54 protein-coding genes and 2 pseudogenes (1 of these 56 cut by a window edge) are annotated in these 54,463 nt (G+C 70.4%); 29 read left to right on the top strand and 27 right to left on the bottom strand.

Annotated elements, in window-relative coordinates:
- Positions 1–805 carry the 5' portion of a DUF4158 domain-containing protein gene (locus ACZ6SA_RS44405; RefSeq protein WP_465835196.1) on the bottom strand. It extends 200 nt beyond the left edge of the window, so 805 of the gene's 1,005 nt are visible here — the first part of the coding sequence; the start codon lies at positions 803–805; its stop codon lies off the left edge, out of view.
- A gap of 222 nt (positions 806–1,027) precedes the next feature.
- On the opposite strand from ACZ6SA_RS44405, the gene ACZ6SA_RS44400 reads away from it, so the two are divergent.
- Positions 1,028–2,257 (top strand): hypothetical protein, encoded by a 1,230-nt coding sequence (locus ACZ6SA_RS44400; RefSeq protein WP_465835138.1) that lies wholly within the window; start codon positions 1,028–1,030, stop codon positions 2,255–2,257.
- 352 nt (positions 2,258–2,609) lie between these two features.
- On the opposite strand, the pseudogene ACZ6SA_RS44395 reads toward ACZ6SA_RS44400, so the two are convergent.
- From ACZ6SA_RS44395 to ACZ6SA_RS44370, 6 genes and pseudogenes are all read right to left on the bottom strand, one after another.
- Positions 2,610–2,753, bottom strand: a pseudogene (locus ACZ6SA_RS44395) (IS982 family transposase); the annotation flags it as partial.
- A 274-nt stretch (positions 2,754–3,027) separates the two neighbouring features.
- Entirely contained in the window at positions 3,028–3,786 is a 759-nt protein-coding gene (locus ACZ6SA_RS44390) for an AraC family transcriptional regulator (protein WP_465835136.1), read from the bottom strand.
- A 31-nt stretch (positions 3,787–3,817) separates the two neighbouring features.
- Positions 3,818–4,645: an alpha/beta fold hydrolase gene (locus ACZ6SA_RS44385; protein ID WP_465835134.1), complete on the bottom strand. Its 828-nt coding sequence runs from the start codon at positions 4,643–4,645 to the stop codon at positions 3,818–3,820.
- A gap of 73 nt (positions 4,646–4,718) precedes the next feature.
- Entirely contained in the window at positions 4,719–5,159 is a 441-nt protein-coding gene (locus tag ACZ6SA_RS44380; protein ID WP_465835194.1) for an MFS transporter, read from the bottom strand.
- 153 nt (positions 5,160–5,312) lie between these two features.
- On the bottom strand, positions 5,313–5,729 hold the full coding sequence (locus ACZ6SA_RS44375; RefSeq protein ID WP_465835132.1) for an SRPBCC family protein: 417 nt from the start codon (positions 5,727–5,729) through the stop codon (positions 5,313–5,315).
- A 112-nt stretch (positions 5,730–5,841) separates the two neighbouring features.
- The gene (locus tag ACZ6SA_RS44370; protein WP_465835130.1) at positions 5,842–6,789 is read right to left on the bottom strand and encodes an RNA polymerase sigma factor; all 948 of its coding nucleotides are present in this window, start codon (positions 6,787–6,789) and stop codon (positions 5,842–5,844) included.
- 98 nt (positions 6,790–6,887) lie between these two features.
- Here ACZ6SA_RS44370 and ACZ6SA_RS44365 point away from each other — a divergent pair, with 98 nt between their 5' ends.
- Positions 6,888–9,941, top strand: a complete 3,054-nt coding sequence (locus ACZ6SA_RS44365) for a Tn3 family transposase (RefSeq protein WP_465835128.1) — start codon at positions 6,888–6,890, stop codon at positions 9,939–9,941.
- Positions 9,942–10,137: 196 nt separating this feature from the next.
- Here ACZ6SA_RS44365 and ACZ6SA_RS44360 read toward each other — a convergent pair whose 3' ends face one another.
- The gene (locus ACZ6SA_RS44360; RefSeq protein ID WP_465835126.1) at positions 10,138–11,442 is read right to left on the bottom strand and encodes an MFS transporter; all 1,305 of its coding nucleotides are present in this window, start codon (positions 11,440–11,442) and stop codon (positions 10,138–10,140) included.
- A gap of 324 nt (positions 11,443–11,766) precedes the next feature.
- On the opposite strand from ACZ6SA_RS44360, the gene ACZ6SA_RS44355 reads away from it, so the two are divergent.
- Positions 11,767–12,750, top strand: coding sequence for a tyrosine-type recombinase/integrase (locus ACZ6SA_RS44355; RefSeq protein WP_465835124.1), 984 nt, complete (start codon positions 11,767–11,769; stop codon positions 12,748–12,750).
- A gap of 124 nt (positions 12,751–12,874) precedes the next feature.
- Here the strand turns inward: ACZ6SA_RS44355 and ACZ6SA_RS44350 are convergent, their stop codons facing one another.
- Entirely contained in the window at positions 12,875–13,144 is a 270-nt protein-coding gene (locus tag ACZ6SA_RS44350; protein ID WP_465835122.1) for a sigma factor, read from the bottom strand.
- Entirely contained in the window at positions 13,141–13,476 is a 336-nt protein-coding gene (locus ACZ6SA_RS44345) for a YciI family protein (protein WP_465835120.1), read from the bottom strand. The genes ACZ6SA_RS44350 and ACZ6SA_RS44345 overlap by 4 nt, the downstream gene beginning before the upstream one ends.
- A 62-nt stretch (positions 13,477–13,538) precedes the next feature.
- On the opposite strand from ACZ6SA_RS44345, the gene ACZ6SA_RS44340 reads away from it, so the two are divergent.
- The 3 genes from ACZ6SA_RS44340 to ACZ6SA_RS44330 all read left to right on the top strand — a co-directional run bounded on the left by ACZ6SA_RS44340 (position 13,539) and on the right by ACZ6SA_RS44330 (position 15,170).
- Positions 13,539–13,763 (top strand): hypothetical protein, encoded by a 225-nt coding sequence (locus ACZ6SA_RS44340; protein WP_465835118.1) that lies wholly within the window; start codon positions 13,539–13,541, stop codon positions 13,761–13,763.
- Between the two features lie 277 nt (positions 13,764–14,040).
- Positions 14,041–14,316, top strand: coding sequence for a hypothetical protein (locus tag ACZ6SA_RS44335; RefSeq protein WP_465835116.1), 276 nt, complete (start codon positions 14,041–14,043; stop codon positions 14,314–14,316).
- Entirely contained in the window at positions 14,313–15,170 is an 858-nt protein-coding gene (locus ACZ6SA_RS44330) for a phosphotransferase (RefSeq protein WP_465835114.1), read from the top strand. Before ACZ6SA_RS44335 ends, ACZ6SA_RS44330 begins: the two co-directional genes overlap by 4 nt.
- Positions 15,171–15,252: 82 nt before the next feature.
- Here the strand turns inward: ACZ6SA_RS44330 and ACZ6SA_RS44325 are convergent, their stop codons facing one another.
- The gene (locus ACZ6SA_RS44325) at positions 15,253–15,459 is read right to left on the bottom strand and encodes a YdeI/OmpD-associated family protein (RefSeq protein WP_465835112.1); all 207 of its coding nucleotides are present in this window, start codon (positions 15,457–15,459) and stop codon (positions 15,253–15,255) included.
- Positions 15,460–15,913: 454 nt separating this feature from the next.
- On the opposite strand from ACZ6SA_RS44325, the gene ACZ6SA_RS44320 reads away from it, so the two are divergent.
- The 3 genes from ACZ6SA_RS44320 (at position 15,914) to ACZ6SA_RS44310 (ending at position 18,316) form a co-directional block, all read left to right on the top strand.
- A complete protein-coding gene (locus ACZ6SA_RS44320; RefSeq protein WP_465835110.1) occupies positions 15,914–16,336 on the top strand; it encodes a hypothetical protein in 423 nt (140 codons plus the stop codon).
- A 169-nt stretch (positions 16,337–16,505) separates the two neighbouring features.
- Complete coding sequence (locus ACZ6SA_RS44315; protein WP_465835108.1) at positions 16,506–17,654, top strand: sensor histidine kinase; 1,149 nt, start codon at positions 16,506–16,508, stop codon at positions 17,652–17,654.
- Positions 17,651–18,316: a response regulator transcription factor gene (locus ACZ6SA_RS44310; protein ID WP_347648236.1), complete on the top strand. Its 666-nt coding sequence runs from the start codon at positions 17,651–17,653 to the stop codon at positions 18,314–18,316. Before ACZ6SA_RS44315 ends, ACZ6SA_RS44310 begins: the two co-directional genes overlap by 4 nt.
- Positions 18,317–18,378: 62 nt before the next feature.
- Here the strand turns inward: ACZ6SA_RS44310 and ACZ6SA_RS44305 are convergent, their stop codons facing one another.
- Together ACZ6SA_RS44305 and ACZ6SA_RS44300 are read right to left on the bottom strand one after the other, a co-directional pair.
- A complete protein-coding gene (locus ACZ6SA_RS44305; RefSeq protein ID WP_347648235.1) occupies positions 18,379–19,689 on the bottom strand; it encodes an FAD-binding oxidoreductase in 1,311 nt (436 codons plus the stop codon).
- 85 nt (positions 19,690–19,774) lie between these two features.
- The gene (locus ACZ6SA_RS44300) at positions 19,775–20,200 is read right to left on the bottom strand and encodes a DUF4267 domain-containing protein (protein ID WP_465835106.1); all 426 of its coding nucleotides are present in this window, start codon (positions 20,198–20,200) and stop codon (positions 19,775–19,777) included.
- A 152-nt stretch (positions 20,201–20,352) separates the two neighbouring features.
- Here ACZ6SA_RS44300 and ACZ6SA_RS44295 point away from each other — a divergent pair, with 152 nt between their 5' ends.
- Positions 20,353–23,583, top strand: coding sequence for a BTAD domain-containing putative transcriptional regulator (locus ACZ6SA_RS44295; protein WP_465835104.1), 3,231 nt, complete (start codon positions 20,353–20,355; stop codon positions 23,581–23,583).
- 114 nt (positions 23,584–23,697) lie between these two features.
- Here ACZ6SA_RS44295 and ACZ6SA_RS44290 read toward each other — a convergent pair whose 3' ends face one another.
- A complete protein-coding gene (locus tag ACZ6SA_RS44290; RefSeq protein ID WP_347648232.1) occupies positions 23,698–24,390 on the bottom strand; it encodes a TetR/AcrR family transcriptional regulator in 693 nt (230 codons plus the stop codon).
- Positions 24,391–24,443: 53 nt separating this feature from the next.
- Here ACZ6SA_RS44290 and ACZ6SA_RS44285 point away from each other — a divergent pair, with 53 nt between their 5' ends.
- A complete protein-coding gene (locus tag ACZ6SA_RS44285) occupies positions 24,444–25,598 on the top strand; it encodes an FAD-dependent oxidoreductase (RefSeq protein WP_465835101.1) in 1,155 nt (384 codons plus the stop codon).
- 156 nt (positions 25,599–25,754) lie between these two features.
- Here ACZ6SA_RS44285 and ACZ6SA_RS44280 read toward each other — a convergent pair whose 3' ends face one another.
- Entirely contained in the window at positions 25,755–26,312 is a 558-nt protein-coding gene (locus ACZ6SA_RS44280; protein ID WP_465835100.1) for a YceI family protein, read from the bottom strand.
- An 84-nt stretch (positions 26,313–26,396) separates the two neighbouring features.
- Between ACZ6SA_RS44280 and ACZ6SA_RS44275 the strand changes: the two genes are divergently transcribed.
- The gene (locus ACZ6SA_RS44275) at positions 26,397–26,852 is read left to right on the top strand and encodes a MarR family winged helix-turn-helix transcriptional regulator (RefSeq protein WP_347648229.1); all 456 of its coding nucleotides are present in this window, start codon (positions 26,397–26,399) and stop codon (positions 26,850–26,852) included.
- Here ACZ6SA_RS44275 and ACZ6SA_RS44270 read toward each other — a convergent pair.
- The 4 genes from ACZ6SA_RS44270 to ACZ6SA_RS44255 all read right to left on the bottom strand — a co-directional run bounded on the left by ACZ6SA_RS44270 (position 26,812) and on the right by ACZ6SA_RS44255 (position 28,886).
- Positions 26,812–26,997 (bottom strand): phosphotransferase, encoded by a 186-nt coding sequence (locus tag ACZ6SA_RS44270; RefSeq protein WP_465835192.1) that lies wholly within the window; start codon positions 26,995–26,997, stop codon positions 26,812–26,814. The two genes, ACZ6SA_RS44275 and ACZ6SA_RS44270, sit on opposite strands and share 41 nt — an antisense overlap.
- Before the next feature lie 607 nt (positions 26,998–27,604).
- Positions 27,605–27,874: a hypothetical protein gene (locus ACZ6SA_RS44265; protein ID WP_347648228.1), complete on the bottom strand. Its 270-nt coding sequence runs from the start codon at positions 27,872–27,874 to the stop codon at positions 27,605–27,607.
- Positions 27,838–28,365 (bottom strand): putative GNAT family N-acetyltransferase, encoded by a 528-nt coding sequence (locus ACZ6SA_RS44260; protein ID WP_347648227.1) that lies wholly within the window; start codon positions 28,363–28,365, stop codon positions 27,838–27,840. The genes ACZ6SA_RS44265 and ACZ6SA_RS44260 overlap by 37 nt, the downstream gene beginning before the upstream one ends.
- Positions 28,366–28,490: 125 nt before the next feature.
- Entirely contained in the window at positions 28,491–28,886 is a 396-nt protein-coding gene (locus ACZ6SA_RS44255; protein WP_347648226.1) for a RidA family protein, read from the bottom strand.
- Between the two features lie 123 nt (positions 28,887–29,009).
- Between ACZ6SA_RS44255 and ACZ6SA_RS44250 the strand changes: the two genes are divergently transcribed.
- Positions 29,010–29,978, top strand: a complete 969-nt coding sequence (locus tag ACZ6SA_RS44250; protein ID WP_347648225.1) for a helix-turn-helix transcriptional regulator — start codon at positions 29,010–29,012, stop codon at positions 29,976–29,978.
- 396 nt (positions 29,979–30,374) lie between these two features.
- Here the strand turns inward: ACZ6SA_RS44250 and ACZ6SA_RS44245 are convergent, their stop codons facing one another.
- The 3 genes from ACZ6SA_RS44245 to ACZ6SA_RS44235 all read right to left on the bottom strand — a co-directional run bounded on the left by ACZ6SA_RS44245 (position 30,375) and on the right by ACZ6SA_RS44235 (position 32,821).
- Complete coding sequence (locus tag ACZ6SA_RS44245) at positions 30,375–31,217, bottom strand: SDR family NAD(P)-dependent oxidoreductase (protein ID WP_347648224.1); 843 nt, start codon at positions 31,215–31,217, stop codon at positions 30,375–30,377.
- A 141-nt stretch (positions 31,218–31,358) separates the two neighbouring features.
- Entirely contained in the window at positions 31,359–32,249 is an 891-nt protein-coding gene (locus tag ACZ6SA_RS44240) for a hypothetical protein (protein WP_347648223.1), read from the bottom strand.
- Entirely contained in the window at positions 32,246–32,821 is a 576-nt protein-coding gene (locus ACZ6SA_RS44235; protein WP_347648222.1) for an RNA polymerase sigma factor, read from the bottom strand. The genes ACZ6SA_RS44240 and ACZ6SA_RS44235 overlap by 4 nt, the downstream gene beginning before the upstream one ends.
- Before the next feature lie 211 nt (positions 32,822–33,032).
- Here ACZ6SA_RS44235 and ACZ6SA_RS44230 point away from each other — a divergent pair, with 211 nt between their 5' ends.
- Positions 33,033–33,326: a putative quinol monooxygenase gene (locus ACZ6SA_RS44230; protein ID WP_347648221.1), complete on the top strand. Its 294-nt coding sequence runs from the start codon at positions 33,033–33,035 to the stop codon at positions 33,324–33,326.
- 60 nt (positions 33,327–33,386) lie between these two features.
- On the opposite strand, the gene ACZ6SA_RS44225 is transcribed toward ACZ6SA_RS44230, so the two are convergent.
- Positions 33,387–35,024: a serine hydrolase gene (locus ACZ6SA_RS44225; protein ID WP_347648220.1), complete on the bottom strand. Its 1,638-nt coding sequence runs from the start codon at positions 35,022–35,024 to the stop codon at positions 33,387–33,389.
- Between the two features lie 210 nt (positions 35,025–35,234).
- Between ACZ6SA_RS44225 and ACZ6SA_RS44220 the strand changes: the two genes are divergently transcribed.
- From ACZ6SA_RS44220 to ACZ6SA_RS44205, 4 genes are all read left to right on the top strand, one after another.
- Complete coding sequence (locus ACZ6SA_RS44220) at positions 35,235–36,164, top strand: helix-turn-helix domain-containing protein (RefSeq protein WP_347648219.1); 930 nt, start codon at positions 35,235–35,237, stop codon at positions 36,162–36,164.
- Between the two features lie 173 nt (positions 36,165–36,337).
- Positions 36,338–37,498, top strand: coding sequence for a serine hydrolase domain-containing protein (locus ACZ6SA_RS44215; RefSeq protein ID WP_347648218.1), 1,161 nt, complete (start codon positions 36,338–36,340; stop codon positions 37,496–37,498).
- Positions 37,495–38,940 (top strand): MFS transporter, encoded by a 1,446-nt coding sequence (locus ACZ6SA_RS44210; RefSeq protein ID WP_347648217.1) that lies wholly within the window; start codon positions 37,495–37,497, stop codon positions 38,938–38,940. Before ACZ6SA_RS44215 ends, ACZ6SA_RS44210 begins: the two co-directional genes overlap by 4 nt.
- An 87-nt stretch (positions 38,941–39,027) precedes the next feature.
- Entirely contained in the window at positions 39,028–39,510 is a 483-nt protein-coding gene (locus ACZ6SA_RS44205; RefSeq protein WP_347648216.1) for a carboxymuconolactone decarboxylase family protein, read from the top strand.
- Positions 39,511–39,799: 289 nt separating this feature from the next.
- Here the strand turns inward: ACZ6SA_RS44205 and ACZ6SA_RS44200 are convergent, their stop codons facing one another.
- Positions 39,800–40,954 carry a DEAD/DEAH box helicase family protein gene (locus ACZ6SA_RS44200; RefSeq protein WP_347648215.1) on the bottom strand — a complete coding sequence of 385 codons (1,155 nt, stop codon included), beginning with the start codon at positions 40,952–40,954 and terminating at the stop codon, positions 39,800–39,802.
- Between the two features lie 134 nt (positions 40,955–41,088).
- Between ACZ6SA_RS44200 and ACZ6SA_RS44195 the strand changes: the two genes are divergently transcribed.
- From ACZ6SA_RS44195 to ACZ6SA_RS44185, 3 genes are all read left to right on the top strand, one after another.
- Positions 41,089–41,949, top strand: coding sequence for a class I SAM-dependent methyltransferase (locus tag ACZ6SA_RS44195; RefSeq protein WP_347648214.1), 861 nt, complete (start codon positions 41,089–41,091; stop codon positions 41,947–41,949).
- 88 nt (positions 41,950–42,037) lie between these two features.
- The gene (locus ACZ6SA_RS44190) at positions 42,038–43,558 is read left to right on the top strand and encodes an N-acyl homoserine lactonase family protein (RefSeq protein WP_465835092.1); all 1,521 of its coding nucleotides are present in this window, start codon (positions 42,038–42,040) and stop codon (positions 43,556–43,558) included.
- Complete coding sequence (locus tag ACZ6SA_RS44185) at positions 43,555–44,223, top strand: TetR/AcrR family transcriptional regulator (protein WP_347648212.1); 669 nt, start codon at positions 43,555–43,557, stop codon at positions 44,221–44,223. The genes ACZ6SA_RS44190 and ACZ6SA_RS44185 overlap by 4 nt, the downstream gene beginning before the upstream one ends.
- Before the next feature lie 12 nt (positions 44,224–44,235).
- On the opposite strand, the gene ACZ6SA_RS44180 is transcribed toward ACZ6SA_RS44185, so the two are convergent.
- Positions 44,236–46,629, bottom strand: a complete 2,394-nt coding sequence (locus ACZ6SA_RS44180; protein WP_465835090.1) for an ATP-binding cassette domain-containing protein — start codon at positions 46,627–46,629, stop codon at positions 44,236–44,238.
- 334 nt (positions 46,630–46,963) lie between these two features.
- On the opposite strand from ACZ6SA_RS44180, the gene ACZ6SA_RS44175 reads away from it, so the two are divergent.
- Together ACZ6SA_RS44175 and ACZ6SA_RS44170 are read left to right on the top strand one after the other, a co-directional pair.
- Positions 46,964–47,335 (top strand): DoxX family protein, encoded by a 372-nt coding sequence (locus tag ACZ6SA_RS44175; RefSeq protein ID WP_347648210.1) that lies wholly within the window; start codon positions 46,964–46,966, stop codon positions 47,333–47,335.
- 68 nt (positions 47,336–47,403) lie between these two features.
- Positions 47,404–47,838 (top strand): ester cyclase, encoded by a 435-nt coding sequence (locus ACZ6SA_RS44170; protein ID WP_347648209.1) that lies wholly within the window; start codon positions 47,404–47,406, stop codon positions 47,836–47,838.
- On the opposite strand, the gene ACZ6SA_RS44165 is transcribed toward ACZ6SA_RS44170, so the two are convergent.
- The gene (locus ACZ6SA_RS44165) at positions 47,835–49,052 is read right to left on the bottom strand and encodes a GDSL-type esterase/lipase family protein (RefSeq protein ID WP_465835087.1); all 1,218 of its coding nucleotides are present in this window, start codon (positions 49,050–49,052) and stop codon (positions 47,835–47,837) included. The genes ACZ6SA_RS44170 and ACZ6SA_RS44165 overlap by 4 nt on opposite strands.
- A 275-nt stretch (positions 49,053–49,327) precedes the next feature.
- Here ACZ6SA_RS44165 and ACZ6SA_RS44160 point away from each other — a divergent pair.
- The 6 genes and pseudogenes from ACZ6SA_RS44160 to ACZ6SA_RS44135 form a co-directional block, all read left to right on the top strand.
- Positions 49,328–49,480: pseudogene (locus ACZ6SA_RS44160) on the top strand (transcriptional regulator); the annotation flags it as partial.
- A gap of 118 nt (positions 49,481–49,598) precedes the next feature.
- A complete protein-coding gene (locus ACZ6SA_RS44155; protein ID WP_347648206.1) occupies positions 49,599–50,627 on the top strand; it encodes a hypothetical protein in 1,029 nt (342 codons plus the stop codon).
- A gap of 99 nt (positions 50,628–50,726) precedes the next feature.
- The gene (locus tag ACZ6SA_RS44150; RefSeq protein WP_465835085.1) at positions 50,727–51,305 is read left to right on the top strand and encodes a TetR family transcriptional regulator; all 579 of its coding nucleotides are present in this window, start codon (positions 50,727–50,729) and stop codon (positions 51,303–51,305) included.
- Positions 51,306–51,377: 72 nt separating this feature from the next.
- Positions 51,378–52,451: a TetR/AcrR family transcriptional regulator gene (locus ACZ6SA_RS44145; protein WP_465835083.1), complete on the top strand. Its 1,074-nt coding sequence runs from the start codon at positions 51,378–51,380 to the stop codon at positions 52,449–52,451.
- Positions 52,452–52,564: 113 nt separating this feature from the next.
- A complete protein-coding gene (locus tag ACZ6SA_RS44140; protein ID WP_347648203.1) occupies positions 52,565–52,903 on the top strand; it encodes a YciI family protein in 339 nt (112 codons plus the stop codon).
- Positions 52,904–52,905: 2 nt separating this feature from the next.
- Positions 52,906–54,063: an RNA polymerase sigma factor gene (locus tag ACZ6SA_RS44135; RefSeq protein ID WP_347648202.1), complete on the top strand. Its 1,158-nt coding sequence runs from the start codon at positions 52,906–52,908 to the stop codon at positions 54,061–54,063.
- Between the two features lie 100 nt (positions 54,064–54,163).
- Here the strand turns inward: ACZ6SA_RS44135 and ACZ6SA_RS44130 are convergent, their stop codons facing one another.
- The gene (locus tag ACZ6SA_RS44130; protein WP_465835078.1) at positions 54,164–54,361 is read right to left on the bottom strand and encodes a hypothetical protein; all 198 of its coding nucleotides are present in this window, start codon (positions 54,359–54,361) and stop codon (positions 54,164–54,166) included.
- Between the last annotated feature and the right edge of the window lie 102 nt (positions 54,362–54,463).

Raw genomic sequence — 54,463 nt, 5'->3', positions numbered from 1 at the left:
TACCCGCCCCGTACTTGGCGAGCGTCCTCATCCGCCGGACCGGCACCTTGTCCACCCGCACCCGCCCCAGCCGGAACGCCGCGATGTCGTCCACCCGCTTGAGCGCCTTGGCCATCTCCGTGCCCGACTGCCGCTTGGGCGCCTGCCGCAGCCGCTCCAGCTCCGAGATCCGCGCCCCCTCGGGAACCACCAGCAGGCCCGACAGTGCCCGCGGCAACCCCTGCTCGGCGCGCTCCGCCTGGCGTGCGACAGTCGCATACAGGCGCTCATCGGCCCGCTCGCGCACCGAGCCGACCGGCCTCTCCAGCACCGTCACCCCCGGTAGCAGCACTCGGTGCCGGCGAAGCCATGCCACCGACTGATCGAACAGCGCCGTTGGCCCTTCGGCGTGTGTCCACGCCCGGCCGTGCAGGAACGTCCGGAACCGCTTCGCCAACACCCGCGCCTGCCACGACTCACGATCGTCGAAGTCGTGGTAGCCGTAGGCGGCTCGGATCATCCACGCGTGCTCGTATACCGTCTTGGGCCGCTCTCCATACCGTTTCACCTGCGACGGATCCCCGATTTCCAACTGTTCGGCCAGGTAGTCCACCACCGGCCATGGCACCTCCAGGGGGTCCTCCAGGAACAAGCCCTTGTGCAGGACCGTCCCGATCTGGACCGCTACGCCGAGGCGATGCGAATCCTGGCGCGAGCGCGCGATCACTTCCCGGTCGAAGGCATCCAGGAAGAAGAACTTCTCCAGGTCCGGCAGCGACGGCATCTCCCCGAACGCCGAGTACGCCGTCCTCTGCTCATCAGACAAAAACAATCGCAGGACGATCTGCTGAAACGGCCAGCTAAGTTACTGGCGGGTACCGCCAACGGCTGTCCGCAGGTTCCTCAACCCCGGATCCCGCCTCCGGCCGGCATGCATAACTTGCGGGAATCCTGCCTTCTCGCAAGTTGAGGACGCCATGCTCAAGCGCAAGAGAGATGATTTCCTGATTTGGAATTTCTAGAAAATAGAAAATGCTAGACTGCCGCAGTGACGCAAGAGAGCAATCTGGTTACGCCGTGCAAGCACTGCGGGGCGGCGATCGAGCAGCGGCAGGGGAGAGGCCGGCCACGGGCGTACTGTCCGGAGAAGGACTGCCAGGCCGCCGCCAAGCGCGAGCGGGAGTTGCGGCGGGCCACGCCAGGGCTCGAGGGTGCGCTGGCCAGGGCCGAGCAGCTGTACGACCGCATGGAGAGCGGGCTGGCGGCGGCCATCGAGCCACTGGCCCGGGCGCTGGCCGACGAGCTGAGCCCGGCGGGGGTCGAGGCGAAGCTGAGTGCCGTGCAGGCGGAGGCGCACACGCGGGTGGCGATCGCGCGCACGGAACGGGAGCAGGCGTTCGAGCAGGTACGGCTGGCGCGTGAGGCCACCGAGCACGCTCGCCGGCAGACGGCCGAGATGCGGTCGCGGCTGGAGGAGGCGGAGCACGAGCGCGACACCGCGCTGGCGGATGCCGAACGGGCCCGCGAGCAGGCGCTGGCGGCGCTGCGCGAGGCGGCCAGTACGGAAAGGCAGGCGCTGCAGTCGGCCGAGGAGGCGCAGCGGCGCGCTGAGCTGGCCGAACGGCAGGCCACAGAGGCGGCTCACCAGGTGGAGCTGGCCGAGGAAGCCAGAGGTCAGGCCGTGCGCGAGCTCGCGGAGCGGGTGGAGTTGGCCGAAGGGCAGATCGCTGAGGCGCGGGCGCACGCCGTACGCGCTGAGCAGGCCGCCGGCCAGGCACGGACGGAGCGAGACCGCGCGAGGGAAGAGACGGCGGCGGCCGTGCGTGCTCGCGAGCAGGCCGAACGTGCGGCGGTCGGCGCCAGGGCCCGGGAGGAGGCGGCGGCGCAGGAGCGCGATCGGGCCGTGGAGCGGGCCGTCAAGGCGGAGCGGGCCGCAGCCGCCGCCGAGCTGGACCGTGCGGTCGCGCTCCAGGAGGCGGCGCAGGCCGCCGGTGAGGTGGAGCGGCTGACCGCGAAGACGGCGGCGCTCCAGGACGAGTCGGCGGCCGCGCTGTCCCGGGAGCACAAGCTGGCCGCGCGGGAGAAGTCGCGGGCCGACGCGGCGGTCAAGGAGCGCGACCGGTTGCGGGGGGAGCTGCGGCTGGAGCGGGTACGGCTGGAGGATGTGCGGGCCGAACTGGACGCGGCGCGTGCGGAGGCGGCGCAGTTGCGGGAACGCGCGGTGGCGGCCGAGCTGCGTGCGGGCCAGCTGGACTCCAGCGACGCTTCGCGATCTTGAAGCGTAGGGGTCGCCTGGCAACGGCGACCTGGTGGCCAATGCCCGAGAGCAGGCCGATGAGCGCTTGCAGGGGTGCCGGCAAGAATCGTGTCATGAGCCCCAGTGCGCCACGAGGCGCTGATCGTCCGTACGGAGGTGAAAGACCTCGTCGTTCTACCGTCGTAGCGGTGGGACGAAGCCGGAGGCAGCCTGAACCGGCCTTCCACTCCCGAACGTGTCCCCAGCCGCCAGGTAGCGGAGTGATCGATCGCGATTGCGGTTGATGATCGTTTCGGAGCGGTGAATGTGGCTGGGTGGGGTTTCTGCTTGATCGTGTTCGGGTCGGAGACGGCCGGGCGGAGGGCGGGGTCGGATCCACTCGACGGGGGGTGGGAGTCGGCGACCCACATGGAGTTGGTCCGCAGGCTGTGTCTTGCGCCAGGGCTCGGATCGCTCGTTTGAGGAGGGGCAGGGCCCTGTGCGGGCGTTTGTCGTAGCCGGATTGGCCTGTCAGGTAACAGCCCGCACAAGCCCAGAACCCACATTGGGATGATCTTGAAAGGGTCGCGACGGTGAAGAGCTGACCGGCCAGCGACGCAGCCTCCGCCGGGTGGAATGGCTGGAGCGAGCCCGGCGAACCGCTCCGCGGCACCCTGAGCGAGGAGTCGTCTCAGCGCCTGATCTCGGCCCTGGAGGCGACGCTGCTGTCAGGGTGAACCGCGGAGATCGAGCGGAAGAGCCGGGAGTTCTGGTCGGCGGCCATGGGGGTGATGATGGCCGGTGTGGGAGGGTCATTCCGAGGCGGGAGCTTTGCGCGTGTGGCTCATCGCAGGGAGGCGTGCTGCGCCGGCGGGCGATGAAGCCGGCCATGCGACGTCGTCGACCGCGAGCCACGGCGCGACCGCCAGGGCCGTGGGCGTGAGCCCGGCGAACGTCGCGACCTCGCGGTGGAGGTGGGACTGGTCGACGTAGCCGTTCTCGGCGGCTACGCGGGCGGCGGAGTGACCCGCCGCGAGAAGGTGGGCGGCGTGGTCGAAGCGCACCAGCCGGGCGGCGCGTTTGGGGGTGATGCCGAGCTGGGACCGGAAGCGGGACCACAGGCGCTTGCGGCTCCAGCCGACCTCGTCCGCCAGGCCGTCGACCCGCACCCGGCCCCGGCTGGACAGCGTCCGCCGCCAGGCGTGGGCGACCTGGGGGTCGACCGGCGAGTGGTCGCCCAGCCGCCGACCTAGGATGTCCACCGCTATCGTGAAGCGTTCGTCCGGATCCAGCCGGATCTGGAGCAACTGTCCGGCTCCCCGGCCAGTTGCCTGGAGATCGCCGGGGAGTAGCCCGGCGACGACGCTGCCGCGCTCGTGCCGGCCAGGGGCTTCGTAGACGACACCTTCTCCCTCGCCCAGATCGACGAACAGGGTGACGGACGGGTAGGCGATCATGGAGATGTCCACCGAGGCCGGGGCACGATGGCAGAACCCGGCCATGCTGACCCCCGGCAGCCGAACCGACGGGCGTGGGACTGCGATGTCCACCCACGCCTGGTCAGATGGCATTCCGGCAGGCAACACATGGCCAGTCTAGGCATCAGGGATCACGGGTCGTCGTCGGCTCCGCCGCCGTGAAGTCCAGCAGCAGTTTGCCGGTCGTCTCGGGCGCTTCCAGCATGGGTAGGTGCCCGACACCGGGTAGCAGCTCGACCCGCGCGCCCGGCACCGCGTCGTATCGGCGCGCCGACGACGGCTCCCAACGGGGATCGGCAGCACCGAAGATCACTTGCACGGGGACCCCGAGGGCGGCGAGCCGCTCGGGCACGCTCCGTTCGGCGATGTAGGCGGTGTTCTGGCGCAGCACCGTCCTCATCACGCGGTAGGTGATGCCCCGCACGTCGGCGACCACGTCGTCCGGGAGGTCCACGGGGCGAACGGCCGTCGCGCTGATCCCCTTGCGGATCATCGCGTCCGAACGCCTCGGCCACAGGAGCGGGCCCAGCGGCGGGGCCAGCAGCACCCGAAGGATGAACGGCTGCCGGAGGAGCGCATCCGGACTCGGGCCGCTACTGATCAGTGCGAGCGAACCCACGAGGTCGGGACGTTGCTCGGCCAGCGCGGTGGCGACGTAGCCGCCGCTGGAGTGCCCGGCCACGGCGACGTGACGAAGGCCGAGGTTGTCCAGCAGCGCCGCCACCTGACCCGCCTGCGCGGGCACGTCATACGACGGCGCGGGCGGGGACTGGCCGCAGCCCGGGAGGTCGACCCGGATGACGTGATGGTGACCGGCCAACGCCGGGACCACCGGACCCCAGAAACCGCCCGAGGCCCCCGACCCGTGGATGAGCAACAACGGTGGCGCCTGCCGCGGGCCGCCATGGACCACGTGCAGCCCGTGCGAACGTTCAATGTCGTATTCACTCATGCGGAGAATATGCACGCGCGGCCCGCCGCCAGTCTTGGACATATGTTCCCGCGCAGTCGAAGACCGGCGGCCATCACCATAACGGCCGTACCGAGGTCCCAAGGCCGGAACACGGGCCCGGCGGGCTCATTCCCGCGCGGCGGGAGCCATGGAGATGTTCCAGAAGCCGGCGTAGCGGCCGCACGCCCGCCGTTCCGGCTACTCCGCCCATGGCTCCGGCGATGCCGAGAGCCCGAATGCGTTCCCGCCCTTCCCGGAAGGTGACAGCCAGCAGCGACAAGACCGCCGGTGCGATGAGTGCACCGCCCAACCCCTGGAGCCCGCGCGCCGCGATCAGCACGGCGGCGTGCTGCGCCACGCCCGCCACCAGCGACGCGGCGGTGAACAAGCCGAGCCTGGCGAGCAAGACGCGGCGTCGTCCTAGCAGGTCGGTCATCCGGCCACCGACGAGGAGGAATCCGCCGAGCAGCGGACCGTAGGCGACGATCACCCACGGCAAAGCGCCTTGGCTGATGCTGACTTAGTGGCGGTTTCCACGGAGCTCTGTGTGTGTGAGACAGGGGTTCGGTGTCTTTCAGTTCGCGGCGGTTCACCGGCGGTAGCTCGCAATGGGCCGGCCGGCGCCGGTGGTGAGCAGCTGCGGCAGGCTCGTGGTGATGAAGAAGGTCTAGGCGCGCGAGCACGCTTCGAAGCAGGCGGATTCGGCCGCGGTGAGGCCTTCGTGCGTGAAATGCAGCGTCGTGCCCTGCGCGTCGGTGGTGATGTCGAAGATGACGTTGGTGCCGGTCCACTCGTCACGGTCGTCGAGGCCGGTGTTGTCGGAGTCCACGACGTGCCAGACCACCCGCCTGCCGGGCACGAACTCGGTGATCTGAAACCGGGCGAAACGGAAGCCCTTCTTGGCCCGGACGGTCTCACCGGCGTATTCGCTGTCGTCGGTGAAGACGAACTCGTCGTGCAGGGCGGCAGAGTGGCCGATGAGGTTCTCGCTCCACCAGCCGCGGACGTCTGTAACGGCCTCGAAGATCTGCTCCGGCGTCCGGTCGACGGTCATGGTGGCGGTCAGGTACTCGGTGTCCGGCATGTCCTTGCCTCTCTCTTGGGTGGTTTCGCCCCACCGACGAAGGAGGCCGCCCGGGATCGACATCAACCGGGAAGAAACGTCGAAAATTCGGCCGCGATGGCCTTTGTGCTGGTCAGAGCTCGGAAAGACGACCCGTCAGATAGCGACGTTCGGCGTCGGTCGGCGCCAGTTTCAGCGCCTCCTCGTAGGACGTCGCGGCCTCGGCGAGGCGGCCGACCCGGCGGAGAAGATCGGCCCGTGTCGCGGGCAGCAGGTAATAGCCATCGAGCTTGCCGGACTCGGTGAGCTCGTCGACGAGGGCGAGCCCGGCGGGGATGCCGTCGGACATCGCGACCGCCACGGCGCGGTTGAGGTCCACCACGGGAGATGGCGCCAACCGCATGAGCTCCGCATAGAGGGCGGCGATCTGCGGCCAGTCGGTGGCCGCGGCGTCGGGCGCCGTGGCGTGACAGGCGGAAATAGCGGCCTGTACCTGATACGGCCCACAGCGCCGCACGGCCAACGCTTCGTCAAGCGCCGTAAGGCCTTCGGCGATCAGCGCGCGATCCCACTGGGATCGGTCCTGGTTCTCCAACGTGACCAGCACGCCGTCGTCGGTGCGATGCGCGCGGCGGGCCTCCAGCAGCAACATCAATGCCAACAGGCCGCGCGCCTCAGGCTCGGCCGGCATCAGACGGACCAGCATCCGGGCCAGGTGGATCCCCTCAGCGGCCAGTGCCCTGCGCCCGTCTTCTTCGTCGTAGCCCTCGTTGAAGATCAGGTACAGCACCGCGAGAACGGCTGTCAGCCGCTGCGGCAGGAGCTCCGCCGGTGGAACCCGGTACGGTATCCCGGCCTCGGCGATCTTGCGCTTGGCACGCACCAGGCGTTGCGCCATCGCCGGTTCGGCGGTCAGGAACGCCTTGGCGATCTCACCCGTGCTCAGCCCCGCCAGCGTCCGTAGCGTCAGGGCGACCCGGGCAGGGAACGGCAGCGCGGGATGGCAGCACGTGAAGATCAGCCGCAACCGCTCGTCAGGAATCTCCTCAGCCGACGGCTCGATCGCAGCCCGCTCCAGCACAGCAAGCTGCCGCAACTTGGGGTGCCGGTAAGAAACGTGTCATGAGCCCCAAACGGCGTTGATCTTGTTGTGACTTGCCTGGTCAATGCTGGTTGGTCATGAAACACCCCCTGATGCACATCGACGAGTTGGTCGAGCACTGGACGATCCTGGACGAAGAGCGTGACCTGATCGCCGGAAAGCGTGATGCCACTCGACTCGGCTTCGCGATCTTGCTGAAGTTCTACACGCAGCACGGCAGGTTCCCGCGTGGCCGTTCAGAGGTGCCGGAAGACGTGGTTGAGCACGTGGCCAAGCAGGTCCGGGTTCCTGCCTCGGAGCTCGGCTTCTACGAGTGGTCCGGCTCCACGATCGAGTACCACCGCCATCAGATCCGTACGCACCTCGGCTTTCGCATCTGCACGACGGAGGACGCGACGAAGCTGGCGGTGTGGCTGGCCGAGGAGGTCGCGCACGCCGAGCGGCGGCCTGAACGGGTCCGGGAGGAGCTGCTCAAGCATCTGCGCGAGGAGCGGGTCGAACCGCCGACGCCTGGGCGGATCTCCCGGATCGTGGCCTCGGCCCTGCACAACGCGGAGGTCGCCTGGTCGGTGCGGATCGCCTCCCGGTTGAGTCCCGAGACCACGCAGCGCATCTACGCGCTGGTCGGCATCGACGATGCGAGCCATGCGGTGAGCGAGGGGGCCGGTGACCGTCAAGAACCCACGGGTGAGACTCCTGCCGAGGACGACGACGATATCGACTCCGACCTGCTGGCGTTGATCAAGTCCGCGCCGGGCAATGTGAGCCTGGAGTCGATGATGACCGAGATCCGCAAGTTGGCGGCGGCGCGCTCGATCGAACTGCCGCCAGGGTTGTTCGCCGATGTGGCGCCCAAGGTGCTGGCCGCCTGGCGGGCCCGGGCAACAGTGGAGGCGCCCTCGCACATGCGCACGCATCCGCGCGAGCTGACGGTGCTGCTGCTGGCGGCGCTGGTCCAGGAGCGGGAGCGGGAGATTACCGACGCGCTGGTGGAGCTGCTGATCGCCACCGTGCATCGGATCAAGGCGCGGGCCGACAGCAAGGTGACCAAGGAGCTGATCAACGCGTTCAAGCGGGTGACCGGCAAGGAGAACATCCTGTTCAAGGTCGCCGACGCCGCGCTTGGCCAGCCCGACGATTCCGTCCGCCAGGTCATCTTCCCGGCTGTCAGCGGCGGCGAGCAGACGCTCAAGGATCTGGTGCACGAGTTCAAGGCCAAGGGCCCGGCCTACCGGACCACGGTGCAGACCACGCTGCGCGCCTCTTACACCAACCACTACCGGCGCGGCCTGATCGCGCTGCTGGACACCCTGGAGTTCAAGAGCAACAACACCGCCTTCCAACCGGTGATCGAAGCGCTGAAGTTGATTCGCCGCTACGCCAAGGCGGGCAACACCACCTACTACCCGCGCGGCGAGACGGTGCCCGAGCATCGCGGCACGGCTGGTGAGTGGGAGGACCTGGTGTTCAAGAACGACAAGCGCGGCCGCCGGCGGGTGGTGCGGATGGTGTATGAGATCGTCACCTTCCAGGCGCTGCGCGAGGCCCTGCGGTGCAAGGAGATCTGGGTGGTCGGCGCTCACTCCTTCCGCGACCCGGAGGAGGACCTGCCCAAGGATTTCGCCGCCCGTCGTGTGGAGAACTATGCCGAGCTGCGCAAGCCGCTGGACCCGAAGGACTTCATCGCCGAGTTGAAGGCCGAGATGCGCGCCGAGCTGGAGGCGCTCGACACCGCGCTGCCGAAGCTGGACTGGTTGGCGATCTCCGAACGTAAGTCCGGCGCGATCAAGCTGACGAAGCTCGGCCCGGCGGATGAGCCGCGGAACCTGCGCCGGATCAAGAACGAGGTGAGCCGGCGCTGGGGCTCGGTCCCGCTGATCGACATGCTCAAGGAGGCGGTGCTGCGCACCGGCTGCCTGAAGACGGTCACCTCGGTGGTGGGTGGCTCCAGCCTCAAGCCCGAGGTCCTGGCCGAGCGGCTGATGCTCGCGATCTTCGGGTACGGCACCAACACCGGGATCCGGGCCGTGGCCTCCGGTGGCCATGCCCACAGCGAGGACGACATCCGCTACGTCCGGCGCCGCTACCTGACCCCGCAGGTCGCCACCGACATCGCGATCGCCATCGCGAATGCCACCTTCACCGCCCGGGACGTGGCGCTGTGGGGCGAGGGGACGACCACCGTCGCCTCCGACTCCACGCACGTGCGCGCCTACGATCAGAATATTTTCACCGAGTGGCACTCCCGGTACGGAGGCCGCGGCATCCTCATCTACTGGCACATCGAACGCGGGTCCATGGTCGTGCACTCCCAGACCCTGCGCGCCTCGGCCTCGGAAGTGCACGCCATGATCGAGGGCGCGGTCCGGCACGGCACCACCATGAAGGTCGAGGGCAACTACGTCGACTCCCACGGCCAGACCGAAATCGGGTTCGGCGTAACCAGGCTCCTGGGCTTTGACCTGCTGCCGCGCATCAAGCAGATCAACAAGGTCAAGCTGTACAGGGTGGAGAGCGGCGAAAGTGATCTGTACCCCCGGCTGACACCGGCGATGACCCGGCCGATCCGCTGGGACCTGATCGAGCAGAACTACGACCAGATGATCAAATACGCGACCGCGATCAAGCAGGGCACCGCCTCCACCGAGGCCATCCTGCGCCGCTTCACCGAGTCCGCCTCCCACCCGACCTACCAGGCCATGCTGGAGGTCGGCCGCGCGCAGAAGACCATCTTCGTCGCCCGCTACCTCCGTCTGCGCGAGCTCCAGCGGGAGATTCAGGAAGGGCTCAACGTGGTGGAGTCCTCCAATGGCGCCAACAGCGTCATCTTCTACGGCAAGGGCGGCGACATCGCCACCAACCGGCGCGAGGAACTGGAGATGAGCGTGTTGTGCCTGCGCATCCTGCAGGCCGCGCTCGTGTACATCAACACCCTGATGCTCCAGGACGTTCTGGCCGAGCCGAAGTGGGCTGAGCTGCTCAAGCCCGCCGACCGGCGCGGACTGACCCCACTGTTCTGGCAGCATGTCCAGCCCTACGGCGAGGTACGGCTGGACGTGGCCAAGCGCCTGCCACTCGGCGGCGTCGTGCCGGCTCCGCAGCAGGGCGGCCCGCCGGAAGGAGGCAGGTGATGAAGAACATGAACGGGTGTCCTCGGGCTCGCCCCGGGCGGTGGTGGTCATGACGAGAGCGGTGTCGGCGGGGCCTTCGCAGGGGCGGAGGGCTCGACGATGACGGCGGTGCGGCCGATGACGGGACCTCGCACTACGACGACTCCTCGACTGCTACGAGCCAGCATGACCGGAAAGCGACCGTCATCAATTGACACTAGGCGGGCGCGCGCGGGGCCTTGTCATCGGTTGAAGTGTCGTCTCCGGCTGTGGAGGCTTCTCCGGTGAAGTGGCGCAACTCTGGGCTGAGCGCGGCTACAGCGGCGGTCAGGCCGAGCAGTCCACCGAGCACGATGAGTGCCGTCGCGCCGCCCAGTGCCGCGGCCAGTGCCCCGCCGAGGACTGGCCCGAGGGGCTTCAGCGCCGTCCCACCCATGCTCAAGACCGCGCCCATCCGGCCGAGCATCGCTTCCGGGACCATTCGCGCGACCACCACGTTCATCACCACGTTCAGTGAGGGCGTCGACAAAGTGATGAACACCAACGGGACCATCGGCCACCACGCCCCCCAGGGCAGTGCCGTGGCCGCCAGCGCGGCACCGAAGACCGTCACGACGGCCAGCAGCAGTCTGCCGGGAGGCAGGAGCCTGCTGATGCGGCCCGACAGCAGCGCACCGGCAAGCCCGCCGATACCGAGGCCGGCCAGGACCGTGCCGGTGATACGCGCGTCACCGCCGCGTTCGCCGACGAGCACGATCAGCGGGATGAGGAACGCTCCGCCTAGCAGGTTGAGGATCATTACCGCTGCGGTGACCTCCCGCAGGCCATGTTGGCGCCACAGCCATGCGATGGCCTCAGCCGCTTCCCGGCGCATGCTACGCCGGATGGGCCGCTGCTCCTCGCCATCATCTCGTGTAGCGGTTTGCGGCTCGTCCACCGGGCGGCGCGGCACCTTGGCGAAAGCGTAGAAGAGCGTGGCGACAAGGAAGGTGATGGTGTCGACGACGAAGGGCAGCGCTCGCCCCAGGCCGTACAGCAGGCCACCGAGCGGAGGACCGATCAGCCCGGCCGCGTGGGTACGGGCCTCCTCCTGCGCATAGGCACTGTGCAGTTGGCCCGAGGGGACGATGCCGCGGATCGCCGTGTCTTGGACGGGACCGACGAACGCGGCGCACAGCCCGTCCAGCACTGCCAACGTGATGAAGTGCCAGACCTGTACATGACCGGTGATGATGAGCGCTGTCAGCAGCGCGGAGACAACCGCCTGGAGGCCCTGAGCAGTGATGAGCGTGCGGCGGCGGTCCCACCGGTCCACCCAGACGCCGGCCGGCATCTGGACCGCAACGAAAGCGACGGTGCGGGCTCCAGCGACGATGCCCGCCAACCCAGGCGAGCCGGTGAGCGCCAGCACCAGCAGCGGCATGGCGAGCCTGGTGAGCTCTGAACCCAACTGGGAGACCGCGCTACCGACCCACAGCAGTTGAAAACGCACGTTCTTGCGCAGTGGGACGATGTCGGTCACGAAGCGTCTTCCTTGGCTGCGGGGGCAGTCACCTGGCCTGAGGCGCCACTTTCGGAGCGAAGGCTGCGCCGGTTCCGGATTCGGACAGGTGGGGCGGGACCCGGAGAAGATACCTACCGGAGATGGCACTGTCTACCGAATAGAACCGGGTGGGGGCACATGTGCTTTCCAAGTCGGCAGCGGACCCATAAAGACCTGCGACAGGGAATTGGTATTACCTGTCATACTTGGCGCTCGCGGGCCGCGTTTTGGCCAGCTCGCTCCTCGCCCCAGCCGGGCCGACTCGATAGTGTTATCTGTCACATCGGCTCTGTGGAGGTGGTCATGCCGGTCGTCGCCTTCCCCAGCGGCGCGTCCAGTTCCGCCATGCCCTCCGGCCACTTCACCGAAGTGCAGACCGTCGCCGGCGCCGTCGAGAGGTTTCTCGACTCACTCGACGCCGCCACCACCCGCGCCGGCTACACCCGCACCTTGGCCCGGCTGACCGCAACCGTCGGTCCGCACCACCCCGTAGCCAACCTCGACTGCGACCACTACGCCGCGGTGATGGCCGCCTGGGACAGCGCCGCGGCGGCCACCTGGAACCGGCACCTGTCCGCGCTGATCTCCTTCACCACCTGGGCCCAGCGCCAGGACCTACTGGCCACCAACCCGGCCCGCCGCCTCCTACGCCGCAAGACCAACCACCGCGGCGACCGCGCCATCCCCGCCACCCGGCTGGAGAAACTGTTCACCGATGACCGCCACCCGCTGCGGGAACGGCTCCTATGGCGTCTCCTCTACGAGACGGCCGCCCGGGCAGAGGAGATCTTGTCCCTCAACGTCGAGGACCTGGACCTGGAGTTCCGCCGCGCCCGCGTCACCAGTAAGGGCGGCGCCATCGAGTACGTGCACTGGGCCACCGCCACCGCCCGGCTGCTGCCCCGCCTGCTCGCTGGCCGCACGCGCGGGCCAGTGTTCCTGGCCGACCGTCGTGCCCCCGCCTCCGGCCGGCGCGCGCCCGCGGCCGCCGACATCTGCCCCGTAACCGGCCGTGGCCGACTGTCTTATCCGCGCGCCGAATATCTGTTCAAAACCGACTCGGCCGAGCTCGACCCGCACGGTGACGGCTGGACGCTGCACCAGCTGCGCCACTCGGCGCTGACCCACCTGGCCGCAGCCGGTCGCACCGCCCCCGAACTCCAGGCCAAGTCCCGCCACCAGCACCTGGCCAGCCTCGGCCGCTACGTGCGCCTCGGCGAGGAGACCTCCGCCCGCATCACCGCCGAGCACGACCCCGCCGCACGCCGCCGTACCCGCAATCCCTGACGGCTCAAGAGCCAGCTCGGCTAGCCACGGGGCGGCACCGCCCTTCTCCGACTCCAACTCGGGCGGCACCTCGAAACCCTGTTCAATCCCGCGAGCACCTCGTTTGGGGCTCATGACACGTTTCTTACCGGCACCCCAACTTCGCCGCCCCCGTTGCGTCCCGCCGCAGCCGATCGGTCGCCCGGTGACGTGCCGTCGTCGTCAGCCACGCACCCGGACGAGCCGGAACGCCATCACGCCCCCACGTCGCCAACGCGGCGGCGAAGGCGTCCTGCGCGCAGTCCTCCGCCAGGTCCCAGTTCCCGGTCAGCTGGATCAGTGTGGCGACCACTTGGCCCCACTCGTCCCGATACGCCGCATCGACCGCGGCACGAACCGCCTCCGGCGTGGTCATTCCCAGACCGGGCGGACCTCGACACAACCCCGGCTCGCGTAGGGGTGCCGGGCCGCGATCGTGATCGCCTCGTCCAGATCGGCACACTCGATGATGTCAATACCGCCGATGAAGTCCTTCGTCTCCGCGAACGGGCCATCGGACACCAGCGTCTCCCCATCACGGACACGGACCGTCGTCGCATCCGCCACCGGACGCAACCGCGCACCACCGATAATGGCTCCCCGCCGATCCACCTCCGCCCCATACGCCCGATACGCCGGGTCCACCGCAATCTCCTCCATGGACGGCGACACCTTCTCATCATCACAGATCAGCAACACGTACTTCATGAGGCCACTATGCCCGACCCGCCCGATCCGCTCGAACGCCACACCTCTGCCAACGATCTCCGATGCCGCCGCTGTCGGCCGAGACCCGGCGCACCTACCGCTCCCGGGTGCGCATGTTCCTGTCCTGGCTGTCCGATCACGCCGCCACCTACGCGGCCGATCCCCTCGCCGAGCGGCAGGCGCGGGACTGGGCGGTGCACGACTATCGCATGTGGCTGCTGCGCGACGGCCCGGCCCGGCGCAGCCGCGTCCACGTCAACTCCGCCCTCACCGCACTGGACGACTGAGCCGCGCCGGCTTCCACGGGCTGCCGGGACGGGCGCCCCGCACCTCCCACAAGCCGTGCTCGGGGTGAAGACCGAATCGAGTGGATGGCGGGACGTGATCAGGGCGAAGCCCTCGCCGTCCCGCGTGACGAGCGCGTCGAAGCGATCCTCCTCCGGTTGGCTGTGCCGCCGCCAGCCGCTGACGTCGTCAACGCTCCCGGCCAGCCCCACGACGGGTGCCCGTCGATCGGCAATAAACCGAATGCGCGGAACCGACCGGGTGGTGTTGCATACAGACGTGACCGACGGACCCCTCGCACTCCTCCAGGAAGCGGTCGACCGCACACGGGCGCTGACGCAACGCCGGCCGCCCACCGGACGAACCTGCGACCGCGTCGCCGACGACCTCGGCGGCATCGACACCGACGACGCCCGCCGCTTCGAACCCTTCCCGCTGCTGCGCGCCCTCCCGAGCAGGCCGACGCGCTCGCGTCCACCCTCGCCGCGGCCGGCCGCCGTCCCGAGGGCCCGCGCCGCACGTCAACTCCGGCAGGGAGAGGCAGCGAAGGCATGAAGGACATCGAGATCCCGCGGGCGGTGGCCGCGGCCGTCGACACGGCCGCCGAGTACGGTCTGGGCGCCGACGACGCCGCTGTGCTGCACAACTCGAACCGGATCGCCGTCAGGCTGCGGCCCAGCGGCGTGCTCGCCCGGGTCGCGCCCCTCGCGCACCGCCTCGACTTCGAGGTCGAGATCGCCCGGCGTCTCGCCGGGACCGGCAGCCCGGTGGCGGGGCTCGATCCGAGAGCCGAGCCCCGCGTCCATGTCCGCGACGGCTTCGCCGTCACCCTCTGGACCTACTACGAGCCCACCGCCGCACCCGAGAACCACCCGCCCGCCGCCTACGCCGACGCCCTGGCCCGGCTGCACGCCGGCCTGCGCCGCCTCGACCTCGCCACACCGCACTTCACCGACCGCGTCGCCGACGCCCTCCGGGTGGTCGAGGACCCCGCCGTCAGCCCGGACCTCGGCGCCGCGGAACGCGCCCTGCTGACCGACACCCTCCACGGAATCAGCCGCGCGATCCTGGACCGCGGCGCGCGGCAACAGCTCCTGCACGGCGAACCGCACCCCGGCAACCTGCTCGCCACCGCGGACGGACCGCTCTTCATCGACCTGGAGACCGTCTGCCGCGGACCCGTCGAGTTCGACCTCGCGCATGCTCCGGAGGACGTCGCCGCGCACTACCCGGGCGCCGACTCCGAGCTGCTCGCCGACTGCCGGATCCTCAGCCTCGCCCTCGTGGTGTCCTGGCGTTGGGACCGCGACGACCAACTCCCCGACGGGCGCGGAAGGGGCCGGGAGTGGCTCGCCCAGCTGCAGGCCGCCCTCGACCGCCGGGAGCACGCCGCCGGTGGCGGCCGCTGAGCGGCGCCCCCACCGCGCCCCCTGAGGTCGTCCACGAACGCGGCTGGACGACCAGCGGCGGCCTTGTGCCGGGCCGGTCCGGTCACGTGTCCACGGTCGTGCCGGGCGAGCCGTGAGTGCACGGACGACCCCGGTCCCGCAGCACTGCCAAGGCCTTTTCGATCCGCCGTACGCGCGTCTCGGGTTTCTTCGCGCTTTCGACGGCGAGCACGTGCTCGCGCCTGCGGCTGCGGGCCAGGCGGTCGCAGGCAGCGCGGTTCGAATCGGACAGAGCCTCGCCCGTCGGCATCCACCGCGTGTTGCCGGGCGAGGCATCCCGCAGACCTCGCGCGGGCTCCCGGCTGGCGAGACCTCCTGCGGACTGCTACCCGAGCAGCACATGCAACGGAGTGACAACAGCGGGCCTGTGCTCATGGTGACGCCCTTGATCCGTCGTGGCGCGGGCGGTCGGCACGTACGGAGTGCTGCGCGGGCCACGGGTGAAGCGGGCGACCGGGCGGCCGGCACGCCCACGGCGGCCAGCTGCGGCCTCCCACGTCATGCCCGGCGCGACTGCCTGGACGTGCCCACCCCGAAGCCCTGCCAGTCCCTGCCGGGTTGAGGCCTGAGGCCTGCTCCCTTCGGTGTAATGCGTACAGCGAACGGTGCAAGGTCAAGTGACGATCAACGGACGACGCGATCCCGGTACGGCCCGGCCTAGCGTTTCTCGGCGAGATAGCCGGATGAGAACGGGAGGAATCGCCATGAGCAAGAAAGCGATGACTGCGATCGCCGGGCTGAGCTTGACGGCCGGTCTGCTGGGATGGGCCGGCGCCCCGGCTGGTGCCCAGGCCGGCACGGCGAGCACGGCCACCGCTGCGATGGCCGCGCCGAAGCCGCCGAAGGGCGCCAGGGCGGTGGTTCGGGTCAGCCCCAATCCCACCACCAGGCGCGGCGAGGAGGTGACGATCACCGGTCACTGCGGCGGCGGCAAGGGGCTCAAGGCCGTGCTTGCCGGGCTCGACAGGAAGCACCCGGTGCTACAGAACATCCGCATCGTGGAGGACAGCCCGAAGGGATTCGTGGCCAAGGCGACTCTCGCGCCCAAGATCGGTAACGGCGTCGGTCCTGTTCTCGTCGACTGTGGCGGCGAGGCGGGCGTGACCCTCCTGGTCACCCACGTCTGATCCGGACCTGCCCACCCGGGCTGGTAGACAGATCCGGAGCCTCCGCAGTCCTTGATCGCCTACGGAAAGAACATGCCGACGGCGTCGCCCATGTGAGCACCTGGGCGACGCCGTCCGGTACGCCCCGGCCCGGCGTCACACCGGTCACCCCTCGAGAAAGGGCCTCCGCATGGCCGAGCCGTCACCACGACGCGGACCCGCGCCTGTCCGGCACTTCGCCCGGATCACCGATGTCACGCTCGCTGCTCTCACTCTGGTCTTCTTCGTCGCCGTAGCCCTCGCCACCGGGGTGCACACCCCCTGGCAGGGCCCTATCCCCCTGGGGCTGCTTCTCGGAGCACTCCTGCTGGTCAGACGCCGCTGGCCGATGACCGTGCTGCTGCTGTCGATCGGTGGGATCTTCGTCTATCACCTCACCGGACATTGGTCTCCCGCCGGTTGGATCTGGCCGGCCGCGGTCGCCTACTTCACCGCCGCCACCACACCACGCGTACGCTGGGTGACCGCGATCGGCCTGGCCCAGCTGGTTTACTCCGCGGTCGACGCCCACTGGATCCTGGACACGAACGCGACCCGCTACCTGATCCACGTCGCGGGGGAAGGGCTGCTCCTGGCGATCCTCATCGCCGCGGGCCTCACCTACGCCGCCGCGATGCGCTGGCACGAGCGGCTGCGCGAAACCGACAACCGTGCGCACGCTGCCGAGGAACGGCTGCGCGTCTCGCACGAGGTTCACGACGTCATCGCCCACACGCTGGCCGTCGTCGGCGTGCAGCTCAATGTCGCCGCCGACGCTCTGGAGGAGGACCCGGCAGCGGCCGCCGCGGCGCTACGCCTGGCGAAGGACGTCAGGAACCGGGCGATGACCGACCTCCGTTCCCTCATCACAATATTGCGTGAAGATCCCGGCGACACCGCACCCCAGGCGGATCTGGCCTCCTTGGACACCCTCATCGCCGACGCCCGTACCGCGGGGCTTGAGGTGACCCTCGACGAGCACGGCGACCGCGCGGCCGTCCCCGCCATCACCGCCATCGCCATGTACCGCGTCGTACAGGAGTCCCTCGCCAACACGCTCAAGCACGCGGGGGCGAGCAAGGCCGAGGTGACGATCGGCTACCAGCCTCGCTCGATCACCGTCGAGATCACCGACAACGGCCGCAGCGTCCCGGGCGGCGCCGATGTCACCGAAGGCCATGGCCTGGCCGGCATGCGCGAGCGGGTGAGCGCACTCGGGGGCGCGCTCACCGCAGGACCCGTCCCCGGCGGCGGCTTCGCCGTGCGGGCCGACATCCCTGTGGCAGGCTCGACGGCATGACGATCAAGGTGCTTCTCGCCGACGACCAGGCACTCGTACGGGCCGGCTTCCGCAGCCTGCTGGCCCGCTCCCGGGACATCACGGTCGTCGGCGAAGCCCAGGACGGCGACGAAGCCGTACGGCTGGCCGCGAGCACCCACGCCGACGTGATCCTCATGGACATCCGCATGCCGGGCACCGACGGGATCACCGCCACACGCCGCATCGTCGCCGATCCGACCACTCCGGACTGTCGCGTCATCATCCTCACCACGTTCGACACCGACGAACACGTCTTCGCCGCCCTGCGCGCCGGAGCCAGCGGCTTCCTCACCAAAGAGGTCGAACCCGCCGAGCTCCGCCGGGCGGTCGCCGCCGTCGCCGGCGGGGACGCGCTCCTGTCGCCGGGCGTGACCCGGCGCGTCATCGAGCAGTTCGCCCACCGGCAGGACCTCACGCCCAGCGCCGGGCAGCGGCTGGCCGCCCTCACCTCCCGGGAACTGGAGACGGTCAAGCTCGTGGCGATCGGACTCTCCAACAACGAGATCGCCGAGCGCCTCATCATCAGTCCGCTCACTGCCAAGACCCACATCACCAGGGCCATCGCCAAGCTGGACGTGCGCGACAGGGTCCAGTTGGTCATCCTGGCCTACGAGAGCGGCCTGATACGGCCCGGCGCGTGACATCGCGCCCTGCGGCCCCGCCACCCCGGTGGGCGGTGGGGCTGTGACCTGCTGGAACCGATCTATCCGAGCACCGGGTAGTTCGCTCGGAACACGTTGTGCGGGTCACGGGCCCGCTTGATCTGGCGCAGTCGCGCGAGCGCGCTGGGGGAGAAGGACTCCGCCGCCGTTTCGCCGGGGGACAGTACGGTGTACGGCTTGCGGCCGCTGGTGTAGGCCTCCAGGTCGGCCACGATGTCGGCCTGCTTGGCGCGCGTCGCATCGGCCGCCTGCGGCAGGCCGAGACCCAGCAGGCCGAGCAGGTACGGCTCGGCCACCGTGCCGCTCGCGCCGGCCCCGCCGCCCGGCTCCGCGAGTGCCCCGCCCAGGTGCCTGATCTGCACGTTGATGAGCGGTTCGACCGGCTTGGCCAGCAGGAGCTCCACCGCGTCCGCGTCCAGGCCGGTGAGCAGTTCCGCACGAGCGATGGATGGGGCCGGATCGGTGGGCTCGGCGGTGATGTCACCCAGGTCGGCGATCGGGACGACGCCGCGGCTGTCGGAGATCGCGCCCTCGATCTTGTCGATGCGCGCCAGCAGATCCTCCCCCTGAGCCGCCTCACCCAGGTAGGCCAGATCCAGCGTGACCATCGGCGCCGCGCCGGGGGGCTGGAACCGGTTGATCCAGACACTGAGTTCGCGCGGCGCCTCGGCGGTGATCTCCAGGAACGCGTCGTACACCTCGCTGGTCCGGTGCTCCGGCCAGATCACGCGCCCGCCGTAGAGGACCGGCACGGGATACAGCTCGAGTTCGAGGGCGGTCACCACCGCGAAGTCCCCGCCACCGCCGCGCAGCGCCCAGAACAGCTCGGGGTCGGACTCGGCGGTCACCCGGCCGGGCTCGCCGTCGGCGTCCACGATGTCGACGGCCCGCACGCTGTCGGAGGCGAAGCCGTACTTGCGGCTGAACCAGCCGACCCCGCCGCCCAGGGTGTAGCCGGTCACGCTGACTCCGGGCGCGCTGCCGGACAGGCCGGTCAGGCCCAGCGGGCCGCTCGCGGCCAGCACCTGCCCCCACTTCACGCCCGCGCCCACCCGGGCCACGCGCTCCTCCGCGCGTACCTCCACCTCCTTCAGCAGGCCGGTACGCAGCAGGATCAGGCCGTCCACGTCACCGGAGGCGCCATGCCCGCTGGGCTGCGCGGTCACCGTCATGCCCGCCCGCCGCGCGTAACGCACGAGCGCCGCCACGTCCTCGGCATCCGCGGCCTCCGCCACGGCCGCCACCGGCTGCCTGACAGTCAGGTTCCACGCGGTGGCAGCCTGTTCGAAGCCGTCGTCATCGGGCAGGAGCACGCGCCCCTTGAGGACACCGCGCAGATCGTTGACCGTCATCGTCGTCTCCCTTATTCGAGTTCTCAAAGAAGTGGGGGAACACCGTACTGCGCCCTGACCGACGCCGACACGCGCCAGGGTGGCGTCAGGCGGGCTGCGGGGCGGGCGCCGCCGGAGCGGCCGCGACCTTGCGGGTCTCGCGCATCATCAGCAGGCCGTTGACGACCATCAGCGTCGCGGTCAGGCCGTGGACGCCGAGCGCGGTGGCCACCGAGCCGTGGTGGGCCAGCACGGTGGTCATGTCGCCGTACGCGGCGAAGGCCTCCACCAGCAGCGCCCAGCCCAGCGCCCGGCGGTGGCCCGTCACCAGCAGGATGCCCAGCACGAGGGCCAGGACGACGTCGCGGATTCCCTTGATGATCAGGAAGCCGTCGCCGTCGCCGGACGGCCAGCTCGGCAGGCCGAAGCCCGGCGCCATCGTCTCGGGGCGCAGGACGAACTCCACCCCGAACCAGAGGATGAAGAGGATGAAGGCGGCAGCAAGGACGGTGTTGATCTTCTTCAGCGACATCGTTCTTCTCCTTGCGAGTCTTGTCGTTCGGGCCTGGTCAGGCGGCGCGGACCCGGCTGATGCGGCGGGCGTGGCGTCAAGGCTGCTCCCTGGCGCTTGGAAGGCACTTGGAACCGATGTGGAACACCCGCGCGCGTACGATGTTCCACGTCATGGTCTTCATCCGGGTTCTGGGCTCTTTCGGCGCGGAGGTCAACGGCGAGTCCGTCCCCCTGGGTGGGCCTCGGCAGCGCGGCGTCCTGGCCCTCCTGGTCGCGGCGCGCGGACAAGTCGTGCCGGTCGACCGGATGATCGAGGACCTGTGGCGCGGCGAGCCGCCGTCCCGTGCGCTGGCCTCCCTGCAGGCGTACGTCTCCAACCTGCGCCGGCTGCTGGAGCCCGGCCGCCCGCCCCGAACCCCGGCCCGCCTCCTGGTGAGCGCCGCCCCCGGATACACGCTGCGGCTGCCGCCCGAGTCGGTGGACGCGTGGCGTTTCGAGGACCTGCTCGGCGAGGCCCGCACGTTCGCCGAGCCTCGGGCCACCCGCGCCCGGCTGGCAGAGGCGCTGGGCCTGTGGCAGGGACCCGCGTTCGCCGAGGTCGCCGACGAGCCGTGGGCCGCCGCCGAGACCGCCCGCCTGAACGAGCTGCGCCTGGTCGCCCGCGAGCTCCACGTCGCGGCGGGCCTGCGGGCGGGCGACCTCGCCTCGGTGGTCCCCGAGGCCGAACGCCTCACCCGCGACGCGCCTCTGCGCGAAGAGGGCTGGCGCCTGCACGCCCTGGCGTTGTGGAGCAGCGCCCGCCAGGCCGACGCCCTGGCGACGCTCCGCCGCGCCCGCACCACCTTCGCCGACGAACTCGGTCTCGACCCCGGCCCCGACCTGGTCGCCCTGGAAAAGGCGATCCTCGACCAGCGCATCGACATCCTCCGCGCGGCCGTCCCCCCACCCGCGGCCACCGCGTCCACACCCACACAAGCCACGCCCTCGCACGCTGCGACCCTGCATCGTGCTGCCTCGTTCGTGGGGCGGGAGGTCGAGCTTGCCGCGCTGGTTTCGGCCGCCGGGGAGGCTGCCGCCGACGGGGCGCGCGTCGCTCTTGTCACGGGGGAAGCGGGGCTGGGCAAGTCGACGCTCTTGGAGCACCTCGGCGCGCGGTTGGAGCGCGACGGCTGGCTCGTGGCCGCCGGGCGTTGTCCGGAGGTCGACGGCGCGCCACCCGCGTGGGCGTGGGTCGAGGCGTTGCGGGCCGTCGCCGCGGCCGTCCCTCTGGGGCAGTTCGCGGAAGACCTGGCGCCGCTGCTCTCCGACTCCATGCCGGTGGACAGCGACGCCGCCGCCGGGCGGTTCCGGCTGCGCCGGGCCGTCTGGGGCCGGCTCGCGGCGGCCGCCACGGAACAGCCGGTCGCCGTCGTGCTGGACGACCTGCACTGGGCGGACACGACCACGCTGGGGCTGCTCGGCGGCGGCGTCGGCGTGCGGGCCCCGATCCTGGTCGTCGCGGCGTACCGCCCGGACGAGAGCGAGCACCTCACCGAGACGCTGGGTGCGCTCGCCCGCACCGCGCCGCTCCGGATCGCGCTGCCCGGGCTCGACTGCGCGGCGGTGGCCGAGCTCGTACGGGCCGAAAGCGAGGCCGACGACGCGACGGTGGCGGGGATCGCCGAGCGCACCGGTGGCAATCCGTTCTACGTGCGGGAGAGCGCGCGGCTGCTGAACGGCGAGGGCGCGCTGGTCGCGCTCTCCGAGGTCCCCGAGGGCGTACGGGACGTGCTGCGGCGCCGGCTGGCAAGGCTCCCCGAGAACGGCGTGTCCGTCCTGCGGCTGGCGGCGGTGGCCGGCCGGGAAAGTTCGGTGGACGTGCTCGTGCGGGCCGCCGACTCCGACGGGGACGGCGTGCTGGACGCGCTGGACGCGGGCGTCATCGCCGGGTTGCTCGACGAGCCCGGCCCCGGGCGCGTCCGGTTCGTTCACGCGCTGGTCAGGGACACGCTGGTCGCCGACGTCAGCAGGTTGCGGGCCGCGAGGATGCACGCCCGGATCGCCGCCGCCCTTGAGGGCACCGGCGACGTCGCGGCGCTCGCCCATCACCATGCGCGAGCGGGATCGCCGAAGGCCGTCGGCTACTGCGTGCGGGCCGCCGAGCTGGCCGAGGCGCGTTACGCCCACGACGTGGCGGCAGCCCTCCTCACCGACGCGGTCGCCAACTCCAGCGAACCGGACGAGCGCGTCGACCTGCTCGGCAGGCTGCTCCGGGCGCAGATCAGGGCCGGGGCCGTCGCCGCGGCCAAGGACACGCGCGAGAAGGCCGTGGAGTACGCCGAGTCGATCGGCCGCGACGACCTGATGATCGCCGCGTTCACCGCCTGGACCGAACCCACCCCCTGGCAGGCCCGCACGTACGGCACGGTCGACCGTCCCGTCGTCGGCCGCCTCAGCCGCCTGCTCAAGCGGACCGGTCTCGCCCCCGACGTGCGGTCCCGCCTCCTCATCGCGTACGCCAACGAGCTGGTGGGCGAGGACGGTCCGACGGTCATGGCTGCGGCGCGGGAAGCCCTCGGCCTTGCCACCGATCCGCGCCTCCGGGCCGCGGCGCTCCTGGTCCTCGCCGGCGACCCCGGGCGGGAGGAGTACGCCCGCGAGCTCGTGGAGATCGGCGTCGAGCACGACCTGCCCGTCTACCGCGTGACCGGGCTGCTCAGCCAGGCGGCGAACGCCGCCACGGCCAACGACCCGGCGACCATGCGCCGCGTGACCGGGGAGGCGCTCGACCTCGCCCGCGCCTACCGGATGCCGGAGGCGATCGGCGCCGTCGAGATCGCGCTGGCGACCCTGGTGCTCATCGAGGGCCGGTTCGCCGACGCCGAGCGCCTCTACGTCGAGGCCACCGAACGCATGGAACGCGCCGGATCGGTGCACGCCGGCTTCGTCGGCCTCGCGCTGGCGGCGATCCGGCTGAACGACGGCACGCTCGGCGACCACCTGGACGACGTGCGCGCTCTGCACGAGGCGCTCGGCCCGATGGTCGCCGACCTGCTCGCGCTCGCCCTCCACGCCGCCGGCCGTGGCGACGAGGCACGCCGGGCCCGCACATCACCGAGACCGATCCGGCCCGACTTCTTCTTCACCTTCCTGACCACCCTGCGCGCCATGGCCGTCATCGCACTGAACGACACCGGCGCCGCCGAGGAGTGCTACGCGGACCTGCTTCCCCATCGCGACGGGCCTCCGGCCGGTGCGGGGAGCCTGTCGCTGGCGCTGCGTCCGGTCGCCCACACGCTCGGCGAACTCGCCCTCTTCCTCGGCCGCGACGACGAGGCCGCCGCCCACTTCGCCCAGGCCGCCGCCATCGCCGACCGCTGGAACGCCCCCCACTGGTCCGCCTCGGCCCGCGCGCACCTCTGACCAGGCCAAGCCCGGACGGAACCTTCGGGCGGTTCGTCGCCGCCAGGTGCGGCCCGAGCTGCCACACCTGCCAGGCCGCGATGCCCTGGCGGCGCGGATGTCACGTGGAGATCCTCATGCCGGCGGCCGGCCGAGTTTGGCGGCCACGGCGTCGAGGACCCAGTCCAGGCCGGTCGCGAACGACGTCTCCGCGTCCACGTCCGTGCCGTCGTGCACGACCCTGGCCAGCGCCGGGAAACGTCCCGTGGCCAGCATCCTCATCACATGCGGGCCGGAGCTGCGCTGCCAGTCGCGCTCGGACAGGCCCGTGGCGCGCTCGGCCCGCAGGTGCGCGATCTCGCGCCTGATCGCGCCGGTGAAGTAGGCGCTGACGGTCTCCACGGCGCGCATGACGGTGTCGAGGTCGGCGAGGCCGTCGAAGGCGGCGAGCGTGGCCTCGGTCACGGAGAGGGCGTTGGGGCCCAGGGACGGACGGCCGCCGAGCAGGTCGGCCAGCCATTCGTGACGGAGGGCGGCCTGCCTGGTGCGGCCGGCGAGAACGCGCAGCGCCTCCCGCCAGTCGCCGGGTTGGTCCTCGGGGAGGATCTCGGCATGGACCTCGTCCACCATGAGGTCGAACAGCTCCTCCTTGGTGGAGATGTATCCGTACAGCCGCATCGGGCCGGCTTCCAGCCGGGCGGCGACCTTGCGCAACGACACCGCCTCCAGCCCGCCCTCGTCGGCCAGCGCGATGGCGGCGGCGACGATGCGCTCCCGGTCGAGCGGCGCGGGGCGAGTCGGTGGCTCCGGACGGTCCCACACAGTCATGAATACATCGTACTGTTGCGATACATTGTATCGGAGCAATACAGTGTATCGACATGAGACATCGTATCGCCGTGATTGGAGGCGGCCCCGCCGGGCTTACCTTCGCCCGTGTCCTGCACCGTCACGATCACCCCGTCACCGTCCTCGAACGCGATCCCGCCCCCGACGCCCGCCCTCCGGGCGGCACGCTGGACCTGCACGAAAACCTGGGCCAGCTCGCGCTGGACAAGGCCGGGCTGCTGGGGGAGTTCCAGGCGCTGTCCCGTCCCGAAGGGCAGGCCATGCGCATCCTGGACACGGACGGGACCGTCCTTCGCGACTGGCAACCGCGCCCGGATGACCTGGCCAATCCCGAGATCGACCGCGGACAGCTGCGGGACCTGCTGCTCGCCCCCCTGGACGTTCAGTGGGGGCGGGGCGTGACGGAAGTGCAGCCGGGGACCCGGGACGGCGTGCTGGTCCGCTTCGCGGACGGGCGGCAGGAGACGTACGACCTCGTGGTCGGCGCGGACGGCGCCTGGTCCCGGGTTCGCCGGGCGGTCTCGTCCGCGACGCCGCACTACACCGGCATCACCCTCGTCGAGACCTCCCTGGACGACGTCGACACCCGGCACCCCGACCTCGCCCGGCTGATCGGCGACGGTTCCGTGGCCGTGTACGGCGCGAACCGCGCCCTCGTCGCCCAGCGCAACAGCGGCGGCCACGTCAAGGTGTACGCCCGGTTCCGCGCGCCCCTCGACTGGCACACGGATCCGGACCGGCACCTGGGCTTGAACCGGCGCGCGGGCCTGGACCTGGCCGACGTCGAGGCCATGCGATCAAGCCTGCTGGCTCTGTACGACGGCTGGGCCGCTCCCGTCCTCGACCTCCTGCGCCACGGCACCGCTTTCGTCCACCGCCCCCTCCACGTCCTGCCCGTGTTCCACACCTGGGCCCACGTTCCCGGGGTGACGCTGCTGGGCGACGCCGCCCACCTGATGCCTCCCTTGGGGGTGGGCGCGAACCTCGCGATGCTGGAAGGTGCCGAACTCGCCGAAGCCGTCGCCACCGCCACCGGCGATCTGGACGAGACCGTACGCGCCTTCGAGGAACAGATGTGGGCACGGGCCGGCAGATGGGCTGAGATCACGGCGGCCGGTCTGGAACGCCTCGTGAGCCCGGACCCCACCGAAGCCCTCGCCGTCTTCGACGAGGTCCAGCCATCCTGACCCCCGCACGCGAGATCCCAGCAGCACCATGTGACCGTGCATCTGGTCCGTTCGGGGGAGGTCACGGGTGCGGCGACGAGCTGCGGCGGGAGCGTTCCGCGTTGGTCATGGTGATCGCTCCGAAGACGTTCTTATAGAGCAGGCATGTGGGGGCTTTCAGGCGTTCTTGACGGCGGACAGGTCAAACTCGAGCGTGATCTCCTCGGAGATCATCACGCCGCCGGTTTCCAGGACGGCGTTGAAGCTGACGCCGTAGTCCTTGCGATTGATCATGGTGCTGCCCTCGAAGCCGGCCCGGGTGAAGCCCTGGGCGTCGACGGCGGTGCCGGCGAACTCGAGCGGGATGGTGATCTCGCGGGTGACGCCGCGGATGGTCAGCCGGCCGGTCACCTCGAAGCGGGCGTCGTCGATGTGCTTGACGCCGGTGCTGGTGAAGGTGATGTGCGGGTGGGTCTCGGCGTCGAGGAAGTCCCCGGTGCGCAGGTGGCCGTCACGCTGCGGGTTGCCGGTGTTCACGCCGGCGGCGTCCAGCTTCACGCGGACGGTGGAGGCGGACGGGTCGGCGGCGTCCAGGTGGGCGGTGGCCTCGACGACGGGGAAACTGCCTCGCACCTTGGTGACCATCGCGTGGCGGGCCACGAAGCCGAAACGGCTGTGCGCCGGGTCGATGGTGTAGGTGCCGCTGAGCTCGCTGGGGTACACGACGTGCTCCATCCAAAGTAGTTCAGTACTGGATAATTCAGTTCGACACTACATCACAGCGTATTTCAGCGCGCAACTATTGCGTACGATGAGGTCATGACGAGATGGCTCACCGACGACGAACAGCGCACCTGGCGGGCCTTCGGCCGGGCCAGCCGTCTGCTGACCGACCGGCTGGAACGCGACCTTCAGGCTGGGGCCGGCATGCCGCCCACCTACTACGAGCTCCTGGTCCTGCTGTCGGAGGCCCCGGACCGGACCATGCGCATGAGCGAGCTGGCCCACTGGACCCACTCCAAGCCCAGCCGCATCTCGCACGCGATCAACAAGCTGGAACAGGCCGGGTGGGTACGCCGGGAGCACTGCGCGGACGACCGGCGTGGCTGGCTCGCCATTCTCACCGACGAGGGAAAGGCCGCGCTCGAGGCCGCCGCCCCCCTCCACGTGGAGAGCGTGCGCACCCACCTCATCGACCTCCTGTCGCCCGAACAGATCCGGCAGCTGGGCGATATCAGCGAGACCCTCCTGAAGCACCTGACCGACACCAAGTAGGGCACAGGTCGGACAGGACGTCGGTGACGGCGGCGAGCCTGCCGTCGGCGACCAGCAGGTTCCCTTCAGCGATGTCGCCGTGGAACCACACCGGGTCCCCCTCCCAGCTCGAATCGATGGCCGCCCGCCACACCTCGGCGGCCAGTCTGGTGTTGAGGTGATCCTCCAGCGCGGCCAGGCACCGGCGGGTCTCCTCGTCGTAATGGGTCAGTGAGGAGCCCTGGTAGAAACTGTGCGCGCCCGCCGGCGGTCCGCCTGTGGCGTCGCATCGCCAGGACGAACTCGGCCACCTGCACGGCGAATGACGGCATATCGTCGATTCGCGACGGATGGGCGGTCTCGCCCTCCAGCCAACACGTAGCCCTCGGCCGTCGGCGGACGGACCGTGCTCTCGCCCAGCCGGTAGGTCCGGTTGTCGTGGCCGTCCACCGGCACCGGGACGATCGCAAGGTCCTCCCGCTGGGGGAACTGGGCCGCGATCAACTGGCGTACCAGGTCCGCGGTGATACCCGCGCGCCCGTCGGGAGGAGCGGAGATGACAGGTGCGTTCGCTTGCTGCATGAGGAATGCCGTTTCTGCGTGAGAGATACCGAGGAACGAGTCCGGATGCCGGGCCGGCGGCTGGAGGTTGAGGCGGCTACCGCCGGCGGAGGGCGGATGGCGGCGTCCGCGCAGGGGTTCGCAACCTGGAACAGATGTGATGCGCTTCGGCGCGCGTGCGAGGCGACGTCCTCGGTCTCGAAACGCGCCCGTCAGAAGGCGGGGAAGGCCCAGCCCGAGGGATGGAAGGGCTCGCGCTCTCCACGGAAGGCGAGCGAGGCGGCGGTCACCGCGCCGGAGCGTAGCTCCTCGACCCGCCCCGCCGCCGCCAGGGACGACAGGGTGGTGCCGCCCACCGCCAGCGCCCGGCCGACGTCGACCAGGCGGACCCAGAGGTTGTCGATCACGCTGGTGCGGGCCGCGCGCGGGTCGGTCAGCAGGTGCTTCAGCGGCTCGTCGACGGCACCGTCATAGCCCTGCACACCGAGCCCGGTGACCTCGCCCCCGGGCTCGGTGTGCAGGGCGAAGCGCAGCTCCGTGCCGCCGTCGCGGGCGCGCTCGCCGTCGGCCAGGCGGCCTCCCAGAACCTCTCGGTACGATCGACCCAGCCGGCCGCGGCACGGCGTGCGGTGTCGTAGACCTTCCCCAGCAGCGGCCGGGCCTCCTGGCGGCCGAGCAGGCGGATCATTCCGTCTCCGAGGTCGGTGCCGGGCCGCAGGGCCATGGCCTTCTTGTCGCCCCGGATCTCCGCCACGTGGCTGGCGATGCCGTACCCGAAGCGGCCGTAGATCGACGCGCCGCCGACGATCTCCTCGTTGTCGTAGGCGGCGAGCGTGCGCCCGGGTTCGATGGAGGAGGCGGCGTTCCTGAGGCCGACCTCGTGCCAGTCCTGACCATAGGTCGTGGTGATCATGCGGGCCCACGCGTCGAGCTCGTGGGCGGCGATGGTCCGCAGCGGGTAGGTGGCTGTCATGCTTCGAGCGTGGCCGGGTAAACAGGCGCGGCGCATCGGGTGATCTGTGTAGTTACGTGCTGGCGCCGTAGTACTGGAACGGAGGGCGGACGCCCACCTGCCGCTCGACGTACGGCGGGGTCGCATCACCCGACGGCGGTCCCTTCGAGCTCGACCATCAGGGTGGGGATCGCCAGCCGTGTCACCCCCAGCATCGTGGTGGCCGGCGCCACCCCGGCGGCGCCCAACCGCGACGCCAGCACGCCGTAGTGCTGGAAGAGCAGATCGACGTCGGTGGTGTAGACGTTGAGCCGGACGAGGTCCGCGAGGGACATGCCGGCCTCGCCGAGGACGGCCTCCAGGTTGTCGAGGCTCAGCGCCAGTTGCGCCGCCATGTCACCGTCATGCTGGGGCTTGCCGTCGCCGCTCATCGCGGTCTGCCCGGCGCAGTAGAGCGTCCGGGTGTGCCCGGAGACGATCTCGCCCTGGTTGTACCCCATCTCCACCGACCACGCCCACGGGTTGACTGCCGTTCGCACCATTGCCGCATCAGCTCCATTCGTTTCATCGAAAGCAGGGACGTACACCGGCCCGGGTGGCCCGCGGAGACAAGCCTCCCGGCAAATCACGACATCCTTTGTCGTGTATTCCGATAACTTCTTCGTATGCGCGCCGACCGGTTGGTCTCGCTGGTGTTGCTGCTGCGGCGACACGGCCGGCTGTCCGCGGCCGCGCTGTCCCGCGAGCTGGAGGTGTCCACCCGCACCGTGCTGCGCGACGTCGAGGCGCTGTCCGCGGCCGGCGTCCCGGTCTACGCCGAACGCGGCCGGCACGGCGGGTTCGCGTTGTTGCCCGGGTTCCGTACCGAGCTCACCGGGCTGAACCACGACGAGGCCCTTGCCCTGCTGATCGCCGGATCGCGGCGCGGCGCGCAGGCGTTCGGTCTCGGCTCGGCGCTCGCTTCGGCGATGCTCAAGGTGGTCGACGCGCTGCCCGAGAGCTACAGGAACACCGCGGCCGGCGCGGCGGAGCGACTGCTCATCGATCCGGAGACCGACCTGCTCTCGCGCCGGATGGTCGCGGAGGAGGTGCCTGACGCGATAGTGGCCGAGGTCCGGCGCGCGGTGCTCGCCGGACACCGGCTGCGCATCCGCTACGCGGCGGTGGACCAGACCCCGAAGTGGCGCACGGTGGACCCGATCGGCCTGGTCACCGTGCGCGACCGGGGCTACCTGCTGGCCACGAGGTCCGGCGCGGACCGCACATACCGGCTGTCGCGGGTCCTGGCCGCCGAGGAACTCTCCGAACCGGCACAGCGACCGGACCGGGTCGATCTGGACCGGGCCTGGCAGGACCGCAGCGCGCGGTTCCGGACCGGCGGCGACCAGGTCACCGTGCTGGTCCGCGTGGACCCGGGGCGGCGGGAGGAGCTGGTGGGCACCGCGGTGGCCGTCCACACCGAGGAAGCCGACGTGGACGGCCGGCTGCGGCTGGAGGTGTCCTTCCAGGACGCGCGGCACGCCGAATGGGCGCTGTGGCAGCTCAGCACGGGCGCGGAAGCCCTGGCCCCGCAGTGGTTGCGCACCTCCCTGCGCAACCGCGCCGCCGCGATCGCCACCCGCTACGCGGGCTGATTGAGCGAGTCAGCGGGCTGCCGTGACCGCTCGGGGCCAGAGCGCGCCTTGCCCACCCCCTCGGTGTCGGTGAACCCGGGGGAGACGAGGGTGACCCGCAGGTCAGGCCCCGACTCCTGCCGCAGCGCCTCGGTACTGATGGACCGCCGTGTTCGTGAGGAGCTTCAGGTCCGCACGGCGCGTCACGTCGATGACGGCTCCGGCGGCATGCGCCACGCCCGTTGCGAGCCGACGCGCGACGCAACCGGGAGAAGATCATTACGGCTGCGGTGAGCGTCTCGCCGAGGAGGGACTGGACGCGCACCTGGAGCGCATCGCCAAGAGGCGGGCGTGGGCACGGCGACGCTGTGTCGCGACTTCCCCGACACCCTGCGCGCCATCGTCGCCACGGGAGGGTCACCGATCCAGCGGGCCGTGCGCCTGTGCCGAGAGGTCCTGCCAGTCGGCCCAGGTCTTGAGCCGGTCGGCGTAGGCCTGCTGGACCATCGGGTAGAAGCCCTGCCCGAAGAGCACCCGCAGCGGCGGGGCGTCGGAGTCGACGAGCGTGAGGAGCGCCTGTGCCGCGGCAGCCGGGTCGCCCGCGGGCTGCTTGCCGGTCAAGCCCGCGAGCCGCTGGCGGAGGCCGTCGTAGATCGGGTTGGCCTCGGCCATGTGACCGTTGTCCAGCGGGTCCGGGTTCTTGCCCGACCTGGTGGCGAAGCCGCCGGGCTCGATGACGGTCACCTTGATGCCGAACTCGGCGACCTCCTGGGCGAGGGATTCGTTCACCGCTTCCAGGGCCCACTTGGAGGCGCAGTAGGCGGCGCCGAGCGGCATCGCGAGGAGCCCGGCCGCGGAGGACAGCTGGATGATGTGGCCCGAGCCCTGCTCGCGCAGGTAAGGCAGGGCGGCCTGGATCACCCACACCGCGCCGAACAGGTTGGTCTCCAGCTGGTCGCGCAGGTCCTGCTCGGTCAGCTCCTCGATTGCGCCGACCTGGGCGTAGCCGGCGTTGTTCACGATGACGTCGAGCCGGCCGAAATGCTTGGCGGCCCGCTGCACACCGTCGAAGACGGCGGCCTTGTCGGTCACGTCCAGCTCCAGCGGGAGCACCGCCTCGCCGTGGGCGGCGACCAGGTCGTCCAGGCCGGCGGTGGTGCGGGCGGTGGCGGCCACCTTGTCGCCGCGCGACAGGGCGGCCTCGACGAAGTTACGGCCGAGGCCGCGCGACGAACCGGTGACGAACCAGACCTTGCTCATGGTGTCTTTCCGATCTTCATGGTGTGGCGGTCACGCCGCGCGGATCGATCGCGCGGCGTCCTGACGACCATGAGTCACCGGCGGCGCGATCCTTGTGACAGTGCGGTCGTGTGATGTGCGCCACCACACGCTTGCGGCGTGTCACTCCTGAGCGACCTGGTCGTTGAGCTTGCGGGTGACCAGTAGCCGGATCGTGCCCCGCTGCGGCTCGTCCGCCTGCCAGACGAACCAGTCCTCGCCGACCGGAGTGTTCTGCTTATTCGGGTACATGACGTAGGGGACGTTGCGCGCCATTTCGGGCGGCAACCGGTCGCTGTCGGGATGGGGCTCGGTGATGAGATAGGTGACCTTGAGGCCGCGCTCGGCGATCTCCGGCCGGACCTCGCCGACGGTCTTCCCGGCCACCTCGTACCCCTCCAGAGACGTGGTCTGCCACGGGAATGCAGCGGGCACGCTGTGCCACGTGTCGTCGGGGACCAGCACGCAGGGCGCCACGGGGTCGTGCATGAGGATGGTGCTGGTGCCGGACCATCCGTGGACGGGATCGACCTCCAGGGTCCAGACGAAGGTCTGGCCCGGCTTGAACAGCTTGGTGTCGATCTGCATCCGCCAGCCCTGGCCCTCCTTGTCGCCGGGGATCTTCGTCGGCGGGTGGTACAGGCCGCGCGGGATGTCCTTCACGGAGGTCCCCCGTTCGTCCCTGCACTTCTGGCCCGCGGGGACGAAGTCGACGAGGGCCGGGACGCCCAGGCTGGCGAGCTGCCTGCTCAATCCCTTCGCGTCGCGGAAGTCGCGTACCGTCACATAGACGATGCCGTCGGAGTCCTTGGTGACGGCATAGGCGGTGTCGCCGCCTCCCATGGAGGTGACGGTGGCCACGGCGGCCACGGTGGCGGCCACCGCTCCGGCCGCTACGGCGAGAGCGATCCGGCGGCGTGGCCGCCTGTTCCGCGCGGCCGCAGCCCGCGCGGTGATGTGGTCCTTGAGTTCGGCCAGCCGGCGCTGTTCGAACCCGGCAAGAGTCTCATTCATGACGATCCTTCCAAGATGGATTCAGGGAGGCCGGTCGGGTCGGCCATGAGCCGGCGGCGCGCGCGGTGCAGCCGGACCCTGGCGGTGCTGACGCGAATGCGCAACGCGGTCGCCGCATCGGCGACCGACAGGCCGTCCACGTCCACCAGTTCGGCCACGGCCCGCAGGCTCTTGGGCAGGCCGGCGATGGCGGTCAGCAGCGGGCGGACGGCTCGTTCCGCGTCGATGCGTTCTTCCAGACGGGTGAGGTCATCGGCGTCCAGCGTGCGCTGTCCCGCCGCCCTGGCGTTCTTGTGCAGTTCCTTGGCCGCCCTACGCTGCTCGGAGGCCACCACGTTGCGCGCGATGCCGAACAGCCAGGCCTCCTCGCTGCCCCGATCCGGCCGGTAGGTGGCCGCAGTGTCGATGGCGGCCAGGAACACCTCTGTGGTGAGATCGTCCACCGTGTGCGGATCAGTCATCCGCCGGGCCACGAAGCGGCTCACTCGTTCGGCGTGTCCTCGGTAGAAGACCTCGAACGCCGCGGGATCCCGCATCGTCCTGCGGAGATCCTGCGATGGATTGTCGGCCATCCCGTGTGCCTTCCTGTAGCTCCCGCTTTCCCCTTCTTGGTCAGAAAGGCGGTGACCTATTACATCCGGGTGCTCAACGTCTCCCGGTGGTGGAGGGGCCCGGCCGACCCTGTCGCGACGGGTCTCGCCTCCTCCGGCCGTGGCGATGAGTTCTGCCGCCGCGGCCGGTCAGCATGGGCGAACGGTTCGCAAGGGAAGAAGGAGCGTCATCATGACGGTGATCGTGGCGGGAAAGGTGTTCGTCGATCCGGAGGTCAGGGATCGTTGCGTCGAGGCGCATCGCGGGATCGTCGAGGCGGCGCGCGCCTGTCCCGGGTGCATCGATGTGGCCATCTCAGCCGACGTCGCCGACCCCGGCCGGGTGAACATCTTTGAGCATTTCGAGTCCCAGGAGGCGCTGGACGCCTGGCGGGCGATCGCCCCCAGGCCCGCCGCGTCCTTCGAACTCAAGGACGTCCAGGTGGTCAAGCACGTGATCGCCGCCTCCGGTCCGCCTTTCGGCTAGCGCCTTCGCGGGTCACGGCTCCGGCGAGGTTCGCCGCCGTCCGGCTGTGCGACGGGGCGGCTACCGCGTCGGGAGGCCGACCGCGTTGGCCGCGTCGGCCTCGAAGTAGTCCGTCGTGGCGAAGGCGCCGGTGTGATCCTCGAGGAAGTTCCTGACGCCGTCGATCGAGTCATGCATGATGACGTTCACCGCCTTGGTCCCGTCGGTGCTCGCCACCGCCAGGGTCCACCTGGCGCCCTGGGGAAGCCGGCCGTACGCCTTCTTCACGGAATCCCAGAAACCGTTGCCGTCAGAGACCGTGGAAACAGCCATGACGGGCACCGTACCGCTCCTCTCGGGCACTCTCGGATTCACCCGGCAATTGATGTGCAGATATCGTGCGGCGCCCTTATCGAAGTCGTAGATCGCGACGGTCTGAGGGTCCTCCAACGGATCGTCAGAAGGCATCAAGAAATGGGTCTCGCTGATCGGGAGCAGCTCGTAGTCGAGCTGCTCCGGCCTGTCGAGGACTCGCGCCTCCATGGGGTTCAGGGAGAATCTGAGGTGCAGTCTCCCGTTCTCGGCCGCCACCTCGTAGCGGGTGCCGGGGCGCTCGTAGGAGCCTTCGTACCTCGACAGATCGAGAGCCAGCGTGGGGTCGGGCTCCGGCAGGCCGGGGATCGTGACCGCGCCCAGGCCGGCCAGGATCTCGTTGAACACCTTCCGGTAGAAGCTGTCGCGCGGGCCGGCGTTCGCCAGCATCGAGACGGCGATGCCCGACTCCGGCAGGATCCGCAGCCGTGCGCTCTGGCCGACCGCGCTGCCGTCGTGGGCGTAGACGGTCTGCCCGTGCCAGTCGCACACGATGAGGCCGAGTGCCCATTCCGGCCCGAACGTGTACGGGTCAGGTACGGGGACCCGCGACTGCGTCATCTCGCGGATGATGCCGGGGGAGACGATCGTGGCCCCGTTCGGCGCCCTTCCTTCGTGGAGGAAGACGTACGCCATCATGAGCAGTTCCGAGGCTGTCGTGTTGACGTTGCCTCCGGGGCCGAAGGAGCGCGGCAGGTGACCAAGCGGTGAAAGGACGGCGCCCTCTTCGAGGGATCGGATCAGGTGCCCGGTCGCGGCCCGGTCCTGATCCACGTGCTCGCGGCGGCTGCTCGTCGAGGTCAGTCCCAAGGGGTCGAACAGGCGATCCTTCATGATGTCGTCCCATCGCTCGCCGTCGATCACCTCCATGATGCGGGCGAGGATCGCGTAGCCCAGGGCCGGGCTGTAGCCGTGCGTGTGGCCCAAGGGGTGGACCTGGCGTGCGCCGGCGATGTTCCGCACCATGCGCTCGTACACGTCGTCGTCCTCGCCCGGATCTCCGTAGTCCTCCTCGATGCCGTGGGTGTGGTTGAGGAGATGGCGGGGTGTGACCTTGACGCTGACGCCGGGGTCGGCCACCCGGAAATCGGGGAGGTAGGTCCGCACCGGCTCGTCCAGATCGACTTTCCCCTCGTCGACGAGCTGCATGAAGGCGAGGGCGGTCCAGGTCTTGGACACGGAGCCGCACTGGTAGACGGTGCCGGACGTCGCGAGGTCCCGCGTGAGGGCGTTCGTGACGCCGACGGCGAAGTCGGTGGTCCGCCCGCCGTGGAGGACGCCGATCGCGGCGCTAGGGATCCGGTATTCGGCCAGCAACTCGGCGACGCGAGCTCGAATGCGGGTCACGTCCAAAATGTTCGCCATAAGGGATTCCTCGTCACCTCTGAGTCTTCGAAGCAGGCAAAAGCTACGTTGCCTTTCCGGACCCGTCAACGAATTCTTGGGCTTTCACGTGAATCGTTGCAACAGAAGTGTCGGTAAATGCAATTCTTGCCGAGCCGTCGTTGCAATGTACTGTGGCGAACGCACGCGCGGACCCGAAGAGAAAGGGAGCCGATGCCCGGAGGCAGGCTGACCCACGAGGATCGCAGGCAGATCGCGATCTGGCTGGCCGAAGGGCTGGGATACGCCGAGATCGCCAGGCGGCTGGGCAGGCCGACGTCCACGATCAGCCGCGAAGTGGCACGCAACAGCGCGCCCGGCGGCTACCTGGCCGACCGCGCCCAGCAGGCCGCCGGGCAGCGCGCCCGCCGCCGCAGAGCGGTTCAGGCCGCGGAACGGCCGGCCGAGCCCGTGCACGGTTTCGTGGAGCGGTTGGCGATCCTGCTGGCCGGCACCGGCCTTCCCCGGATGCCCGCTCGCGTGTTCGTCTGCCTGCTCGCCTCCGGGTCCGGCAGCCTGACGTCCGCCGAGCTCGTACGCCGGCTGCAGGTCAGCCCGGCGTCGGTGTCGAAGGCCATCGGCTATCTCGAGGCGATGGAGCTGGTCAGGCGCGCGCAGGATTCCGGCCGCCGGGAGCGGTACGTCATCGACGACGACGTCTGGCTCCACGCGTTCAAAGCCGACACCGGGGCGCACGCCGAGGTCGCGGCGGCCGCACGGCACGGGATCGAGATCTTCGGCACCGGCTCGCCCGTCGCCGCCCGGCTGGGCGAGATGGCGCGGTTCTTCACCTGGATCAGCGAGCGGATGAACGACAGCGGTCCCACCGGCGCCGTCGTTCGCGACGCGCTGACGGTGCTGGCCGCACTGGTGCACGCCGCCCGGCCGCTCACCGTGGACGACCTCGCCACGGCGCTGGAGTGGCCCGTCCAGCGGGCGGCCGACGCCGTGGACACGATCGGACGCCGTCCTGCCCTCTCCGACCCGCTCGCGGTGGAGCGGTGCGGGCGCGGCGCGTACGCCGTCATCCCAAGGCCCGACCGTCTGAGCTCCGCGCAACGCGACGGCCTCTCTGTCGTCACAGGGAAATTTCGGTCGGAGTAGCCTGACCCGCATCGATGCGGAGCCCTCAAGACCATTCCTCTCATCTCAGCTATGTCAGACACCTGACGCATCAGAGCAGTGAAAGGTGACCGCGAACGCACCCGGTCACCTTTCCTGCGGACCATCCGTCATGCCGGCGACCAACAACACTCACTCACGAAGGGTTGCCGGCGATGAGCAGGATGGATGTCCACGGAACGGTGGCGGACGGCTTCGAGCAGGTGCGCGAGGCGTTCGCCGCGGTGGTGGCGGAGCAGGACGGCCAGGTGGGCGCGCAGTTGACCGCCTACGCGCACGGCCGGCGGGTGGTGGACCTGTGGGCGGGTTCGGAGGTGAGCGGTGACACGCTGACCGGGGTGTACTCCTCCACCAAGGGTGCCGCGACGCTGGTGGCGGCGCTGCTGGTGCAGGAGGGGGTCCTCGATCTCGACGAGCCGGTGGCCCGGCACTGGCCGGAGTTCGCCGCGGCCGGCAAGGGCGGAATCACCCTGCGGGACGTGCTGACGCACCGCTCGGGCGTCATCGGTGTCGACGGCGGGCTGCCGGCGGCCGAGCTGGCCGACGACGCGGTGATCGCGCGCCGCCTGGCCGGGCAGCGGCCGTACTGGCGGCCGGGTTCGGCCTACGGCTACGGCGGGTTCGTCTCGTTCGCCATGGTGAACGAGGTGATCCGGCGGGTGACCGGGCAGTCGCTGCAGCAGGTCTACGACGAGCGCATCCGGGTGCCGTACGGGCTCGACCTGTACCTGGGGCTGCCCGAGGCCGAAGAGGGCCGGTTCCGGCCGATCCGGTGGTGGACGGCCACGCCGGATCAGGAGGCCGCGTTCTGGTCGAACCTGCCAGGCCCGCACAGCATCCTCGGCATCGGGTACGGGCTCAACAGCACGCCGCCCCTGGACCAGGTGGCGTTCGCCAACGCTCGCGCCGTGCGCGCGGGCGGCCAGGCGTCGGCCGGCGGGGTGGGCAGCGCGCGCGGCCTGGCCGGCCTGTACGCGGCGGCCGTCTGGGGGATCGACGGGCAGCCTCCGCTCCTCAAGGCGGACACCGTCGGCGAGTTCTCCATGCTGCACTCCACCGGCGCCGACCTGGTCCGCGGCGACCAGGGCAACTACGCGGTCGGCTTCCAGGCCAAGGGGCTGCGGTACGGCTTCCTCAGCGCGAACGCGTTCGGCCACGACGGCTCGGCCGGCTCGGAGGCCTTCGCCGACCCGGCCACCGGCATCGCCTTCGGCTACACCCGCCGCCGTTTCGGCTTCGGCTGGTCCTACCCCGAGCACGACCAGCTCGCCGCCGCCGTCCACGGCGCCGCCACCGCTCTTGAGGAGCAGGCATGACCTCTCACTCCGAAACCCGCAACACCCGCTTGGCGCTGCTGGTGATCGCGGCCGCGCAACTGCTGGTGGTGATGGACGGCACCATCGTGACCGTGGGCCTGCCCGTCATCGGAACCGGGCTCGGCATCGCCGAGGCCGACCTGGACTGGGTGCTCACCGCCTACGCCCTGGCCTTCGGCGGCCTGTTGCTGGCCGGCGGCCGCGCCGGCGACCTGTTCGGCCGCCGAAGACTGTTCCGCGCCGGACTGGTCGTCTTCCTGGCCGCGTCCCTTCTGGGCGGCCTGGCCGGCAACGGGAGCATGCTGGTCGCCGCCCGGGTCCTGCAGGGCGTCGGCGCCGCGATCGTCGCCCCGGCCGCGCTGTCCCTGCTGGCCGACACCTTTCCCGCCGGGCCGGCGCGCAACAAGGCGCTCGGCGTGTACGGCGCCATGGGCGGCCTCGGTTCGATTGCCGGCCTGCTGCTGGGCGGCGCACTCACCGAGTATGCGGGCTGGCGATGGATCATGTTTGTCAACATCCCCATCGCGCTGCTGGTCCTGGCTGGGACATTCGCTCTGGTGCCCGGCACTCGCAAGAGCGGCGGCCTCGACCTGCCCGGCGCGGCCACGGTGACGCTCGCCCTCGGTGCGCTGGTATACGCGATCAACCGGGCCGGCTCGCATGGTGTCGGCGACGGGCTCACCGTGACCTTCGGCGCGATCGCCGTCGCGCTGCTCGTGGCGTTCACGTTCATCCAACGCAGCGCGCGCAGCCCGATACTGCCGTCGGGCGTGCTGGCCGACCGCGGCAGGCTCGGCGCCAACCTGGTCATGCTGCTCATGGGCGCCGGGCAGTTGGCCACCTTCTACTTCCTCACCCTGTACATGCAGACGATCAAGCAGTACTCGCCCGTGATCACCGGACTGGCCTATCTGCCGTTCGCCATCGGCATCGGCCTCGGCTCCGGCGTCATCGGCCCCAGACTGCAGGCCCGCACCTCCACCCGGATCGTCCTGGCGACCGGGATGACGGTGGCCGCCGCGGCGATGGGCTGGTTCAGTCTGCTGACCCCGGACCAGAACCCCCTGCTCGTGCTGCTACCCGCCCAGCTCGCCGGCGGCATCGGCCTGGGCATCGGCTTCGTCGCGGCCACCATCGGCGGCGTACAGGGCGTCGCCTCGCGCGACTCCGGCATCGCCTCCGGCTTGGTCAACACCAGCCAGCAGATCGGCGGCGCCCTCGGTCTGGCCGTCCTGGCCGGCATCGCCGTCACCGCCACCACGAGCCAACCGGCAGGCACTCCTCTGCACGACGCGCTCACCAGCGGCTACACCGCCGGCATGCTCGGCGCGGGCGCCTTCTACCTGGCCGCCATCCTCACCGCCGGCCTCCTTCTGCGCCCCCGGCCCACGAACCGGGACACCGAGCCCACGCCGGAAACCCTCGGCGGCACGCCCGGATGAAATCGACCGCCTCACCGGTCACCTTCGCCCCATGCGATCCGTCATAGCAGTGATCCACCACCTGAGATCCAGAAGGGAAACCCCACCATGACCACCACCGAGTCGCGCCTGCCCAACCCCGCCGTGCTCGTCCCCGAACTCAAGGACATCGGCGGCGCCCTGCACAAGGCGGCCGGGAACGGCACGATCCCGCAGACCACCATCAGCCTGGTCCAGCTGCGCGCCGGCCAGATCGTCGGCAGCACGTACCTGACCGTCCTGCACACCGGCAACCTCCGTAAGGCCGGCGCCACCGAGGAGAGCATCACCGCGGTGGCCTCCTGGCGGGACGCGCCGTACTTCACCGACGCCGAACGCATCGCGCTCGAACTGGTCGAATCCGTGCTCACCCCGAACCCGTGGGGCGAGCGCGTCCCCGACGAGCTCTACGCCCAGGCGTCCGAGCAGTACGACGACAAGGCGCTCGCCACGCTGATCATGGCCATCGGCCAGGTCTGCTTCTTCCTCCCGCTCGCCCTCATCGGCAAGCCGCTGCCGGGTGCGTCGCCGGCGGAGCAGTGGAGGCCGTAACGCCCAAAACGCCCAGGGCGAGGACACGGCAACCCCTGCCTCGCCCTGTCCAGGGGTCAGATCGGGGCCGGGCCCAGGTGACGGACCCGCGCGGGACACCTGACGATCAGAACCTCGCGAATCGGGGAAACGAGCACCGGTCCTCCGGGAAGCGATCTTCGAAGCGCCCCGAGGTCACAGAACCCCGCGACGCACTGACCGCCGGTCCGCGCTCGACCCGAGGGACTCGAACATGACGAAGCGCCTTCCGTGTCCGCGTCGGGAGGATCGCCCTGTGCGATGACGTCGGTCAGCCGGAGAGGAAGGGCCAACCACCGCTGCGTACGCGTACGTCCGCGGCCACCTCGCCGACTGGCCGGCCGTCGGTCTCGACGCGCAGCTGACCTGCCCCGGCACGGTCGAGCAGCTCGGCCTCGCGCGCCGCCCGTTCGGCGATGCGGTGCAGGGAGTCGGAGCCCAGCCCTCGCAGCTCGTCACCCGGTATGGCCGGCCCGCCGCCCCGGCCACGCTGCGCGACCCGCCCGGCCAGCGTCGCCGGTCCGGCGTGCAGGCGGCACACGGTCAAGGCCGCTCCGGGCAGCGACTGGCCGTAGCCACGGACGACGTCGTCGGAGTCGGCCTCCCCGGAGACGACCAGGCACCGGGCGCCCATCGCGCGATATCCGCTCCAGACGGCCGCGAGGTTACGCGCCTTGAGGTCATGGCCGTCCATGTGGGGACGCAGCGCACCGATCTGCTGCACATCGGCATAGGCGGCTCGCACACCGGTTTCGTGGATCTGCCGGAAGATCTCGTACCCGACCGTCGACTTTCCCACCGCCGTGGCACCGCAGAGCCACAGCACGGGGAACGGCGCGGCGTCCCCTCGGAGAGCAGGCGGACGGCTCCGCCGGGCGACGGAACTCTCGGGCGTCGCGGCGGGAAGGACACCTGGCCATCCCCCCGACCGCTCACGGACCAGCCGGGCGGCCTCGGACACCGTGACCCCGCCGGTGTCCACGCACACGTCGGCGTAGTCGCTGCGTTCCAGGGCCGCGGCCTCGGCGAGCGCGTCCTCCACCAGGTCCGGGCGCCACCCCCGCCCGAGGAACCGTTCCTTGAGCTCGGCGCTGTCGACGCGCAGCCGGCACAGCGTGAACGCGGCCTCGGGAAGAAGGTCGGTGTACGTGCGAACCTCTTCGGCGGTGTGGACGAAGCCGGCAAGGACGAGACATCGCACGCCTTCCGCCAGGAAGTTCGGCAACATCGCGGCCAGGTTCTTCGCACGAACGTGATGCGTCGTGCCCTCCGGCATGGGATAGCACAGGCTGATCTGGTCGGCGTCGACGAACGCGGTCTTGACGCCGCTCCGGCTCAGCTGCGCGAAGAGCTCCCAGCCGGCCGAGGACTTCCCCACGCCTGTCGGCCCCGAGAGCCAGAGCAAGGGCACGCGTACGTCGCTCATCTGCGTGACACTAACGGGCGTCCGATGGAGCGAGCGAACGGATTTCGGCGGGCGCGTCCCCGGCGGCGGCGCCACGCCGACGCCCGGGGAAATCGGGTGGCTCCGGCCGGGCCGTGTTTCCTACCATGCCCGTCATGCCCTCGTACGCTCATCCGCTGGCCTGGCTGCTGGCGCTCGAAGGCGTGGCGCTGCTGCGCGCCCAGGCCGGGGACCTCGGCGACGAGGAGTTCGTGAAGGCGCGGATCTCCGAGATCCGCAGGCTGGCCGCCGACCGGGACCTGGCGTCGAGCGCGGGCACCGTCGTCGGCCACGCCACCACGGTCGAGGGGTACGCGCAGTGGGCCGATCGGTACGACTCCGAGGAGAACCCGCTGATCGCGGTGGAGGAACCGCAGGTCCGGCGCATCCTCACCACGCTGCCGGCGGGCCGGGCCCTCGATGTCGCCTGTGGCACGGGAAGGCACGCCGCGTTCCTGGCCCGGCTCGGGCACGAGGTCGTCGGCACGGACTCGTCGGCGGAGATGCTGGCCCTGGCCCGGGCCAAGGTCCCGGACGGCACGTTCCACCAGGCGGACCTGCACGACCTGCCGGTCGGCTCCGCGAGCTTCGACCTGGTGGTCTGTGCGCTGGCGCTGACCCACCAGCCGGCCCTCGGGCCGGCGCTGGCGGAGTTCTCCCGGGTGGCCAAGCCCGGCGGCCACGTCGTGCTGTCGGACATCCACGTGCTCTCGCTCTACCTGGGCGGCGTGGCCAAGGTGGGCGGGCCGGACGGCGGGCCGCGGGCGATGCCGGCCGGCCGGTTCCTGGCCGGCGACTACATCGCCGCCATCCATGAGGCGGGGCTGGAGATCGTGGCCTGCCACGAACCCCGGTGGGGCGAGCTGCGCGGCGGGCACGGCGGCCCGCTCGCCCAGCAGTGGTGCCCGGAGGCGGCCGCGGCCGCCTACCACGACACCCCCGCCCTGATCATCTGGCAGCTCCGCCGCCCTCGCTGAGGGTTCGCGACCTCCTGGCGCGCGTGGCGATCCCGCTCGGCCTATTATGTATACGCATCCGTATGCGTTTACGAAAAGAGGCGGCCCGATGATGAAGATCCTCGGCAAGGTCGGGTTACTCGTCCTTGCCCTCACGGCCGGCGCGGCCTGGCTGGTCATCCTGCGGTTGAAGAACGTGCCGGCGCCGCTGCTGCTGGTCTACGGGCTGCTGCTGGCGGTGTCCGTGATCGGGCTGCTGTGGCCCCGCGTGCTCGGCCGGCGGTCCACGCGGCGCCGGGTGCTGGCGTTCCTCGGGGTTCCGGCCGGTCTGGGCACGCTGGGGCTCTACCTCGCGGTCGTGTACTACGTCACCGATCTGCCGGTGTTGCTGGCCCTCGCCGCCGCGGGCTGCCTGGGATGGGCGGCGGCCGCCCTGCTCCGCGGACGCCGGAGGGCTAGTGGCCCGCACGTCCGGCAGGCCAGACGCGCCTTCCTCCTGGGCGGTGCCGGGCTGGTGCTGGGCGTGCTGAGCGGGCTGTCGGTCAGCCGGGTGGAAGGGCGGCGCCGCGATATGCTGGCCCAGCGCGAGCAACAGCGGCAGGCGGCCGTACGCGCTCCCGGGGCCCGGCCGCGGGTCCACGACGGTGCCCTGCGGGTGTTCCCGATCCACACCGGCGACACCGTCGTCACCTACGGCCAGTTCTACGGCGGCCTGGACGGCTGGGAGGGTCTGAACGGCTACGTGCGCACCCTGGTGGACAAGGCGCAGATCACGGTGCCGGTCTACGCCTACCTCATCGACCACCCCCGGCACGGGCTCCTGCTGGTCGACACCGGCGTCAACAGGGAGCAGGCCCACGATCACGACGGGTACTACGACATGACCTCGCGCCTGCTGAGCGAGCGCGACGAGTATCAGATGACCCCCGAGCAGGACCTGCGGGTCCGCCTGGCCCGGCTCGGCTACGACGCCGACGAGGTCACCACCGTGTTCCTCACCCACGTCCACGACGACCACGCGGGAGGGCTGCGCCACCTGCCCCGGGCGACGGTGGTGTTGGACCGCCGCGACTGGGACCACGGCGTGTTCTATCCGCACTCCTTCGACCTGGTCAAGGAGAACCTCTCCTTCCCGGCCTTCGACTCCGGCGCCTTCGGCGCCTTCCCGGCCAGCCAGGACCACTTCGGCGACGGCAGCATCATCCTGCTGCCCACCCCTGGCCACTCGCCCGGCCACATGTGCGTGCTGCTGCGCATGGACGAAGGCGGCGTGCTGTTCATGGGCGACACCCTCTACACGCTGCCCCACCTGGCCGTCGACCAGGTCCGCCAGATGACCATCGGCGGGGCCGACACGGTCCACCAGATCGAGGCGGCCCGGCGCATCCAGAGCCTGCTGGCCTCCGACACCGGCGTCGTGCCGCTGTTCGCCCACGACAACACCCGCTACCAGTCCGATAGGGTCTTGTCCGCGTTCGCCCAGGGAACGCCGGGCAAGGAGGGGCTGCGGGAGTTGCGCGCGCACATGGAGGCCGTCCTCACCCCCGGCTGGCGGCTGCGGCCCGGGCACGCTCCCCGCTTCGTTCCTGCGGCGTCCGGCGCGCGATGGGGGCGGGTGGAGTTCGGATGACCTCCACGCGGCGCACCCGGGGCAGGCCTCGCGACCCCGAGGCGGACGAGGCGATCATGAAGGCGGCGCTGGAGCTGTTCGTGGAGCGCGGCCTGGAAGGCGCGAACTTCGAGCAGATCGCCAAGCGCGCCGGCGTGGCCAAGGTGACCGTCTACCGGCGCTGGTCGTCGAAGGAGGAGCTGCTCACCCAGGCGATCGAGCGGGCCCGCACGCTCGTCCCCGAGGCCGATGTCTGGGCCGACACCGTCGCGGCGGCGCAGCCGGCCGGCGAACAGCTCATGGACTCCTGGGTGCGCACCTTCGGCGACGCCCGCTTCCGGGCGATCCTCGCCCAGCTCATCGGTTCCAGCGTCACCCGGCCGTCACTCCTGGCCACCTACCGCGAGCAGTACATCGAGCCCCGCCGCCGGGCGATCCACGCCGCCGTCGAGCGTGCCCGCCGCGACGGGCGGCCGGACGGCGACGCCGACCCGGAGATCGACCCGGAGATCGACCCGGGGATCGACACGGTGATCGACATGGTCGTGGGCGCGGCCATGTACCGCATGCTCATCGACCCGGACGCACCGGCCGACCCCGCCGCCGCACGGCGGTACCTGGAAGAGGTGCTCCACCAGGCCGACCGGCTGCTGAGGCGCCCCGACCGGCCTGAGGAGACCGCGTGACCGGCGCGGCGGTCACGCGCCGACGTAGGCCGCGAGGTGTTCGCCCGTGAGGGTGGAACGGGCGGCGACGAGGTCGGCGGGGGTGCCCTCGAAGACGATCCGCCCGCCGTCGTGCCCGGCGCCGGGGCCGAGGTCGACGATCCAGTCGGCGTGCGCCATGACCGCCTGGTGGTGCTCGATGACGATGACCGACTTGCCGGCGTCGACGAGCCGGTCGAGCAGGCCGAGCAACTGCTCGACGTCGGCCAGGTGCAGGCCGGTGGTGGGCTCGTCGAGGACGTAGACGCCGCCCTTGTCGGCCATGTGGGTGGCCAGCTTCAGCCGCTGGCGCTCGCCGCCGGACAGCGTGGTCAGCGGCTGGCCGAGGCTGAGGTAGCCGAGCCCGACGTCGGCGAGCCGGCCGAGGATGGCGTGCGCGGCGGGCGTGCGGGCCTCACCGGCGCCGAAGAACTCCTCGGCCTCGGTCACCGGCATCGCCAGCACCTCGCTGATGTCGCGCCCCCCGAGGCGGTATTCCAGCACCGACGCGTCGAAGCGCCTGCCCTCGCACTCCTCGCACGTGGTGGTGACGCCGGACATCATCCCGAGATCGGTGTAGATGACGCCGGCGCCGTTGCAGGTGGGGCAGGCGCCCTCGGAGTTGGCGCTGAACAACGCCGGCTTGACGCCGTTGGCCTTGGCGAACGCCTTGCGGATCGGGTCGAGCAGCCCGGTGTACGTCGCCGGGTTGCTGCGCCGCGAGCCGCGGATGGGGGACTGGTCGACCGACACGACCCCCGCGGAGGCGGGGATGGAGCCGTGGATCAGCGAGCTCTTGCCGGAGCCGGCGACGCCGGTGACCACGCAGAGGACGCCGAGCGGGATGTCGACGTCGACGTCCTGCAGGTTGTGGCGGTCCGCGCCGCGGATCTCCAGCGTGCCCTTCGGGGTGCGTACCGACGTCTTGAGCTGGGCGCGGTCGTCCAGGTGGCGACCGGTGACGGTGCCACTGGCCCGCAAACCGTCGACGGTGCCCTCGTAGCAGATGGTGCCGCCCGCGGTGCCGGCGCCGGGGCCGAGGTCGACGACGTGCTCGGCGATCGCGATCGTCTCCGGCTTGTGCTCGACGACGAGCACGGTGTTGCCCTTGTCGCGCAGCCGCAGCAGCAGGTTGTTCATCCGCTGGATGTCGTGAGGGTGCAGGCCGATCGTGGGCTCGTCGAAGACGTAGGTGACGTCGGTGAGCGCGGAGCCGAGGTGGCGGATCATCTTGGTGCGCTGCGCCTCGCCGCCCGACAGCGTGCCCGCCGGCCGCTCGAGCGAGAGGTAGCCCAGCCCGATCTCCACGAAGGAGTCGAGGGTGTGCAGCAGCTTGGCGAGCAGCGGCGCGACCGACGGCTGGTCGAGGCCGCGGATCCATTCGGCCAGGTCGCTGATCTGCATCGCGCAGGCTTCCGCGATGTTGACGCCCTTGATTCGCGAGGAGCGGGCGGCCTCGCTGAGCCGGGTGCCGTCGCACTCGGGGCAGGTGGTGAAGGTGACCGCACGGTCCACGAACGCCCGGATGTGCGGTTGCATGGCCTCCCTGTCCTTGGACAGGAACGACTTCTGGATCTTCGGGATCAGGCCTTCGTACGTCAGGTTGACGCCGTCGACCTTGACCTTGACCGGCTCCTTGTACAGGAAGTCCTGCAGTTCCTTCTTGGTGTAGTCGCGGATCGGCTTGTCGGGGTCGACGAAGCCGGACTCGGCGTAGACGCGTACCGTCCAGAAGCTGTCGGACTTCCATCCCGGGATGGTGAACGCGCCCTCGGTGAGCGACTTGGAGTCGTCGTAGAGCTGGGTGAGATCGAGATCGGTGACCGTGCCGCGGCCTTCGCAGCGCCCGCACATGCCGCCGATCCGCGTGTACGTCGCCTTCTGGGCCTTGCGGTTGTCGCCGCGTTCGACCGTGATCGCGCCGCTCGCCCTGACCGTGGGGACGTTGAAGGAGAAGGCCTGGGGGGAGCCGATGTGCGGCTCGCCGATCCGGCTGTAGAGGATGCGCAACATCGCGTGGGCGTCGGTGGCGGTGCCGACGGTGGAGCGGGGGTCGGCGCCCATCCGCTGCTGGTCGACGATGATCGCGGTGGTCAGTCCGTCGAGGATGTCGACCTCCGGCCTGGCCAGCGACGGCATGAAGCCCTGCACGAAGGTGCTGTACGTCTCGTTGATCAGCCGCTGCGACTCCGCGGCGATCGTGCTGAACACCAGCGAGCTCTTGCCCGAGCCGGAGACGCCGGTGAACACCGTCAGCCGGCGCTTCGGGATCTCGACGCTGACGTCCTTCAGGTTGTTGACGCGTGCGCCGTGCACGCGGATCACGTCGTGGCTGTCGGCGGCGTGCGGCGCAGGCGACTGCGGGTCGTTCCTCGTGGTCATGCTCATCGTGTCTCCGTCTCTCTGGCGGGCCGCCTCTCGCGGCCTTGGGCTTGCGTCGCCTGGCTCGATCAGGCTTGAGCGTACGCGTGGTCGTCCTGCGCTCCTGCCACGACGGTCACGTTAGGCGACGGCCGGAGGCCGGCGCTTCTCCAATCCTGATCGGTCCGCGCTCGGACCTCGCGTCGTCCGACGCGACGTCCGGGAATGCATCCTGCCGGGTGCGGGGCCTGTCCCCTCGACGGCTGCTCGTTCGTCTCCTCACCATGAGCGACAACCTTTCCGCCCTCCCGCGGGAGCGGCGCAGCAGGCACGCACCCACGACACCCGGTGAGACCCGTCGATGAACGTGTTCCTGTGGATCGTTCAGGCCTTCGCGGCCGCCGTCTTCACCCTGTCCGGCGCGGCGAAGCTGATCCAGCCGAAGGACAAGCTGGTCCCCAAGTATGCGTGGATCGAGGATTTCTCCCCCGCGTCGGTGCGGTCGATCGGCGTGCTGGAGTTGCTCGGCGCGATCGGGCTGGTCGTGCCGGCAGCCACCGGAATCGCACCCGTCCTGACGCCGGTCGCCGGGACCGGCCTGGCGATCATGATGGCGGGAGCGCTGGCCCTGCACATCCGCCGCGGGGAGCTGTCCGGGCTGCCGGTGCCCGGGGTCCTGTTCGTGCTCGCCGCGCTCGTCGCCTGGGGACGGTTCGGCCCTTACAGCTGGTGACCTGCGCCACATGGCACACTCGCTGCGATCGGCGGCGAACACCAGAAATCAACCCAAGGAGGGAACGTATGTCAGCCACCGAAGTGACACGTAACAAGGCAACGCTCCGACGTTTTCATGAAGCCGTCAGCACCGACGATGCGGAGATCATCGCCAGGACGATCGACGAGATGGTCGATCCGGACGTGCAGATCGGCACCCCGCTGCCGCTGGAGGCGAAGGGGGCGGAAGCGTTGAAGGAGGTGCTCGCCGTGCTTCACCGGGCCTTCCCCGACCTGCACGTCGAGGTCGAGGACGTGATCGCCGAAGGGGACCGGGTCGTCACCAGGAACACGGTGACCGGGACGCACCGGGGTGAGTACATGGGGGTGGCTCCGACCGGCAAGTCCGTCACGTACAACGAGATCATCATCGCCCGCTTCGCCGACGGCCGGATCGCCGAGACCTGGGCGGTCGTCGACATCCTCTCGGTGATGCGCCAGCTCGGCGCCATCCCGTCCTAGCGACAGCGCACTCCGGCGTCCGGCTCGGTCACCTTGGCGATGGCAAGATCTTGTGGAAGTGAGAGCGTGGCCACATCCACCGCCTCGGCCATGGCGCGGGCGCCGGCATCGTTGAGGTGCATGCCGTCTCCGCTGTCGAACTCTGGCCGGATGAAGTCGGGATTTTCCGGGTCCTGCACGGCGTGCGCGACGTCGAAGACCGCATCGAACACGCCGCTGGTCCGGATCCACCCGTTCACCCGGCGGCGCGCGTCCAGCCCCGCCGGCGTGGTGATCCCCGGATAGATCGCTCCGGCGAACGGGCCGATGGTGGCGGCCAGGCTCGTCAGACCTCGGTCGCGGATGCGCCGAGCCAGAACGGAGAATCCGGCGATCAGGTCCTCCGCCGTGGCCGGGGGGAGTCCGGCCATGCCTGGCAGGCCCAGGTCGTTGACGCCGAAGTGCACCAGGACATGCGTTGCTCCCGGCACCGACAGGACATCGCGTTCCAGACGCGACAAGCCGTGCTCGCCCACCTCGTCGGTCAACAGCCGGTTGCCCGCGATGCCCTGGTTGACCACCCAGCCGTGCTCCAGCCGGGCGTTCAACACGTCCACCGAACGCCGGTTGGCGCCCATCGTGGTGCCCACGCCCTCGAACCAGGAGTCACCGAACGCCACCGCGATCACCGCCGTGCGCTCCGGAGCCGGCACGTCCAGACCGGAGGCATAGAAGCGGGCGGGCACCTGCTCGGCGCCGCTCAGGACGTGAGCGCCGGCCTGATCACCCGACGCGACGTAAGCCGTCTCCATGGGCTGGTGCGAGAAGGTGGCGAGCTCTGTCTCGCCCCGCAGGTAGAGGTCCAGCACGATGGCGACGCCTGCCTCGATGGTCAGGTTCACCGGGTCGCTGACCACCTCGCCGCCCGGCGGGATCGTCACCTCTCCCGCGCCGCCGAACAGCACCTCCTGCCCTGTTCCCGGCACGATCTCGTCACCGGTCACACATCGTGCTCCATGTACCGTGCCGATCGTCAGCGGTGCTCTGCCGTAGCGGTTGGTCAGCCGGATACGCACCCGCTCGCCGCTACCGGCCGGCAGCAACGTCTGCCGTACCGCCTGATCGCGGGAACCGCGTGGCGGTGTCAGCTGGATCTGCTCGTAAGGGCTGATCACAGCGGAACGGAAGGCCGCCACCCATTCCAGAGCCTCATCACGACCGCTGTGAGCCATCATCAGTGCTCTCCTCCATTCTCATGGGACATGTTCGCTCGTTCCTCGCGAAGGCCGAGCGCGATCAGCATGGACGCCGTCATTCCTCGGCCACGCCGGACGGGCGCCCGGACAGGCGTTCTGGCGGGATCGTGGGTGAGGCCATCAACTTCTCCAAGGTTGCGGACGGCCCGTTGCGCCGCCCGCCGACAGCCTGGAGCACCCCACGCCTGCCACCCAGGCCCAGACCTTGCCTACGCAAAGACTGATCAGCCTGGCTCGGTAAAATGCGGCAGGACATGCGCAGAGACAGAGATCTCGCGGCGTTCCTGCAGTCGCGCCGGAGCCAGCTGCGACCGGCGGACGTGGGCCTGCCCGATCGCGGCGGGCGGCGACGCGTGCCGAGATTGCGGCGCGAGGAACTGGCCGCGCTCGCCGGGGTGAGCGGCAGCCCGCCGTCGTAGCCGAGGAGCCGCATGTCCGGATCGCCGAGCTGTACGCGTCCGGCGCGGGGCTCGCTCGCCCGTTGACACGCTCCCCATCACCGCGGCCCAGCGTTAATGTTCGAATATGGCCTCAACGTATCGACCATCTGGCGCGTTAGCGTTCGTGGCGGCGGCCGCACTTGTCGGAGCCGCAGCCCCGGCGTCGGCCGCGCAGGCGCACGAAGGGTCCGCGGGCGCGGCCGGCCGGGTCCTTCGGGTCTACACCAACAACATCGAGAACCTGATCAGAAACAACGCCGACGGCTCGTGCACCCGGATCTCGGGCCCCGACCACCTCACATCGATGCTGGTCGACGACAGCGGCAGGACGGGCACCTCCGGCGTGCGGGCGCCGGACCTCCTGATCGTGCAACAGGTACGCGGCACGGGACAGGCCACGGCGTACGCCAACCAGCTCGCAGCGAAGTTCGGCTACCCGGCGGGCACGTACGGAGTGATCGTGGCCTGGGACGACCCGCAGCCGTGGGGCGGCTCGCACCACTGCAGCCAGCAGTCGCTGGGCGACCTGAAGAAGAAGCAGACCAACGCGATCATCTACAACACCAGAACGCTGAGCCTGGCGGCGGGCGACATCTCGAAATACTGGAGCGCGGGCTGGCTGAAGCCCGGCACCCCCTACGCCGGGGGAGCCGGGTGCACGCTGTACAAGCCTCCCAGCAACGACGACAGCGCGGCCAACACCCACAAGTGGAAGCGCACGAGCGCCATCGCGGCGCGTTTCTCGATCAAGGAGACGGGGACGACGGTCTTCGCCGCGACCATGCACCTTCCTGAGCAGAACGGAGCGAACGCCTGCGCGGGTGCGGGCACCACCGGCATCGCGAGCTCGGGCATCCATGTCGGCGCGGACGCCACGCGCCTGATGAACGCGTCGACGATCCGGGTGATCGGCATCGACGCGAATCGCACGAACATCGCTTCTTCGACGCTGAGCGGCTTCGGCATGACCGGCTACGGAGCGCGGCCGACCATGGGATCCCGCAAGATCGACTACCTGTTCGTCAAGGGCGCCGTGCAGCCGTCGAGCATCGATCACACGGTGGGCGGCACGAAGTCCAACCACCTGGCGCTGTACGGATTCGTCGCCTACTGAGCCCACGCTGATGACGCTGCCGCTCCGGCAGTCGCGCATGTGGCCGCGTCATCGGCGATGAGGGTGAGCCGCCAGATGAGGGGGGAGTACAGTGCGGGCATGGGCAACGGCGGGCTGCGCGAACGCAAGAAGGCCAGGACCAGGGAGACGATCCTGCGAGAAGCGTTCAGGCTCTTCCGCGAGCGCGGCTACAACGCCACCACCATCGATCAGATAGCCGAGGCCGCCGAAGTCTCGCCCGCCACCTTCTTCCGTTATTTCCCGACAAAGGAGGATGTGGTCACGCTCGATCGCTTCCCGCCGCTCATCGAGGCTCTTCATGAGCAGCCGCCGGGTCCGCCGGTCACCGTGCTGCGCGGGGCGTTCCGTACGGCGTTCGGCTCGATGACGGCCGAGGAGATCGCCGCGGGGCACGCGCGGGAGGTGTTCGCGGCGACGGTGCCCGAACTGGTGGCCGCCAACCTGCGCAAGAGCCCCGGCCTGCTGCGGGAGACGTCCGAGATCCTGGCGGGCAAGGCGGGATGCGACGCCGGCGACGCCCGGTTGCGCGACGCCATGGGCGCGGTGTTCGGGGTCGTGACCCTGATCTGGCTGCAGTGGGCGCACGATCCCGGCATGGACGGGCCCGCCGAGATCGACCGATCGCTCGCCCACCTGGAGTCGGGCCTGACGCCGTAAGCCGGGTGTCCAGATGGTGGAGCCATCCGGATGTTGTATCTTACGCCGCATGAACCGAGCGGAGGGCTCCCGATGGCCAGGCTGACCCGGGTGCAGCAGCAGGAGCGCACACGGGCCGCCGTACTGGCCGCGGCGAGGGAGGAGTTCGCCGAGCACGGATACTCCGACGCCAAGGTCGACCGGATCGCGGCGCGGGCCGAGCTGACCCGTGGCGCGGTCTACTCGAACTTCCCGAGCAAGCGCGCCCTCTACCTGGCGGTCCTGGTCGACTCGGTCGAACACGTGGGCGAGGCCACGTCGTCCCCGGCACTCGGCGAGGCGGCGGCCGCCTTCGCCCGGGTCTGGCTCGAACGGCTGCCGTGGTCCGGCGAGACGCCCGCCGGGGGGAGCCTGCAGTCGCGCTCGCTGGACGGCGTGTTCGACGACGAACCAGGCCGTACCGCGATGGCTCAGGTCACCAAGCTGGAAGCCCTCCTGCTCGCTCTCTGCCTGGAGTCGCGTGCGCCGCGGCTCACGAGGCGGGTGCGCCTGGCCGAGCTCGTCCTCACCCTGCTGAACGGCGCCGGCCACCTCGCGGGCACGGCTCCCGGGTTCGGCGACCCCTTCGACGTGGCGCGCGCCTGCGGGCACCTGGCCGACCTCGACCTCGCCGACACGTGGGACCCGCCGCACCTGCCCTTCGTCGCCCCCGCCCAGCGCGTCCGGGACCCCTGGAATCCACCTGCGGAGCTGCCCGATCTGCTCACCGGCCGCCCGGCGGGCTTCGGCGGCGACGGCGTGATCGTGTTCCTCGGGACCGGCCGGCTCGACGCCGCCGAGGAGGCCGTGCGCGCCGCCCGTCCCGGCGACCGGATCACCCTGGCCGTGACGACGGGCGATCCCGCCGAGCTGGGGCGGCTCGTCCGGCTCAGGATCGGTGACCTGGCCGGGTGCCTGCGCCGCGTGTTCGCGCCGGACGACCGGCCCGGCCTTCGCGTCGTCCTCGACGACCGCGCCGCCGTCGCGACGGCCGCCGCGACCCCCGGGGCGGGCGACGCCACCGAGTGCGCGGTACGCGTCGAGGCCGGCACGATCGTCGCCCGGGCCTGCGGGCGCGGCGCCGCGTACGCCGTGGCGTCCGTGACATGGTCGGGCCAGGCGGGATGACCGGCTCGGCGACCGGCGTCCCGCCGTGCTGAAATGAGAAAAATGCCGATGGTGTCCCTAGCGCTGATGCTCGTTCGTCGTTCGGGTAAGAGCTTCTCGCCCTGGAGGTTGTGATGCGGTACGCCCTGATGATCTACGGTGAGCCCGGCTCCATCGAGGCGCTGTCGGATGAGGAACGGGAGGCGGCGTACGCGGACTATTTCGCGTTCGCCGAAGACGAGCGCTGTGTCAGCGGCGCGCAGTTGCAGCCCGCGGAGACGGCGACCTGCGTCCGCGTGGCCGGTGGCCGGACGCTGATGACCGACGGCCCGTTCGCCGACACCAAGGAGGTGCTCGGCGGCTTCTGCCTGGTCGAGGCCGCCGACCTGGACGAGGCGATCGAGCTGGCGGCGCGCCTCCCGACGGCCAGGTTCGGCGGCACGGTGGAGGTCAGACCGGTGATGCGGTTCTGACCGTGCTGGAGGAGGTGTTCAGGGAGCAGTGGGGCCGGGTGCTGGCCTCGCTGGTCGGGTTCCTGGGTGACTTCGACCGGGCGGAGGAGGCCGCGCAGGAGGCGTTCGCGATCGCGGCGCAACGCTGGCTCGCGTCGGGCGAGCCGGACAATCCGGGTGCGTGGCTGCTGACGACGGCCCGTAACCGGGCGATCGACCGGATCCGCCGCGAGCGCACCCTCGCCGGCAAGCTCCACCTGCTGCCGGCGCCGGAGGCCACCGTGGACGAGATGGACGACACCCTCATCAAGGACGAACGGCTCGAGCTGATCTTCACCTGCTGCCACCCCGCGCTGCCGCTGGAAGGGCAGGTGGCGCTCACGTTGCGGACGCTCGGAGGGCTGCGGACCGCCGAGATCGCCCAGGCCTTCCTGGTCCCGGAGGAGACCATGAAGCGCCGCCTGACCCGCGCCAAGAACAAGATCAGGGCGGCCGGGATCCCCTTCGCGGTGCCCGCCGAACATCTGCTGCCCGAGCGCGTCGACGCGGTGCTCGCCGTCATCTACCTGATCTACAACGAGGGCTACCGCGGCCGGGCCGACCTCGGTGCCGAAGCCATCCGTCTGGGGCACGTGCTCGCCGCGCTCATGCCGCGGGAGCCGGAAGTCCACGGGCTGCTCGCGTTGATGACGATCCACCACGCCCGGCGGCGGGCCCGGTTCTCCGGCGAGGACCTGGTCCTGCTCGACGATCAGGACCGCTCGCTGTGGGACCTGCGCCAGATCGCGGCGGGACGGGCGATCCTCGACCGGGCGCTCGCACTCGGCGGGCGCGGCGCCTACGTCGTCCAGGCCGTGATCGCCTCGCTGCAGGCGAGCCGGCGCATCGACTGGCCGCAGGTCGCCGCGATGTACCGGCGGCTGGCCGACCTGACCGGCTCGCCGGTGGTCGAGCTCAACCACGCCGTGGCCATCGCCCAGGCCGGCGACCCCGCCGCGGCCCTGGACGCCGTCGACCGCCTCGACCTGGACGGCTACCTCTACTTCCACTCCACCCGCGGCGAGCTCCTGCGGCGGCTCGGCCGCGACACCGAGGCCCGGACCGCCTACCGCCGCGCCCTCGACCTCGCCACCTCCACCCCGGAGCAGCGCTTCCTCACCCGAAGGCTCCAGCAGATCTGACATGAGCGGCGACGATCACGGGGTCCCCGCCGGCGCTTCGGTGGTTGGGCTGCATACGAACAATGTCGCGTTTGGCGGCCCGCAGGTCCTGGGGACTTCCTCAACCTTCTCGCTGCGCCTGTTCCTCGGTGGGGATGTCCAGGGCTGTGCCGTACAGGCGCGAGACGTGCAGTCTGATCACCACGCGGCGCTCGTCGACCAGCTGCCGGAGGAAGGCGGCCTCGTCCGCCGGGTCCTCGAAGCCTGGCGTGAGTGACAGCAGTTCCTCGCCGACCGCGTCTCCCGGCTCGGTGGTCACCTCGGACGGGGGTATCACTCTAGGTGTGGAAATGATCACCAAACGTAGACCGAAGTCTGCAACGATCATTCACCATCTCGGGGGAGAACACGATCATGTCCA

Source organism: Nonomuraea sp. NPDC049378 (genome assembly GCF_055586745.1).
The sequence above is the reverse complement of the archived record's forward strand: the minus strand, read 5'-3'. Positions and strand labels throughout refer to the sequence as shown.

Excerpts from the sequence above, each read along its gene's own strand:
- ACZ6SA_RS44390 (WP_465835136.1), bottom strand. The coding sequence starts at position 3,786 with ATGCCATCTGACCAGGCGTGGGTGGACATCGCAGTCCCACGCCCGTCG.
- ACZ6SA_RS44385 (WP_465835134.1), bottom strand. The coding sequence starts at position 4,645 with ATGAGTGAATACGACATTGAACGTTCGCACGGGCTGCACGTGGTCCAT.
- ACZ6SA_RS44375 (WP_465835132.1), bottom strand. The coding sequence starts at position 5,729 with ATGCCGGACACCGAGTACCTGACCGCCACCATGACCGTCGACCGGACG.
- ACZ6SA_RS44365 (WP_465835128.1), top strand. The coding sequence starts at position 6,888 with ATGAAACACCCCCTGATGCACATCGACGAGTTGGTCGAGCACTGGACG.
- ACZ6SA_RS44355 (WP_465835124.1), top strand. The coding sequence starts at position 11,767 with ATGCCGGTCGTCGCCTTCCCCAGCGGCGCGTCCAGTTCCGCCATGCCC.
- ACZ6SA_RS44350 (WP_465835122.1), bottom strand. The coding sequence starts at position 13,144 with ATGACCACGCCGGAGGCGGTTCGTGCCGCGGTCGATGCGGCGTATCGG.
- ACZ6SA_RS44345 (WP_465835120.1), bottom strand. The coding sequence starts at position 13,476 with ATGAAGTACGTGTTGCTGATCTGTGATGATGAGAAGGTGTCGCCGTCC.
- ACZ6SA_RS44340 (WP_465835118.1), top strand. The coding sequence starts at position 13,539 with ATGCCGCCGCTGTCGGCCGAGACCCGGCGCACCTACCGCTCCCGGGTG.
- ACZ6SA_RS44330 (WP_465835114.1), top strand. The coding sequence starts at position 14,313 with ATGAAGGACATCGAGATCCCGCGGGCGGTGGCCGCGGCCGTCGACACG.
- ACZ6SA_RS44325 (WP_465835112.1), bottom strand. The coding sequence starts at position 15,459 with ATGCCGACGGGCGAGGCTCTGTCCGATTCGAACCGCGCTGCCTGCGAC.
- ACZ6SA_RS44320 (WP_465835110.1), top strand. The coding sequence starts at position 15,914 with ATGAGCAAGAAAGCGATGACTGCGATCGCCGGGCTGAGCTTGACGGCC.
- ACZ6SA_RS44315 (WP_465835108.1), top strand. The coding sequence starts at position 16,506 with ATGGCCGAGCCGTCACCACGACGCGGACCCGCGCCTGTCCGGCACTTC.
- ACZ6SA_RS44310 (WP_347648236.1), top strand. The coding sequence starts at position 17,651 with ATGACGATCAAGGTGCTTCTCGCCGACGACCAGGCACTCGTACGGGCC.
- ACZ6SA_RS44305 (WP_347648235.1), bottom strand. The coding sequence starts at position 19,689 with ATGACGGTCAACGATCTGCGCGGTGTCCTCAAGGGGCGCGTGCTCCTG.
- ACZ6SA_RS44300 (WP_465835106.1), bottom strand. The coding sequence starts at position 20,200 with ATGTCGCTGAAGAAGATCAACACCGTCCTTGCTGCCGCCTTCATCCTC.
- ACZ6SA_RS44295 (WP_465835104.1), top strand. The coding sequence starts at position 20,353 with ATGGTCTTCATCCGGGTTCTGGGCTCTTTCGGCGCGGAGGTCAACGGC.
- ACZ6SA_RS44290 (WP_347648232.1), bottom strand. The coding sequence starts at position 24,390 with ATGACTGTGTGGGACCGTCCGGAGCCACCGACTCGCCCCGCGCCGCTC.
- ACZ6SA_RS44285 (WP_465835101.1), top strand. The coding sequence starts at position 24,444 with ATGAGACATCGTATCGCCGTGATTGGAGGCGGCCCCGCCGGGCTTACC.
- ACZ6SA_RS44280 (WP_465835100.1), bottom strand. The coding sequence starts at position 26,312 with ATGGAGCACGTCGTGTACCCCAGCGAGCTCAGCGGCACCTACACCATC.
- ACZ6SA_RS44275 (WP_347648229.1), top strand. The coding sequence starts at position 26,397 with ATGACGAGATGGCTCACCGACGACGAACAGCGCACCTGGCGGGCCTTC.
- ACZ6SA_RS44260 (WP_347648227.1), bottom strand. The coding sequence starts at position 28,365 with ATGACAGCCACCTACCCGCTGCGGACCATCGCCGCCCACGAGCTCGAC.
- ACZ6SA_RS44255 (WP_347648226.1), bottom strand. The coding sequence starts at position 28,886 with ATGGTGCGAACGGCAGTCAACCCGTGGGCGTGGTCGGTGGAGATGGGG.
- ACZ6SA_RS44250 (WP_347648225.1), top strand. The coding sequence starts at position 29,010 with ATGCGCGCCGACCGGTTGGTCTCGCTGGTGTTGCTGCTGCGGCGACAC.
- ACZ6SA_RS44245 (WP_347648224.1), bottom strand. The coding sequence starts at position 31,217 with ATGAGCAAGGTCTGGTTCGTCACCGGTTCGTCGCGCGGCCTCGGCCGT.
- ACZ6SA_RS44240 (WP_347648223.1), bottom strand. The coding sequence starts at position 32,249 with ATGAATGAGACTCTTGCCGGGTTCGAACAGCGCCGGCTGGCCGAACTC.
- ACZ6SA_RS44235 (WP_347648222.1), bottom strand. The coding sequence starts at position 32,821 with ATGGCCGACAATCCATCGCAGGATCTCCGCAGGACGATGCGGGATCCC.
- ACZ6SA_RS44230 (WP_347648221.1), top strand. The coding sequence starts at position 33,033 with ATGACGGTGATCGTGGCGGGAAAGGTGTTCGTCGATCCGGAGGTCAGG.
- ACZ6SA_RS44220 (WP_347648219.1), top strand. The coding sequence starts at position 35,235 with ATGCCCGGAGGCAGGCTGACCCACGAGGATCGCAGGCAGATCGCGATC.
- ACZ6SA_RS44215 (WP_347648218.1), top strand. The coding sequence starts at position 36,338 with ATGAGCAGGATGGATGTCCACGGAACGGTGGCGGACGGCTTCGAGCAG.
- ACZ6SA_RS44210 (WP_347648217.1), top strand. The coding sequence starts at position 37,495 with ATGACCTCTCACTCCGAAACCCGCAACACCCGCTTGGCGCTGCTGGTG.
- ACZ6SA_RS44205 (WP_347648216.1), top strand. The coding sequence starts at position 39,028 with ATGACCACCACCGAGTCGCGCCTGCCCAACCCCGCCGTGCTCGTCCCC.
- ACZ6SA_RS44200 (WP_347648215.1), bottom strand. The coding sequence starts at position 40,954 with ATGAGCGACGTACGCGTGCCCTTGCTCTGGCTCTCGGGGCCGACAGGC.
- ACZ6SA_RS44195 (WP_347648214.1), top strand. The coding sequence starts at position 41,089 with ATGCCCTCGTACGCTCATCCGCTGGCCTGGCTGCTGGCGCTCGAAGGC.
- ACZ6SA_RS44190 (WP_465835092.1), top strand. The coding sequence starts at position 42,038 with ATGATGAAGATCCTCGGCAAGGTCGGGTTACTCGTCCTTGCCCTCACG.
- ACZ6SA_RS44185 (WP_347648212.1), top strand. The coding sequence starts at position 43,555 with ATGACCTCCACGCGGCGCACCCGGGGCAGGCCTCGCGACCCCGAGGCG.
- ACZ6SA_RS44180 (WP_465835090.1), bottom strand. The coding sequence starts at position 46,629 with ATGAGCATGACCACGAGGAACGACCCGCAGTCGCCTGCGCCGCACGCC.
- ACZ6SA_RS44175 (WP_347648210.1), top strand. The coding sequence starts at position 46,964 with ATGAACGTGTTCCTGTGGATCGTTCAGGCCTTCGCGGCCGCCGTCTTC.
- ACZ6SA_RS44170 (WP_347648209.1), top strand. The coding sequence starts at position 47,404 with ATGTCAGCCACCGAAGTGACACGTAACAAGGCAACGCTCCGACGTTTT.
- ACZ6SA_RS44165 (WP_465835087.1), bottom strand. The coding sequence starts at position 49,052 with ATGATGGCTCACAGCGGTCGTGATGAGGCTCTGGAATGGGTGGCGGCC.
- ACZ6SA_RS44155 (WP_347648206.1), top strand. The coding sequence starts at position 49,599 with ATGGCCTCAACGTATCGACCATCTGGCGCGTTAGCGTTCGTGGCGGCG.
- ACZ6SA_RS44150 (WP_465835085.1), top strand. The coding sequence starts at position 50,727 with ATGGGCAACGGCGGGCTGCGCGAACGCAAGAAGGCCAGGACCAGGGAG.
- ACZ6SA_RS44145 (WP_465835083.1), top strand. The coding sequence starts at position 51,378 with ATGGCCAGGCTGACCCGGGTGCAGCAGCAGGAGCGCACACGGGCCGCC.
- ACZ6SA_RS44140 (WP_347648203.1), top strand. The coding sequence starts at position 52,565 with ATGCGGTACGCCCTGATGATCTACGGTGAGCCCGGCTCCATCGAGGCG.